Source organism: Streptomyces sp. NPDC003379 (assembly GCF_053589195.1).
In genome coordinates, this window is the sequence record NZ_JBSFRK010000025.1 from 1 (window position 1) to 56394 (window position 56394).

48 protein-coding genes and 2 pseudogenes (1 of these 50 only partly in view) are annotated in these 56394 nt (G+C 71.1%); 16 read left to right on the forward strand and 34 right to left on the reverse strand.

The genetic code is table 11. The annotated features are described in order from the left end of the window. Window positions 1-92: 92 nt before the first annotated feature. Both ACWDVB_RS24030 and ACWDVB_RS24035 read right to left on the reverse strand, forming a co-directional pair. Window positions 93-1184 carry a branched-chain amino acid aminotransferase gene (locus ACWDVB_RS24030; protein ID WP_451516712.1) on the reverse strand — a complete coding sequence of 364 codons (1092 nt, stop codon included), beginning with the start codon at window positions 1182-1184 and terminating at the stop codon, window positions 93-95. Window positions 1185-1456: 272 nt separating this feature from the next. Then, window positions 1457-2506 carry a 3-isopropylmalate dehydrogenase gene (locus ACWDVB_RS24035; protein ID WP_451516701.1) on the reverse strand — a complete coding sequence of 350 codons (1050 nt, stop codon included), beginning with the start codon at window positions 2504-2506 and terminating at the stop codon, window positions 1457-1459. A gap of 155 nt (window positions 2507-2661) precedes the next feature. On the opposite strand from ACWDVB_RS24035, the gene ACWDVB_RS24040 reads away from it, so the two are divergent. Further along, window positions 2662-4251, forward strand: a complete 1590-nt coding sequence (locus tag ACWDVB_RS24040; RefSeq protein WP_451516711.1) for a purple acid phosphatase family protein — start codon at window positions 2662-2664, stop codon at window positions 4249-4251. On the opposite strand, the gene ACWDVB_RS24045 is transcribed toward ACWDVB_RS24040, so the two are convergent. Both ACWDVB_RS24045 and ACWDVB_RS24050 read right to left on the reverse strand, forming a co-directional pair. Continuing rightward, on the reverse strand, window positions 4245-4385 hold the full coding sequence (locus tag ACWDVB_RS24045) for a hypothetical protein (protein ID WP_451516700.1): 141 nt from the start codon (window positions 4383-4385) through the stop codon (window positions 4245-4247). The genes ACWDVB_RS24040 and ACWDVB_RS24045 overlap by 7 nt on opposite strands. Window positions 4386-4623: 238 nt before the next feature. Further along, a complete protein-coding gene (locus ACWDVB_RS24050) occupies window positions 4624-5535 on the reverse strand; it encodes a LysR family transcriptional regulator (protein WP_451611994.1) in 912 nt (303 codons plus the stop codon). 98 nt (window positions 5536-5633) lie between these two features. Here ACWDVB_RS24050 and ACWDVB_RS24055 point away from each other — a divergent pair, with 98 nt between their 5' ends. After that, window positions 5634-6626, forward strand: a complete 993-nt coding sequence (locus ACWDVB_RS24055) for an NADP-dependent oxidoreductase (RefSeq protein WP_451516698.1) — start codon at window positions 5634-5636, stop codon at window positions 6624-6626. On the opposite strand, the gene ACWDVB_RS24060 is transcribed toward ACWDVB_RS24055, so the two are convergent. Next, a complete protein-coding gene (locus tag ACWDVB_RS24060; RefSeq protein WP_451516697.1) occupies window positions 6623-7156 on the reverse strand; it encodes a GNAT family N-acetyltransferase in 534 nt (177 codons plus the stop codon). The two genes, ACWDVB_RS24055 and ACWDVB_RS24060, sit on opposite strands and share 4 nt — an antisense overlap. 95 nt (window positions 7157-7251) lie before the next feature. On the opposite strand from ACWDVB_RS24060, the gene ACWDVB_RS24065 reads away from it, so the two are divergent. Continuing rightward, complete coding sequence (locus tag ACWDVB_RS24065) at window positions 7252-7959, forward strand: nitroreductase family protein (protein WP_451516696.1); 708 nt, start codon at window positions 7252-7254, stop codon at window positions 7957-7959. Here the strand turns inward: ACWDVB_RS24065 and ACWDVB_RS24070 are convergent. Next, window positions 7938-9056: an alkene reductase gene (locus ACWDVB_RS24070; protein WP_451516695.1), complete on the reverse strand. Its 1119-nt coding sequence runs from the start codon at window positions 9054-9056 to the stop codon at window positions 7938-7940. The genes ACWDVB_RS24065 and ACWDVB_RS24070 overlap by 22 nt on opposite strands. Window positions 9057-9111: 55 nt before the next feature. Between ACWDVB_RS24070 and ACWDVB_RS24075 the strand changes: the two genes are divergently transcribed. The 3 genes from ACWDVB_RS24075 (at window position 9112) to bla (ending at window position 11362) form a co-directional block, all read left to right on the forward strand. After that, window positions 9112-9477 (forward strand): MerR family transcriptional regulator, encoded by a 366-nt coding sequence (locus tag ACWDVB_RS24075; protein ID WP_451516694.1) that lies wholly within the window; start codon window positions 9112-9114, stop codon window positions 9475-9477. Window positions 9478-9584: 107 nt separating this feature from the next. Beyond that, a complete protein-coding gene (locus ACWDVB_RS24080; RefSeq protein ID WP_451516693.1) occupies window positions 9585-10472 on the forward strand; it encodes an alpha/beta fold hydrolase in 888 nt (295 codons plus the stop codon). Further along, window positions 10469-11362 carry a class A beta-lactamase gene (gene bla / locus ACWDVB_RS24085; protein ID WP_451516692.1) on the forward strand — a complete coding sequence of 298 codons (894 nt, stop codon included), beginning with the start codon at window positions 10469-10471 and terminating at the stop codon, window positions 11360-11362. Before ACWDVB_RS24080 ends, bla begins: the two co-directional genes overlap by 4 nt. 90 nt (window positions 11363-11452) lie before the next feature. Here the strand turns inward: bla and pruA are convergent, their stop codons facing one another. Together pruA and ACWDVB_RS24095 are read right to left on the reverse strand one after the other, a co-directional pair. Beyond that, on the reverse strand, window positions 11453-13084 hold the full coding sequence (gene pruA, locus ACWDVB_RS24090; protein WP_451516691.1) for an L-glutamate gamma-semialdehyde dehydrogenase: 1632 nt from the start codon (window positions 13082-13084) through the stop codon (window positions 11453-11455). 54 nt (window positions 13085-13138) lie between these two features. Continuing rightward, window positions 13139-14065, reverse strand: coding sequence for a proline dehydrogenase family protein (locus ACWDVB_RS24095; protein ID WP_451516690.1), 927 nt, complete (start codon window positions 14063-14065; stop codon window positions 13139-13141). A 162-nt stretch (window positions 14066-14227) separates the two neighbouring features. Between ACWDVB_RS24095 and ACWDVB_RS24100 the strand changes: the two genes are divergently transcribed. Beyond that, complete coding sequence (locus ACWDVB_RS24100; protein WP_451516689.1) at window positions 14228-15463, forward strand: PucR family transcriptional regulator; 1236 nt, start codon at window positions 14228-14230, stop codon at window positions 15461-15463. Window positions 15464-15557: 94 nt separating this feature from the next. After that, entirely contained in the window at window positions 15558-15905 is a 348-nt protein-coding gene (locus tag ACWDVB_RS24105; protein ID WP_451516688.1) for a hypothetical protein, read from the forward strand. Window positions 15906-15978: 73 nt separating this feature from the next. Here ACWDVB_RS24105 and ACWDVB_RS24110 read toward each other — a convergent pair whose 3' ends face one another. Then, on the reverse strand, window positions 15979-16560 hold the full coding sequence (locus ACWDVB_RS24110) for a TetR/AcrR family transcriptional regulator (RefSeq protein ID WP_451516687.1): 582 nt from the start codon (window positions 16558-16560) through the stop codon (window positions 15979-15981). A gap of 96 nt (window positions 16561-16656) precedes the next feature. Between ACWDVB_RS24110 and ACWDVB_RS24115 the strand changes: the two genes are divergently transcribed. After that, complete coding sequence (locus tag ACWDVB_RS24115; protein WP_451516686.1) at window positions 16657-18198, forward strand: MFS transporter; 1542 nt, start codon at window positions 16657-16659, stop codon at window positions 18196-18198. A gap of 98 nt (window positions 18199-18296) precedes the next feature. Here ACWDVB_RS24115 and serA read toward each other — a convergent pair whose 3' ends face one another. The 6 genes from serA to ACWDVB_RS24145 all read right to left on the reverse strand — a co-directional run bounded on the left by serA (window position 18297) and on the right by ACWDVB_RS24145 (window position 28267). Further along, entirely contained in the window at window positions 18297-19889 is a 1593-nt protein-coding gene (gene serA, locus ACWDVB_RS24120; protein WP_451516685.1) for a phosphoglycerate dehydrogenase, read from the reverse strand. Between the two features lie 242 nt (window positions 19890-20131). Next, complete coding sequence (gene ilvC, locus ACWDVB_RS24125) at window positions 20132-21133, reverse strand: ketol-acid reductoisomerase (RefSeq protein ID WP_451516684.1); 1002 nt, start codon at window positions 21131-21133, stop codon at window positions 20132-20134. 119 nt (window positions 21134-21252) lie between these two features. Continuing rightward, window positions 21253-21780: an acetolactate synthase small subunit gene (gene ilvN / locus ACWDVB_RS24130; protein ID WP_451516683.1), complete on the reverse strand. Its 528-nt coding sequence runs from the start codon at window positions 21778-21780 to the stop codon at window positions 21253-21255. A gap of 29 nt (window positions 21781-21809) precedes the next feature. Then, on the reverse strand, window positions 21810-23657 hold the full coding sequence (locus ACWDVB_RS24135; protein ID WP_451516682.1) for an acetolactate synthase large subunit: 1848 nt from the start codon (window positions 23655-23657) through the stop codon (window positions 21810-21812). 234 nt (window positions 23658-23891) lie between these two features. Next, window positions 23892-26984, reverse strand: a complete 3093-nt coding sequence (locus ACWDVB_RS24140) for a putative bifunctional diguanylate cyclase/phosphodiesterase (protein WP_451516681.1) — start codon at window positions 26982-26984, stop codon at window positions 23892-23894. Window positions 26985-27313: 329 nt separating this feature from the next. After that, window positions 27314-28267, reverse strand: a complete 954-nt coding sequence (locus ACWDVB_RS24145; protein ID WP_451516680.1) for a 2-hydroxyacid dehydrogenase — start codon at window positions 28265-28267, stop codon at window positions 27314-27316. 119 nt (window positions 28268-28386) lie between these two features. Here ACWDVB_RS24145 and ACWDVB_RS24150 point away from each other — a divergent pair, with 119 nt between their 5' ends. Beyond that, on the forward strand, window positions 28387-29412 hold the full coding sequence (locus ACWDVB_RS24150; RefSeq protein WP_451516679.1) for an aldo/keto reductase: 1026 nt from the start codon (window positions 28387-28389) through the stop codon (window positions 29410-29412). Window positions 29413-29564: 152 nt separating this feature from the next. Continuing rightward, the gene (locus ACWDVB_RS24155) at window positions 29565-30725 is read left to right on the forward strand and encodes a PQQ-dependent sugar dehydrogenase (RefSeq protein WP_451516678.1); all 1161 of its coding nucleotides are present in this window, start codon (window positions 29565-29567) and stop codon (window positions 30723-30725) included. A 1-nt stretch (window position 30726) separates the two neighbouring features. Here the strand turns inward: ACWDVB_RS24155 and ACWDVB_RS24160 are convergent, their stop codons facing one another. From ACWDVB_RS24160 to ACWDVB_RS24235, 16 genes are all read right to left on the reverse strand, one after another. Continuing rightward, window positions 30727-30981 carry a DUF6191 domain-containing protein gene (locus ACWDVB_RS24160; RefSeq protein ID WP_451516677.1) on the reverse strand — a complete coding sequence of 85 codons (255 nt, stop codon included), beginning with the start codon at window positions 30979-30981 and terminating at the stop codon, window positions 30727-30729. An 80-nt stretch (window positions 30982-31061) separates the two neighbouring features. Next, window positions 31062-34142 (reverse strand): helix-turn-helix transcriptional regulator, encoded by a 3081-nt coding sequence (locus ACWDVB_RS24165; RefSeq protein WP_451516676.1) that lies wholly within the window; start codon window positions 34140-34142, stop codon window positions 31062-31064. 67 nt (window positions 34143-34209) lie between these two features. Continuing rightward, complete coding sequence (locus ACWDVB_RS24170; protein WP_451516675.1) at window positions 34210-34389, reverse strand: hypothetical protein; 180 nt, start codon at window positions 34387-34389, stop codon at window positions 34210-34212. A 199-nt stretch (window positions 34390-34588) separates the two neighbouring features. Beyond that, a complete protein-coding gene (locus ACWDVB_RS24175; RefSeq protein ID WP_451516674.1) occupies window positions 34589-35239 on the reverse strand; it encodes a hypothetical protein in 651 nt (216 codons plus the stop codon). 35 nt (window positions 35240-35274) lie between these two features. Next, entirely contained in the window at window positions 35275-35853 is a 579-nt protein-coding gene (locus tag ACWDVB_RS24180) for a GNAT family N-acetyltransferase (protein ID WP_451516673.1), read from the reverse strand. Beyond that, a complete protein-coding gene (locus tag ACWDVB_RS24185; RefSeq protein WP_451516672.1) occupies window positions 35822-38140 on the reverse strand; it encodes an MMPL family transporter in 2319 nt (772 codons plus the stop codon). Before ACWDVB_RS24185 ends, ACWDVB_RS24180 begins: the two co-directional genes overlap by 32 nt. Before the next feature lie 249 nt (window positions 38141-38389). After that, on the reverse strand, window positions 38390-40489 hold the full coding sequence (locus ACWDVB_RS24190; RefSeq protein WP_451516671.1) for a phosphocholine-specific phospholipase C: 2100 nt from the start codon (window positions 40487-40489) through the stop codon (window positions 38390-38392). 371 nt (window positions 40490-40860) lie between these two features. Continuing rightward, window positions 40861-42375 (reverse strand): Asp-tRNA(Asn)/Glu-tRNA(Gln) amidotransferase subunit GatB, encoded by a 1515-nt coding sequence (gene gatB / locus ACWDVB_RS24195; protein WP_451516670.1) that lies wholly within the window; start codon window positions 42373-42375, stop codon window positions 40861-40863. A 16-nt stretch (window positions 42376-42391) separates the two neighbouring features. After that, on the reverse strand, window positions 42392-42631 hold the full coding sequence (locus ACWDVB_RS24200) for a hypothetical protein (protein ID WP_451516669.1): 240 nt from the start codon (window positions 42629-42631) through the stop codon (window positions 42392-42394). Beyond that, a complete protein-coding gene (gene gatA, locus ACWDVB_RS24205; protein ID WP_451516668.1) occupies window positions 42628-44121 on the reverse strand; it encodes an Asp-tRNA(Asn)/Glu-tRNA(Gln) amidotransferase subunit GatA in 1494 nt (497 codons plus the stop codon). The genes ACWDVB_RS24200 and gatA overlap by 4 nt, the downstream gene beginning before the upstream one ends. Before the next feature lie 5 nt (window positions 44122-44126). After that, a complete protein-coding gene (gatC, locus tag ACWDVB_RS24210; protein WP_010984178.1) occupies window positions 44127-44423 on the reverse strand; it encodes an Asp-tRNA(Asn)/Glu-tRNA(Gln) amidotransferase subunit GatC in 297 nt (98 codons plus the stop codon). A gap of 177 nt (window positions 44424-44600) precedes the next feature. Beyond that, on the reverse strand, window positions 44601-46925 hold the full coding sequence (locus tag ACWDVB_RS24215) for a putative bifunctional diguanylate cyclase/phosphodiesterase (RefSeq protein ID WP_451516667.1): 2325 nt from the start codon (window positions 46923-46925) through the stop codon (window positions 44601-44603). Window positions 46926-47239: 314 nt separating this feature from the next. Further along, window positions 47240-49423, reverse strand: coding sequence for an NAD-dependent DNA ligase LigA (gene ligA / locus ACWDVB_RS24220; RefSeq protein WP_451516666.1), 2184 nt, complete (start codon window positions 49421-49423; stop codon window positions 47240-47242). 30 nt (window positions 49424-49453) lie between these two features. Then, on the reverse strand, window positions 49454-50485 hold the full coding sequence (locus ACWDVB_RS24225) for a methionine synthase (protein ID WP_451516665.1): 1032 nt from the start codon (window positions 50483-50485) through the stop codon (window positions 49454-49456). Then, a complete protein-coding gene (locus ACWDVB_RS24230) occupies window positions 50482-51180 on the reverse strand; it encodes an SDR family oxidoreductase (protein WP_451516664.1) in 699 nt (232 codons plus the stop codon). Before ACWDVB_RS24230 ends, ACWDVB_RS24225 begins: the two co-directional genes overlap by 4 nt. 7 nt (window positions 51181-51187) lie before the next feature. Then, window positions 51188-51733: an LOG family protein gene (locus ACWDVB_RS24235; protein WP_451516663.1), complete on the reverse strand. Its 546-nt coding sequence runs from the start codon at window positions 51731-51733 to the stop codon at window positions 51188-51190. 51 nt (window positions 51734-51784) lie between these two features. On the opposite strand from ACWDVB_RS24235, the gene ACWDVB_RS24240 reads away from it, so the two are divergent. Next, a complete protein-coding gene (locus ACWDVB_RS24240) occupies window positions 51785-52120 on the forward strand; it encodes a DUF427 domain-containing protein (RefSeq protein WP_451516662.1) in 336 nt (111 codons plus the stop codon). 21 nt (window positions 52121-52141) lie between these two features. On the opposite strand, the pseudogene ACWDVB_RS24245 reads toward ACWDVB_RS24240, so the two are convergent. Then, window positions 52142-52648: pseudogene (locus ACWDVB_RS24245) on the reverse strand (GlxA family transcriptional regulator); the annotation flags it as partial. A 1-nt stretch (window position 52649) separates the two neighbouring features. On the opposite strand from ACWDVB_RS24245, the pseudogene ACWDVB_RS24250 reads away from it, so the two are divergent. The 3 genes and pseudogenes from ACWDVB_RS24250 to ACWDVB_RS24260 all read left to right on the forward strand — a co-directional run. After that, window positions 52650-53210 (forward strand): annotated as a pseudogene (locus tag ACWDVB_RS24250) (NADP-dependent oxidoreductase); the annotation flags it as partial. Between the two features lie 123 nt (window positions 53211-53333). Next, window positions 53334-53477, forward strand: a complete 144-nt coding sequence (locus ACWDVB_RS24255; protein WP_451611995.1) for a hypothetical protein — start codon at window positions 53334-53336, stop codon at window positions 53475-53477. 11 nt (window positions 53478-53488) lie between these two features. Next, window positions 53489-53680: a DUF397 domain-containing protein gene (locus ACWDVB_RS24260; RefSeq protein WP_451516660.1), complete on the forward strand. Its 192-nt coding sequence runs from the start codon at window positions 53489-53491 to the stop codon at window positions 53678-53680. 34 nt (window positions 53681-53714) lie between these two features. Here the strand turns inward: ACWDVB_RS24260 and mnmA are convergent, their stop codons facing one another. Continuing rightward, window positions 53715-54848, reverse strand: coding sequence for a tRNA 2-thiouridine(34) synthase MnmA (mnmA, locus tag ACWDVB_RS24265; protein WP_451516710.1), 1134 nt, complete (start codon window positions 54846-54848; stop codon window positions 53715-53717). A 67-nt stretch (window positions 54849-54915) separates the two neighbouring features. Between mnmA and ACWDVB_RS24270 the strand changes: the two genes are divergently transcribed. After that, on the forward strand, window positions 54916-55602 hold the full coding sequence (locus ACWDVB_RS24270; RefSeq protein ID WP_451516659.1) for an N-acetylmuramoyl-L-alanine amidase: 687 nt from the start codon (window positions 54916-54918) through the stop codon (window positions 55600-55602). Here ACWDVB_RS24270 and ACWDVB_RS24275 read toward each other — a convergent pair. Further along, a protein-coding gene (locus ACWDVB_RS24275) for a cysteine desulfurase family protein (protein ID WP_451516658.1) crosses the window boundary here: on the reverse strand, window positions 55599-56394 show its 3' portion. The gene runs 374 nt beyond the window's last position; only the last 796 of its 1170 coding nucleotides appear in the window; its start codon lies off the right edge, out of view; it ends in the stop codon at window positions 55599-55601. The two genes, ACWDVB_RS24270 and ACWDVB_RS24275, sit on opposite strands and share 4 nt — an antisense overlap.

Below are 56394 nucleotides of genomic sequence, written 5' to 3' on the forward strand. Positions count from 1 at the left end.
CCCCTTGACCGGGTCTCGCGTACCGCCCCGTCAGGGGCGCGGGGAACTGCGCGACCAGCCACACACAACCCGCAGATAAACGGGAAAAGCCCTCAGCCGAGGTCGTGCATCCAGCCGTGCTGGTCCTTCGCCGTACCCCGCTGGATGTTCAGAAGCGCGTCCCGCAGCTTCATCGTGACCTCGCCCGGCTCGCCCCCGCTCTGCTGCCACTCGCCCGCGTTGCACTTGACCGTGCCGACAGGCGTGATGACGGCCGCGGTGCCGCAGGCGAAGACCTCGGTGAGGGTGCCGTTCTCGGAGTCGGTCTTCCACTGGTCGATGGAGACGCGGGCCTCCTCGGACTCGTAGCCCAGGTCGCGGGCGACGGTGAGCAGCGAGTCACGGGTGATGCCCGCGAGCAGGGAGCCGGTCAGGGTGGGGGTGACGATCTTGTTTCCGTACACGAAGTACAGGTTCATGCCGCCGAGCTCCTCGACCCACTTGTGCTCGACCGCGTCGAGGTAGGCGACCTGGTCGCAGCCCTTCGCCGCAGCCTCGGCCTGCGCGAGCAGCGACGCCGCGTAGTTGCCGCCGGTCTTGGCGTCGCCCATGCCGCCGGGGACGGCGCGCACACGGTCCTCGGAGAGCCAGATCGAGACGGGCTTGACGCCGCCGGGGAAGTACGCGCCGGCGGGCGAGGCGATGACGACGAAGAGGTACTCGTTGGCGGGCTTCACACCCAGGCCGACCTCGGTGGCGATCATGAACGGGCGCAGGTAGAGGGACTCCTCTCCGCCGTGCGCCGGGACCCACGCCTTGTCCTGCGCGACCAGCACGTCGCACGCCTCGATGAACGTCTCGACCGGCAGCTCCGGCATGGCGAGGCGGCGCGCGGAGGCCTGGAAGCGGCGGGCGTTGGCGTCGGGGCGGAACGTGGCCACCGTGCCGTCGGGCCGGCGGTAGGCCTTGAGGCCCTCGAAGATCTCCTGGGCGTAGTGCAGGACGTTCGTCGCCGGGTCCAGGGCCAGCGGCCCGTACGGCGCGAGCTGGCCGTCGTGCCAGCCGCGGCCCTCCGTCCACTTGATCGTCACCATGTGGTCGGTGAAGTGGCGGCCGAAGCCGGGGTCGGCCAGGATCGCCTCGCGCTCCGCGCTGGCCAGCGGGGACGAGGAGGGCTTGAGCTCGATGGTCGGCGTCGTCGTCATGAGTACTTCGTCCTTCACGGTGTGATGGTGACGGACCGCGCTCACGCCCGTACCACTGGTACTGGATACCACTGGTACTAGGACGCCCGAGCTTCCCTGTCTTTCACGGCCCCACATTCGATTATCGCTCGCGGGGTCCCGAGGAAGAAACGGCATGATTGCGGCCCGGAGGTCGATGGTGGCACCCCGGGGCCGCATACGAGAAGCCGCCGGGTGTCCTGAGGACCCGGCGGCTTCTGTCCGATCTTCGAGCTGATCTTCGAGCTACCGGGTCAGCCCGCTACTCGTACGGCGAGCGCGTCGCCGATCTGCTCGGTGGTGCGGACGCTCTCCCCGCGCTCGGCGAGGTCGGCGGAGACGGCGGTCTCGATGCGGGCGGCCTCGGTCTCGTACCCGAGGTGGCGCAGCAGGAGGGCGACGGACAGGACGGTGGCCGTGGGGTCGGCCTTGCCCTGGCCGGCGATGTCCGGCGCCGAGCCGTGCACGGGCTCGAACATGGACGGGAACTCGCGGCCCGGGTTGATGTTGCCGGAGGCCGCGACGCCGATGCCGCCGGAGACGGCCGCGGCGAGGTCGGTGATGATGTCGCCGAAGAGGTTGTCGGTGACGATCACGTCGAAGCGGCCGGGGTCGGTGACGAGGTAGATCGTCGCGGCGTCGACGTGGATGTAGTCGGTGGTGACCTCGGGGAACTCCTTGGCCACCTGGTTGAAGACGTTGGTCCAGAGGTGACCCGCGTACGCGAGGACGTTGTTCTTGTGGACCAGCGTCAGCTTCTTGCGCGGGCGGGCCTGCGCGCGGGCGAAGGCGTCACGGACCACGCGCTCCACGCCGAAGGCGGTGTTGACGGAGACCTCGGTGGCGACCTCGTGCGGTGTTCCGGTGCGGATCGAGCCGCCGTTGCCCGTGTAGGGGCCCTCGGTGCCCTCGCGTACGACGATGAAGTCGATCTCGGGCTGGCCCTTGAGGGGGGTCGCGACGCCCGGGAGCAGCTTCGAGGGGCGCAGGTTGACGTGGTGGTCGAAGAGGAAGCGGAGCTTCAGCAGGAAGCCGCGCTCCAGGACGCCGGAGGGGACCGAGGGGTCGCCGATCGCGCCGAGGAGGATCGCGTCGTGCCGCTTGAGGGCTTCGACGTCGGCGTCGGTGAGCGTCTCACCGGTCGCGTGGTACCGCTTGGCGCCGAAGTCGTACTCCGTGGTCTCCAGCTTCACATCCGGCGGGAGGACGGTGCCCAGGACCTTGAGCCCCTGGGCCACGACTTCCTGGCCGATGCCGTCACCGGGGATCACTGCGAGATTGAGGATGCGAGAGCTAGCCGACATGCGGGCAGCCTACTCTCCGTCCCAGGGGCTGACATCCGATGTCCGGCATGCGGACAGCCACCGCATGGCCACCTCCTCTTCACCCCGATGCCTGGTGGAAGTCGGCCGTCGCTGGGAAGTTGTCCGCCATGGAGGCCATGAACGCCAGGAACGCCATGGACACACCGAACGTCGGCATTCCGGAGCCGCTCGCGTCCCGGATGAGCATGCCGGAGCAGCACGAGTACCTGCGCGCGAAGCTCTCCCGCCGCACGGTGCTCGCCCGTTCGTTCGCCACGGCGGGGACGGTGGGCGGCATCGGCCTGCTCGCGGGCGGTTCGAGCGGCGCGCACAGCGGGGGCTCACCCGTGCCGGTCGCCTCGTCCGCGCGGGTGCGGGTGCGGGTCGACGGCAGGCTGGTCGCTCCCTTCGGGCGGCATCTGGCGTTCGGGGCCGACCCGAAGACGCAGATGCGGATCTCCTGGCAGGTGCCGTTCGCGGTCAAGGCCCCTTACGTACGCGTGGGTTCCAAACCCTGGGAGCTGGGCCAGAAGATCGAGGCGGAGGTGCGCGATCTGCACACCCCCTCGCTGTCGAAGAAGCTACCGTCCGTCGAGCAGTACTACCTGCACGCGGCGCTTGACGGCCTCAAGCCCGGCACGACGTACTACTACGGCGTCGGCCACGACGGCTTCGACCCGGCGTCGCCCGAGCGGATGGCGACGATCGGCTCGTTCAGGACGGCGCCCGCGCGGGCGGAGAAGTTCGTCTTCACGGCCTTCGGCGACCAGGGCGTCAGCTATCACGCGCTCGCCAACGACCAGGTGATCCTGGGCCAGAACCCGTCCTTCCATCTGCACGCGGGCGACATCTGCTACGCGGACACCACCGGGCACGGCAAGGAGTCGGACACGTACGACGCGCGCGTGTGGGACACCTTCCTCGCGCAGACGGAGTCGGTCGCGAAGTCGGTGCCGTGGATGGTCACGACCGGCAACCACGACATGGAGGCGTGGTACTCGCCGAACGGCTACGGCGGGCAGTCCGCGCGCTGGTCCCTCCCGGAGAACGGCTTCGACCCGCACGAGGCGCCCGGCGTCTACTCCTTCACGTACGGCAACGTCGGCGTCGTCGCCCTGGACGCCAACGACGTCTCGTACGAGATCACCGCCAACAAGGGCTACACGGACGGCAAGCAGACCGCCTGGCTCGACAAGCGGCTCGGCGAGCTGCGGGCGGACAAGGGCGTCGACTTCATCGTCGTCTTCTTCCACCACTGCGCGTACTCGACCTCGACGCACGGCTCCGACGGCGGAGTGCGCGACGCGTGGCTGCCGCTGTTCACCCGGCACCAGGTGGACCTGGTCGTCAACGGCCACAACCACGTCTACGAGCGCACCGACGCCATCAAGGACGGCGCGGTCGGCAGGCCCGTGCCGGTCGGCGCGTCGACGGATCCGACGCGCGACGGCATCGTGTACGTCACCGCGGGCGGCGCGGGCAAGGACCTCTACGGCTTCGGCCCCGGGGTCGAGGACAGCTACGAGGGGCACGTCCACGACCGCGACCACATCGTGAGCTTCCACTGGACGAAGTCGCGGCGGGCGGACCCCGACACGGTCGCGTGGTCACAGGTGCGCTACACCGGCTTCTCGTTCCTCGCGGTCGAGGTGACGGCGGGCGCGCACCCGAAGCTGTCGGTCTCCGCGCTCGCCGGGAACGGTGAGCGCATCGACCACTTCGAGGTCACACGCGGGGCTCAGTGACCGGTCTTGCCGCCGTTGTCCCTGCGGTCGAGGGCTCGCTGGAGGGCCGCGGCGGCGTTCTTGCGCTCGGAGCGGCGCTCGGAGTCGCTCGTACGGGAGGCGTGACGGACTCGGCGGACGGTCGTCTCGGCCATGGGAGATCCACTCCTTGAGGGAAGGTGATTTCGAGACCTCCCCACCGCCTCATGCGTGTGGGGGGCAACCGCCGGAAGGGGCGGGGAGCGGCGGAGCGGCAGGGTTCGCCTGCACGGGGCTCCGGCCCACGACCGCCATTCGCTTGATCGAGCGAGACGTTCGGCTCCTACAAAGCTAAGGGAGGACGGAGCGCCTGTCTCCACAATTACTCGGACTTCCTACTATCTGAGACGGGCTTCACGCGCGTGCCGCTCTCAGCTCGCGGATCAGGGCCCGGACGGGCAGTGAAGAGGCCAGCTCAGGGGTGGTGACATAGCCGACGGAGCGGGTCGGGCGGCCCGGTCCCAGATCGGTGATCCCGACCGAGTCCGGCGCCCCCGTCAGGGAGAGCGCGGGCATGATCGCCATGCCGTGGCCGTTGCCCACCATCGAGAGCACCGCTCCGTCGTCCTCCGCCAGGACGGTCGCCCGCGGGATCCAGTCCTGTCTGCCCCACCACTCCCGCGTGTACGACCCGCAGTTCTCGTGCCAGTCCATCAGCGGCAGGGAGCGCGGGTCGCGATGGCCCGCCGGGTGCACGAGGGAGTACGGCTCCTCCACGAGTACGTCGCCGATGAGCCCCGCGGGCACGGGCGAGGTGCCGCCGAGCGTCGCGATGCCCACGTCGGCGCGGCCCTCGGCGACCTCGCCCGCGGTGCCCGCGCCCAGCTCGCGCACCACCCTGACCTCCGGGCGGATGCCGGGGTGGCGGGCGGCGAGGCGTTCGAGGGCGGCCGGGAGCAGATGCAGGGCCGCGCTGCGGAAGGCGGCGATGCGCAGCGGTCCTGCGGCCTCGCCGCGCTCGGCGGCGCGGGCCTCGGTGACGAGGGCGTCCAGGAGCCGCAGCACGCGCCGGGCGTGGGCGGCCGCGGCGGCGCCGGCGGGGGTCGGCGTCGCGCCCTTGCGGCCCCGTTCGAAGAGGACCGCGCCGACCTTGCGTTCCGTGCCGCGGATCGAGTGGGAGACCGCGGACTGGGTGAGCCCGAGGGTCCGCGCCGCCGCGGAGAAGCCGCGCTCGCGGTCGACGGCGACGAGGACGCGGAGTTCGTGGGGGGCGAGGTCGGCGGCGCGTACGGAATCCGGCAGGGGGCTCACCGGGGGTCTCGTCAAGGGTCTCACCAGCTTCTATGAGGGCCCTTCATGGGTCCGGGCGTTCCATGAGCGCAACCCTCTGCCCGCACCCGGCATTCCTGCCTACGGTCACGGACATGACCGAGACCGCGCTCACCGTGCACCAGACCGCCCGCCCCCACGGATTCCCGACGGCCGACCACTTCACGTTCGTGGAGTCCCCGCCGCCGGCGCCCGCGCCGGGCACCGCCCTCGTCGAGAACCTCTACTGGTCCGTCGACCCCTACCACCGCGAGATGATGGACGGCGACTTCGCCCTGCACGCCCCCTTGGAGGGCCGCACGCTGGGCCGCGTCGTCGAGTCCCGCGACCCCGCGCTCCCCGAGGGCGAGATCGTCCTCCACCGCCAGGGCTGGCGCACGCACGCGGTGGTCACCCCCGACGAGGTCCGCCGCGTCCCCCGCTTCGAGGGCGTGCCCCTCTCCGCGCATCTGGGCATCCTCGGCGGCACCGGCCTGACCGCGTACGTGGGACTCACCCGCGTCGCCGAACTCCGCGCGGGCCAGGACCTGTTCGTCTCCGCGGCGGCGGGCGGTGTCGGCACGGCGACGGGGCGGCTGGCCCGGCTCATGGGCGCGGGACGGCTCGTCGGCAGCGCGGGGACGGCGGCGAAGGCGTCGTACCTCACGGAACACGCCGGCTACGACGAGGCCTTCGACTACCACGCGGGCCCCACGGCCGACCTGCTGGCGAAGGCGGTACCCGACGGGATCGACGTCTACATGGACAACGTCGGCGGCGAGCACCTGGAGGCGGCGATCTCCTCGCTGCGCGAGTACGGGCGGATCGTACGGATCGGCACCATCGCCCAGTACAACGCCACCGGCGCGCCGTACGCCCTGCGCAACCTCCCCGACATCGTCGAGAAGAGCCTGCGGATGGAGGGCTTCCTCGTGAGCAACCACCGGGCCGCGCAGGAGGAGTTGTACGAGTTCGTGGTGCCGCATCTGCAGAGCGGGCGGGTCGGGCTCGACGAGACGGTGGTGGAGGGCTTCGACCGGATCGTGGAGGCGTTCCTGGGGATGCTGCGGGGCGAGAACCTCGGGAAGATGATCGTCCGCGCGGCCTAGAACACTTCTCCGTCCCGCCAGTCGATGAGCAGTCCGTACGCGGGGTCCAGCTCGGCGCTCCACAGCAGCGGAGGATCCTCCTCCGGCATAGGGATCACACCCTCCGGACCGAGCGTGCCGACCGCGCCCTTCCACTCCCGCCAGCCACGCCCGAGGTAGAGGCGCCTGCCCTCGGAGGACGGCGAGAGCGCCCCCAGTGGGTACGCCCCGTCGATGACCCGCTCCAGGGCGGTCATCAGCTGCCCGCCGAGGCCCTGCCGCTGCCGGTCGGGGCGGACGGCGACCGCCTCCACATAACCGACGCGCCACGAACGGCCGTTGTGCAGGATGCGGCGCTGGACCACGGAGCCGTGCGCGACCAGGGTGCCCGCGCCGTCGTGGATCAGGGCGTGGACGCCACCGAGGCCGTGGTCCCAGTCCTGGTCGGAGAAGTCGCCGTCGAAGGCCTCGTCGAGCAGGGCGCGGGCGGCGCGGAGATCGGCCGCCGTCAGATCGCTGGTGTGGCTCGTCCGCAGGGTGCTCTCCGTCATCTGTCCACCGTACGCAGCCAACCGTGCTCCGCGGGGCCGATCACGATTGGTCTGCACCATGGCGCGGGCGCGCTCCCCGCAGCACAATCAGAGGCATGCCTGAGACCCAGCAGCAGCGAGAGTGGACCCCTATTCACGGCGAGCCCTACCGCTCCGTGCCGTACCGGCCCGAGCGCATGCCCGAGGACCGATCCCTGGCGCGTGCGGCCGAGTTGCGGGAGCGGATGCATGAGCGGCGCACGGTGCGGCAGTTCGCGCCGGACCCGGTGCCCGCGCAGGTGGTGCGGGACGCCATCGCGTGCGCGGCGACGGCGCCGTCCGGCGCGCACCAGCAGCCGTGGACGTTCGTCCTCGTCCAGGACCCGGAGATCCGCCGCCGCATCCGCGAGGCCGCCGAGCACGAGGAGCGCGTCTCGTACGACGGGCGGCTCGGCGAGGAGTGGCTCGCGGCCCTGCGCCCGCTCGGCACGGACGAGGTGAAGCCGCATCTGACGGACGCGCCCGCGCTGATCGTCGTCTTCCAGCAGCGGTACTGGCTGGGCGAGGACGGCGCCAAGCACAAGCACTACTACGTCGACGAGTCGGTCGGCATCGCGGTGGGCATGCTGCTGTCCGCCCTGCACCTGTCCGGTCTCGCCGCGCTGATCCACACACCGAGCCCGATGCGGTTCCTGTCGCAGGTGCTCGGCCGCCCCGAGAACGAGAAGGCGTTCGCGGTGATCCCCGTGGGCTATCCGGCACCGGACTGCCAGGTCCCCGACCTCGTACGCAAGTCGCTCGATCAGGTCCTCGTGGAGGTCTGAGCGGACACCGGCCGCCCACCCAGGGAGGGGTAGTCGGTGTAGCCCTCGGCGCCCTCTCCGTAGAGGTGCGCCTCGTCGATCTCCTGGAGGGGCGCGCCCGCCGCGAACCGCTCCGGCAGGTCGGGGTTGGAGAGGAACCCCCGCCCGTACGAGACGAGGTCGGCGACACCGGAGGCGAGGACGGCCTCGCCCGCCTCCCGCGTCGTCGGGTCGCCGTTCTCACCGACGTTGGCGACGAGCGTGCCGTGCCAGTGGGGGCGCAGGTCGGTGAGGGCCGGGTAGCGGTCGTTGTCGGTGAGGTGGAGGTAGGCGAGGCCGAGCCCGTCGATCTCGTCGAGCAGCGCGCGGTAGACGGGGCCCGGGTCTGCCTCAGCCATGCCGAACTGCGGGTTGCCGGGCGACAGGCGCAGTCCGAGGCGTTCGGCGCCGATGGCGTCGGCGACGGCGCGTACGACCTCGACGGCGAAGCGGATGCGGTCGGCGACCGAGCCCCTGCCGTAGGCGTCGTCACGGAGGTTGCTGTTGTCCGCGAGGAACTGGTGGATCAAGTAGCTGTTGGCGCCGTGCAGTTCGACGCCGTCGAAACCCGCCTCGATGGCGTTGCGGGCGGCGTCCACGAAGTCCTGGACGGCCGTACGTATGTCCTCCAGGGACATCTCGCGGGGCGTGAGCGCGTCCGCCTTGCCGCCGGGCACGTGCACGCGGCTCGGGTCCACGAGCACGGCGGACGGCGCGGCGGGCACGTCGCCGTCGACGCGGGACAGGGGGTGACCGTGGCGTCCGCCGTGCATCAGCTGGGCGTAGATCCGGCCGCCCGCGGCGTGCACGGCGTCGGTGACGCGCCGCCAGCCCTCGATGTGCGCGGCGGTCTCGATGCCCGGGTAGCGCCAGCCGCTCTGGCCGCGGCTGCTGGGCCAGATGCCTTCGGTGACGATCAGTCCGGCGCTCGCGCGCTGGGCGTAGTAGTCGGCGACCACCGGCAGCGGAGTGCCGTCGGCCGTCGCCCGCAGCCGGGTCATGGGGGCCATGACCATGCGGTTGGGGAGGGGGCCGAGGGGGCCTGCGGAATAGGGCGCGAGAATCGTGGTGTTCGTCATGCCGGAACGGTAGAAGTTGACACCGGTGTGAGTTTCAAGTGCGGAGGTCCACGGGATGAGAATCGGCGAGCTGGCGAAGCGCACCGCCGTGAGCGAGCGCTCCCTGCGCTACTACGAGACGCAGGGCCTGCTCTACGCGGACCGCACCCCGGGCGGTCACCGCGACTATCCGGAGCGCGCGGTCGACCGGGTCGTCCACATCCAGGAGCTGTTCGCGGCGGGCCTGTCCAGCACGAAGATCGTCCAACTGCTGCCGTGCATGCGGGACGGGGACGGCGGGCCCTCCGAGAAGGCGACGCCGTGGCTGGTCGACGAGCTGACCGAGGAGCGCGCCAGGATCGACCGCCAGGTGGAGGACCTGCTGCGGGCCCGGGAGGTCCTGGACGAGGTGATCACGGCGGCGTCCGGCGCGACCCGCTGATCCACTCACTCCAAGTCCCTAACCACTGATTGGGCATTGACTGGTTAGCCGTACGCGTGCTCTACTCGCCCTACGCCAACCACCAAAACATGCTTGAGGGGTTAGACATGAGCAGCGTCCACTACCGCTCCGCCACTGTCCGCGGCCACGAGGTCTTCTACCGCGAGGCGGGCCCCGCCGACGCCCCTGTTCTCCTCCTGCTGCACGGCTTCCCGACCAGCTCGCACATGTTCCGGGACCTCATCCCCCTGCTCGCGCACCGCTACCGCGTCATCGCCCCCGACCACATCGGCTTCGGCCGCTCGGCGGCGCCGGGCGCCCATGAGTTCCCGTACACCTTCGCCGAACTCGCCGCGGTCACCGCGGAGTTCACCGAGCACATCGGCCTGACGCGCTTCGCGCTGTACGTCCAGGACTACGGCGCCCCAATCGGCCTGCGCCTCGCGCTCGACCACCCCGAGCGCGTCACGGCGATCATCACGCAGAACGGCAACGCGTACGAGGAGGGCCTCGGCGCCGACGCCTGGGCGCCGGTCCTCGCCTACATCGCGGACCCCGACGAGAAGACCGCCGCGCCCGTCCGGGAGATCCGCTCCCTGGAGGGCATCACGTGGCAGTACACGCACGGCGTGCCGGACCGGAGTCTGCTGAACCCCGACGCCTGGCACCATGACGCCGCCCTGATGGCCCGCGAGGGCCAGGACGAGATCCAGCTCTCCCTCATCGGCGACTACGGCAGCAACATCGAGCTGTACCCGGCGTTCCAGGAGTACTTCCGCACCTCCCAGGTCCCGCTGCTCGCGGCCTGGGGCGCCCACGACGAGATCTTCGTGCCGGGCGGCGCCCTCGCCTTCCTGCGCGATCTCCCGGAGGCCGAAGTGCACCTGCTGCCCACGGGGCACTTCGCCCTGGAGACGCACGCCGCGCAGATCGCCGGGCTGATCGAGGAGTTCCTGGCCCGGCGCCTCCCCGCCCGGGTACGGTCGGGATCATGAACTCAACTCCCTCCCGCAGGACCCTGCTTGGCGCCGCGGCCGTCGCCCCCGTGCTTCTCTCGGTGCCCGGCACCGCGCACGCGACGCCCTCGTCCGACGCCCGGCGGCAGCTGCGCGAGCTCGAAAAGGGCTACCCGGGCCGCATCGGCCTGCACGCCCTGAACACCGGCACGGGCGCCACCATCGGCTACCGCGCGGACGAGCGCTTCGCGATCGCCTCCACGTTCAAGGTGCTGGCCGCCGCGGCGATCCTGCGCCGGGCCCGCGAGGAGGAGCCGGGACTGCTCGACGTACTCGTCCGGTACGGGCGCGACGACATCGTCAGCGCCTCGCCGAGGACCGAGATGCATCTGGAAACCGGCATGACCATACGGGAGTTGTGCGACGCGACCATCACGTACAGCGACAACGCCGCGGCCAACCTGATGATGCGCAGGCTCGGCGGGCCGCACTCCATCACCGAGTTCGCCCGCTCCCTCGGCGACTCCCGCACCCGCCTCGACCGGTGGGAGCCCGAGCTCAACACCAACATCCCCGGCGACCCGCGCGACACGACGACCCCCGCGTCCATGACCGCGAACCTGCGCAAGCTGGTCCTCGGCGACGCCCTCGCCCCGCTCGACCGCGACCAGCTCATCCGCTGGCTCCTGGAGAACACCACCGGCGACAGGCGGATCCGGGCCGGGCTCCCCGCGGGCTGGCGGGTCGGCGACAAGACCGGCACCCCCGCGTACGGCGGGGTCAACGACATCGCCGTGGCCTGGCCCCCGAAGGGCGGCGGCGCGCCGCTGATCATCTCCGTCTACACGACGCGCCTGGACCCCGACACCCCCGGCGAGGACCGCATCGCCGCCGACATGACCCGCGTCGCCGTCGACGCCCTCGCCTGACCCCGGACACGGCCCCGGACACGACCCCGGACATGACACCGCCTCCGACCGGGGTGGGGCCCAGGCCGGAGGCGGGGTTCGGGGTGGGCGTCAGCCCATGTGCGGGTAGCCGTACTCGGTCGGCGGAACCAGCGTCTCCTTGATGGCGCGCGTCAGCGTCCACCGCTGGAGGTTCTGCGGGGCACCGGCCTTGTCGTTGGTGCCGGAGGCGCGGCCGCCGCCGAAGGGCTGCTGGCCGACGACGGCGCCGGTCGACTTGTCGTTGATGTAGAAGTTGCCCGCGGCGTAGCGGAGCTTCTCCATCGTGTACGCGGCCGCGGCGCGGTCGTTCGCGATGACCGAGCCGGTGAGCGCGTAGTCGGAGACCGACTCCATCTGGGTCAGCATCTCGTCGTACTTGTCGTCCTCGTAGACGTGGACGGCGAGGAACGGGCCGAAGTACTCGGTCGTGAAGACCTCGTTGGCCGGGTCCGCGCACTCGACGACGGTCGGGCGCACGAAGTAGCCGACCGAGTCGTCGTAGGTGCCGCCCGCGACGATCGTGCAGGAGTCGTCCGCCTTGGCGCGGTCGATGGCCGCCTTGTTCTTGGCGAACGCGCGCTCGTCGATGACGGCGCCGATGAAGTTCGACAGATCGGTGACGTCACCCATCTTGATGCCGTCGACCTCGGCCGCGAACTCCTCCTTGAAGCCGGAGTTCCAGATGGAGGCCGGGATGTACGCGCGCGAGCTGGCGGAGCACTTCTGGCCCTGGAACTCGAAGGAGCCACGGGTCAGCGCGGTCTTGAGGATCGCGCGGTCGGCGCTCGGGTGCGCGACGACGAAGTCCTTGCCGCCGGTCTCGCCGACCAGACGCGGGTAGGTGCGGTACTTCGCGATGTTCTCGCCGACCGTCTTCCACAGGTGCTGGAAGGTCGGGGTCGAGCCGGTGAAGTGGATGCCGGCCAGGTCGCGGTGGTGCAGGGCGGCCTCGGAGACCGCGATGCCGTCACCGGTGACGAGGTTGATGACGCCCTTGGGCAGACCGGCCTCTTCGAGGAGCTGCATGAGCAGCACCGCGGCGTGCGTCTGCGTCGGGGACGGCTTCCACACGACCACGTTGCCCATCAGGGCCGGGGCGGTCGGGAGGTTGCCCGCGATGGCCGTGAAGTTGAACGGCGTGATCGCGTAGACGAAGCCCTCCAGCGGGCGGTGGTCCAGGCGGTTCCAGACACCGGTGGCGTTCGCCGGGGGCTGCTCGGCGAGCAGGTCACGGGCGTACTTCACGTTGAAGCGCCAGAAGTCGACGAGCTCGCACGGGGTGTCGATCTCGGCCTGCTGGGCGGTCTTCGACTGGCCGAGCATCGTGGAGGCGGCCAGCGTCTCGCGCCACGTCGTGGAGAGCAGCTCGGCGGCGCGCAGGATGATCGCGGCGCGGTCGTCGAAGGACATCGCGCGCCACGCCGGGGCGGCGGCCAGGGCGGCGTCGATCGCGTCCTTGGCGTCCTGCTGGGTGGCGCCGCGGCCGGTGCCGATGACGGCCTTGTGGTTGTGCGGCTGCACGACCTGGAAGGGCTCGCCGCCACCGAGGCGCTTGACGCCGCCGATGGTCATCGGCAGCTCGATCGGGTTCTCGGCCAGCTCCTTGAGCTTGGTCTCGAGGCGGGCACGCTCCGGCGAGCCGGGGGCGTAGCCGTGCACCGGCTCGTTGACCGGGGCGGGGACCTGGGTCACAGCGTCCATGAGATCCGTATCTCCTTTAAGAGGGTCGAGGGGGTGGGGAGCTCAGCCCTTGGTTCAGTCCTTGGTGAGGATGGAGCGGGCGAAGAAGAGCAGGTTGGCGGGCTTCTCCGCGAGACGGCGCATGAAATAGCCGTACCAGTCGGTGCCGTAGGCGGTGTAGACGCGCATCCGGTGGCCCTCGGCGGCGAGCCGCAGGTGTTCGTCACCGCGGATGCCGTACAGCATCTGGAATTCGTACTCATCCAGTTTGCGCCCCGCGCGCCGCGCGAGCTCCTGTGTGATGGCTATCAGGCGCGGGTCGTGGGACCCGATCATCGGGTACCCCTCGCCCTCCATCAGGATGCGCAGGATCCGGACGTACGCCTTGTCGATCTCCGCCTTGTCCTGGTACGCGACCTCGGCGGGCTCCTTGTAGGCGCCCTTCACTATGCGTACGCGGCTGCCGTTCCCGGCGAGGCGGCGGGCGTCGGCCTCGGTGCGGAACAGGTAGGCCTGGATGACGCAGCCGGTCTGCGGGAAGTCCTCGCGCAGCTCGTCGTGGATGGCGAACATCGAGTCGAGGGTGGTGTGGTCCTCGGCGTCCAGGGTGACCGTGGTGCCGATCGCGGCGGCGGCCTCGACGACGGGCCGCACGTTGCTCAGCGCGAGCTCGTGGCCGCCGTCCAGCGCCTGCCCGAACATCGACAGCTTCACCGACATCTCGGCCTTGGTGCCGAGGCCCAGGTCCTTCAGACGCTCGATGAGCTCCAGGTAGGCGTCGCGGGCCGCGTAGGACTGCTCTACCGTGGAAATGTCCTCGCCCACCACGTCGAGGGTGACCTCAAGGCCCTTCTCGGCGGCGTCGACGATGACCGGGACGACCTGGTCAACGCTCTCGCCGGCGATGAACCGGGCGACGACCTGCTTGGTGCCGGGGGCCGCCGAGACGAAGCGGCGCATCTTGTCGCTGCGCGACGCGGCGAGGATCACGGGACCCAGCACGGGGCACCTCCACGGGTGTACGAAATCGAGTGCCCTACCGCCATGGTCCTACGGAGAGGTGACGTGGCGGTACGGCACGGAGAACCTCCGTGAAATCTAGGGATCGCCCCGCCCCCGAGCCATCGACACCTGTCACGCATCCGTGCCCTTGATCTCAGACAGATGTCTGAAGAAGCGGGCACCCTGCGCGAGAATGGACGGGTGAAGGGCGACTACCAAGAACTGGTCGACGAGATCTCGGCGCTGCTCGGCGCCCCCGCGACCCTGGAGAACCGCAATTTCGAGCTGATCGCCTTCGGCGCGCACGACGGCGGCGACGACGGCGAGAGCGGCTTCGACGCGACCGCCCTCGACCCCGTCCGCACCCGCTCGATCCTGACGCGCCGCTCCACGGCCGAGGTCCGCGCCTGGTTCGAGGGCTTCGGCATCGCCCGCGCCACCGCTCCGGTCCTGATTCCGCCCACCCCCGAGGCGGGCGTCCACCGGGGCCGGATCTGCCTTCCCGTACGTCATCGTGGCTTCGCCCTGGGATACGTATGGCTGCTCGACGCCGAGCCGGGCCCGGCCGCCCAGCAGCTGGGCGCGGCCATGGAGGTCGCGTCCAGAATCGGCGCGCTGCTCGCCGACGAGGCGCAGGCGGGCGCCGATCTGACCCGGGAGTTCCGCGCGGTCCTGACGGCCGAGCGGGGCTGGCAGCGGGACATGGCGGTGGCCGCCCTGCGCACCGCCCTGGGGGCGCGCGGCGAGGGCCTGCACGCCGTGGTGTGCGTGGCCCCCTGGCCGTCCGCCGACCCGGACGAGGCCCCGGCGGCCCGTACGGTGCCGGGCGCGGCGGCGATCTGCACGGTGCCGTGGGGCGCGACGGGCCACTCCCTCGCGGCGCTGGTCCGGCTCCGTTCCGCCGACGCGCTGTCTCCGGCGCGTACCGCGGCCTCTCGCCTTCTGGAGACGGCGCGGGGCGGCGGGGCGACCGGGCCGACGGCGACCGGCCCGGCAGCCGGGATCGCCGGTTCCCGGCACGGCCTGGAGGATCTGGCCGCCGCCTGGTGGGAGGCGTCCGGTGCGGCACGCGCGGCACTGGCCGAGCGGCGCTTCGGCCCGGTGGCGCACTGGTCGGACGTGGGCCCGTACCGCCTCCTGACGGCCCTCCCCCCGGAGACCGCGCACGACCCGGTGGCGGGCCGGCTGCTGAGCCCCGCCCACCGCGAACTGGCCCGCACCGCGGAGGTCTTCCTCGACTGCGCGGGCCAAGCGGGGCGCACGGCGGCGGAGTTGGGCGTCCACCGCCAGACGCTCTACTACCGCCTCTCGCGCGTGGAGCAGCTCACCGGCCTGGACCTGGACGAGGGCGAGGACCGGTTGCTGCTGCACATGGTCCTGAAGTCGTCACGACTGTAAGTGACAGGTAACGAACAACCATTCCGGTGATCTTCCAGAGGTACGGTTTCCCCCGTCCGAACACCAGCCCTCCACACAGGAGAACGAACACTCTATGAAGCTCAGGCTGCTGGCCTCCGCCCTCGCCGTCTCCGCCATCGCGCTCTCCGGCACCGCCCTCACCGCGGGCACCGCCGCCGCCGCGACGAAGCCGGACTGCTCCCGGGGCCTCACCAACGTCCCCGCCAAGGAGACGGTGAAGGTGCGCACCACCGCAAAGGTGAACGGCACCGCAGTGGGCCAGCTGAACAAGGGCCGCAAGGCCTTCCTCTGCAACGACGGCAAGTCCTTCACCGGCCAGTCGTACAAGCTCTGCGGCAAGAGCAGCAACAAGTGGCTGTACGTCATGCCGAACGACAACAACATCAAGGGCTACGTCCCGGCCACCTGCATCAACTGGTAACCACCACCGCGACCTCGAGGTCGGCCCGGAACCCGGGCCGCACCTCGGTCGGCCCCGGGTGCCGCGCGCAGCCCTACGCCGTGGCGGCCCGCGCCATCACCCGCCGCAGGCCCTCCGTGAGCTGCTCGGCGGTCGTCGCCGATTCCGGGTCGAAGAGCCACTGGACCATCAGGCCGTTGAGCAGCGTCGTGTAGAAGCGGCCCTCGGTCTCGACGACGTCGGCCGGGATGACGCTCTCGTCGATTCCGGTGAACAGCGCGGCGAGCCCGCTGCGCCCCTGCTCCTGCGCCTTGATCAGCAGTTCCCGGATGCCCGCCAGCCGCTCGCCCTGCGTGATGACCTCCAGCGTCATCATCCAGATGGGACGCGATGCGGGAACTGAGCGCAGGATGTTCGTCCACACCTCCAGGAAGCGCTCCAGGCCGTCCTTCCCGGTGCTCTCCTCACCCCCCGAGGCCGTGAAGCCCTCCCCCATCGGCTCGACGAGCGCGACGAACGCCTCCACGAGCAGGGCGTCCTTGGACCCGTAGTGGTAGCCGATGGACGCGAGGTTGGTCCCCGACTCCTTCACGATGTCGCGGGCCGTCGTGCGGACGAACCCCTTCTCCAGCAGGCAGCGCTTCGCACCTTCGAGCAGATCTTCTCGGTGTCCCATGCGGGCACCTTACTCCCGACCCATACAGTCGTCCCAGACAATCGTCTTATACGGCCGTACTAGACGAGCGTATAAGACGTGCGTACAGTCTCCGTCATGCAGACGAACCCGCGCGCCACCCGCAAGGAATGGACCGCCCTCGCCGTCCTGATGCTCCCGCTGCTCCTGGTCTCGATGGACGTGTCCGTCCTCTACTTCGCGATCCCGGAGGTCAGCGCCGACCTGCGGCCGAGCGGCACGCAGCAGCTGTGGATCTTCGACGTCTACGCGTTCGTGCTCGCCGGGCTGCTGATGACCATGGGCTCGCTCGGCGACCGCGTCGGCCGCCGCAAGCTCCTCATGTTCGGCGCCGTGGCCTTCGGCGCGGCCTCCCTCGCCGCCGCGTACGCGGACAGCGCCGAGATGCTGATAGCCGCCCGCGCGGTACTCGGCATCGGTGGCGCGACCCTGATGCCGTCCACCTTGGCCCTCGTACGCAACATGTTCCGCGACGCCGGACAGCGTGCGAAGGCGATCGGCATGTGGCAGGCGGTCCTGGTCGCCGGCATCGCGCTCGGCTCGGTGATGAGCGGCGTCCTCGTCGAACACTTCTGGTGGGGGTCGGTCTTCCTCGTCAATCTGCCCGCGATGGTGCTGCTGCTCGTCCTGGCACCCGTCCTGATCCCGGAGTTCAAGGACCCCGAGCCCGGCCGCTTCGACCTGCTGAGCGTGCCGCTGTCCATGGCCGCTGTGCTGCCGGTCGTCTGGGGCCTCAAGGAGATGCCCTCGGAGGGCATCAAGTTCTCGTACGTCGCGTCCGTCGCCGTCGGTCTCGCCTTCGCCGCCCTCTTCGTCCACCGCCAGCGCACCATCGCGTCGCCGATGATCTCGCCGGAGCTCTTCCGGGGGCGCGGCCGTGCCTTCGGCGCCGCCGTCTCGCTGAACCTCGTCTCGTCGCTGGCGATGATGGGTTCGGCGTACTTCACCACCCAGTACCTGCAGTCCGTGCTCGGCAAGAGCGCGATGGAGGCCGCGCTGTGGGCACTGCTGCCCTCGGTCCTCATCGGCTTCGCCGCGCCCGTCGCCACGGCGCTCGTGCAGCGCGGCATGAACCGCGCGCATGTCGTCGCCACCGGCTTCACCGTCTCCGCCTGCGGCTACGGCTTGCTCGTCCTGACCGGCACCGACTCCCTGTGGCTGGTCCTCGCCGGGGCGGGCGTCCTGGCCTGCGGCGCGGTCGTCATCGGCTCCCAGCTGACCGACCTGGCGCTCGGCGCGGCACCGGCCGAGAAGGCGGGCGCCGCGTCCTCGCTCCTGGAGACGGGTCAGGAGTTCGGCGGCGCGATGGGCATGGCGCTCCTCGGCTCCATCGGCAACGCGGTCTACCGCGGCCAGATAGCCGACTGGGCCCCCGCCGAGGCCCGCGAGACGCTCGGCGGCGCGGTGGCGGCGGCGCACCACCTGCCGGAACGCACGGCGGACGCACTCTTGACCACGGCCCGCGAGGCGTTCACCAACGGCATGCATGTCGCGGCGCTGACCGGGGCGGCGGTGCTGCTCGTGGCGGCGGCGCTCTCGTCGACGGCGCTGCGCAAGGTGGAGGTACAGACACACGAAAACGCCGGACAGGCGGAGGGTTCCAGCCTGTCCGGCGTTTGACAGCCAACTCGCCGGACAGGTGGGAGATTCCAGCCTGTCCGGCGTTTGAGGACGAACTCGGCGAAGCCGGTGATGACGGCGCCCGAGGCTCCGGAGCCCTAGTCCGTGAGGTTCACCGCGCGAGCGGACTCCGCACCGATCTCCTCGGCGAGCTCGTTCAGGACCGACTGCGGCACCGTGTCGTCGACGGTCAGGACGGCAAGCGCCTCCCCGCCCACGTCAGCGCGGGCGACCTGCATGCCCGCGATGTTGATGCCCGCCTCGCCGAGGACGCGGCCGACGGTGCCGACGACGCCCGGACGGTCGGCGTACCGCAGGACGACCATGTGCTGGGCGAGCGCCAGGTCAACGTCGTACTCACCGATGGCGACGATCTTCTGGAGGTGCTTGGGCCCGGCCAGCGTGCCGGAGACCGCGATCTCCTCGCCGTCGGAGAGCGTGCCGCGCACGGTGACCACGTTGCGGTGGTCGGGCGACTCGGAGCTGGTGGTGAGGCGGACCTCGACGCCGCGCTCCTGGGCGAACAGCGGAGCGTTGACGTACGACACCGTCTCATCGACGACGTCCTCGAACACGCCCTTGAGCGCGGAGAGTTCGAGCACCTTCACGTCGTGCTGGGTGATCTCGCCGTACACCTCGACGTCGAGGCGGGCCGCGACCTCGCCGGCGAGGGCGGTGAAGATGCGGCCGAGCTTCTCGGCGAGCGGCAGGCCGGGACGGACGTCCTCGGCGATGACGCCACCCTGGACGTTCACCGCGTCCGGCACCAGCTCACCGGCGAGCGCGAGGCGCACCGACCTGGCGACGGCGATGCCCGCCTTCTCCTGCGCCTCGTCCGTGGAGGCACCGAGGTGCGGGGTGCAGACGACCTGGTCGAACTGGAAGAGCGGGGAGTCCGTGCAGGGCTCCTTCGCGTACACGTCCAGACCGGCGCCCGCGACGCGGCCCTCCTTCAGAGCGGAGTACAGCGCCTCCTCGTCGACGATCCCGCCGCGCGCGGCGTTGACGATGCGGACGGTCGGCTTGACCTTGTGCAGCGCCTCGTCGCCGATGAGGCCAAGGGTCTCCGGCGTCTTCGGCAGGTGCACCGTGATGAAGTCCGAGACTTCGAGCAGCTCGTCCAGCGACAGGACCTTCACGCCCATCTGCGCGGCGCGCGCGGGCTGCACGTACGGGTCGTAGGCGACGATCTTCATGCCGAAGGCGCTCATGCGCTGGGCGACGAGGGCGCCGATGCGGCCGAGGCCGACGACGCCGAGGGTCTTCTCGGCGAGCTCGACGCCGGTGTACTTGGACCGCTTCCACTCGCCGTTCTTCAGCGCCTGGCTGCCCTGGGGGATGTTGCGCGCGGTGGCGATGAGCAGGCCGCAGGCCAGCTCGGCGGCCGTAACGATGTTCGAGGTGGGGGCGTTGACGACCATCACGCCGGCCTTGGTGGCGGCGGACACGTCGACGTTGTCCAGGCCCACGCCCGCGCGGGCGACGACCTTCAGCTTCTTGGCGGCGGCGATGGCCTCGGCGTCGACCTTGGTCGCGGAGCGGACCAGGATCGCGTCGACATCGGCGATCGCGGGCAGCAGCTCGGCGCGGTCCGCGCCGTTGCACTGCCGGATCTCGAAGTCCGGGCCCAGGGCGTCGACGGTGGCGGGCGACAGCTCTTCAGCGATGAGTACGACAGGTTTCGAGCTCACGTGAGTCCTCACAAATCCAGTGCGGACGGCCGTCCCGACGGCCGCAGGCGGTGGAGGGTGCTACCGCGTGGAAGACGCACGACGCTGTGGGCCCGACGCGAATGTTGACAGCAGTGTAGTGGCGCCACGGGGCTCAGCATGTGCCTCCGTGGAAGGATCACCCGTCCGTGGCTGGACGCGGTGGACAACGACGGTGGGGTCCGGGGCGGAGCCCCGAGGCGGTGCCCCGGACCCGGGGTGCGTCAGGCCTCGTCGTCGTTGACCCAGGACATCAGCTTGCGCAGCTCCTTGCCCGTGGTCTCAAGGAGGTGGTTCTCGTCCTGCGTCTTGTACTCGTTGTACTTCTTCAGACCACCGTGGTACTCGTCCATCCACTGCTGGGCGAACGTGCCGTCCTGGATCTCCGTGAGGACCTTCTTCATCTCGGCCTTGGTGGCGTCCGTGATGATCCGCGGGCCGGTGATGTAGTCGCCCCACTCGGCGGTCTCGGAGACCGACCAGCGCATCTTCTCCAGGCCGCCCTCGTACATGAGGTCCACGATCAGCTTCAGCTCGTGGAGGCACTCGAAGTACGCGATCTCCGGCTGGTAGCCGGCCTCGGTCAGCGTCTCGAAGCCCGCCTTGACCAGCGCGGCGGTGCCGCCGCAGAGCACGGCCTGCTCGCCGAACAGGTCGGTCTCGGTCTCCTCGGTGAAGGTCGTCTTGATGACGCCCGCACGCGTGCCACCGATGCCCTTGGCGTACGAGAGCGCCAGCGGGAAGCCGTTGCCCGTGGCGTCCTGCTCGACGGCCGCGATACACGGAACGCCGCGGCCCTCCTCGTACTGGCGACGGACGAGGTGGCCCGGGCCCTTGGGGGCGACCATGCAGACGTCGACGCCCTCGGGGGCCTTGATGAAGCCGAAGCGGATGTTCAGGCCGTGGCCGAAGAACAGCGCGTCGCCGTCCTTGAGGTTGTCCTTGATGGACTCCTCGTAGACCTGGGCCTGGATCGGGTCCGGCACCAGGATCATGATGACGTCGGCCTCGGCCGCCGCCTCGGCGGGCGTGACGACCCGCAGACCCTGCTCCTCGGCCTTGGCCTTGGACTTGGAGCCCTCGTGCAGACCGACGCGGACGTCGACACCCGAGTCGCGCAGCGACAGCGCGTGGGCGTGGCCCTGGCTGCCGTAGCCGATGACCGCGACCTTGCGGCCCTGGATGATGGACAGGTCGGCGTCGTCGTCGTAGAACAGCTCGGCCACTGGGAATCTCCTATGTGTGCTGGTGTTGCGTCCCACCGTACGGCGGGCTCAGTGAGGGAAGTTCAGGGGTCTCGGTATCCGAGAGGGTCCCGGTACGCGAGGGGTACCGGGGGCCCGGGTCAGGCGCTGCGGTCGAGCGCCCGCAGGCTGCGGTCCGTGATGGAGCGGGAGCCGCGGCCGATCGCGATGGTGCCGGACTGGACGAGCTCCTTGATGCCGTAGGGCTCCAGCATCTTGAGCATGGCCTCCAGCTTGTCGCTGCTGCCGGTGGCCTCGATGGTGACGGCCTCCGGTGAGACGTCCACGGTCTTGGCGCGGAACAGCTGGACGATCTCGACGATCTGGGAGCGGGTCTCGTTGTCGGCGCGGATCTTCGCCAGGACGAGTTCGCGCCCCACGGCGGCGCCCGGCTCCAGTTCGACGATCTTCAGGACGTTGACGAGCTTGTTGAGCTGCTTGGTCACCTGTTCGAGCGGCAGGTCCTCGACGTTCACCACGATGGTGATGCGGGAGATGTCGGGGTGCTCAGTGACGCCCACGGCGAGCGAGTCGATGTTGAAGCCGCGGCGGGAGAACAGGGCGGTGATCCGGGCGAGGACACCGGGCTTGTTCTCGACCAGGACGGAGAGCGTGTGCTTGGTGGACATGACTCTTGGTCTCTCTTTCGCTCTCGGTCTCAGTCGTCTTCGTTGTCGCCGAAGTCGGGGCGGACCCCGCGGGCGGCCATGACCTCGTCGTTCGAGGTCCCCGCGGCGACCATCGGCCAGACCTGGGCGTCCTCGTGGACGATGAAGTCGACCACGACGGGGCGGTCGTTGATGGCGTTGGCCTCGGCGATGACCTTGTCCAGGTCCTCGGGGCGCTCGCAGCGCAGCGCCACGCAGCCCATGGCCTCCGACAGCTTCACGAAGTCCGGGACGCGGGTGCCCTTGTTGGGGCCGATGTCCTCGGGACCGCTGTGCAGGACGGTGTTGGAGTAACGCTGGTTGTAGAACAGCGTCTGCCACTGGCGGACCATCCCGAGGGCGCCGTTGTTGATGATGGCGACCTTGATCGGGATGTTGTTCAGGGAGCAGGTGGTGAGCTCCTGATTGGTCATCTGGAAGCAGCCGTCGCCGTCGATCGCCCAGACCGTACGGTCCGGCTGGCCGGCCTTGGCGCCCATCGCGGCCGGGACCGCGTAGCCCATCGTCCCGGCGCCGCCGGAGTTGAGCCAGGTCGCGGGCTTCTCGTACTGGATGAAGTGCGCGGCCCACATCTGGTGCTGGCCGACGCCCGCCGCGAAGATCGTGCCCTCCGGGGCGAGTTGGCCCACGCGCTCGATGACGTGCTGCGGGGAGAGCGAGCCGTCCTCGGGCTGGGTGTAGCCGAGCGGGTAGGTGTCGCGCCAGCGGTTGAGGTCCTTCCACCAGGCGGAGTAGTCGCCCGTGTGGCCCTCGGTGTGCTCGGCCTGGACGGCCTGGACGAGGTCGGCGATGACCTCGCGGGCGTCACCGACGATCGGCACGTCGGCGGCGCGGTTCTTGCCGATCTCGGCCGGGTCGATGTCGGCGTGGACGATCTTCGCGTACGGGGCGAAGCTGTCCAGCTTGCCGGTGACGCGGTCGTCGAAGCGGGCTCCGAGGGCGACGATCAGGTCGGCCTTCTGCAGCGCGGTGACGGCGGTGACCGCACCGTGCATGCCCGGCATTCCCACGTGCAGCGGGTGGCTGTCGGGGAACGCGCCGAGCGCCATCAGTGTGGTGGTGACGGGCGCTCCGGTGAGCTCGGCGAGGACCTTCAGCTCGGCGGTGGCGTGGGCCTTCAGGACGCCGCCGCCGACGTACAGGACGGGGCGCTTGGCCGCGGTGATGAGCTTGGCGGCCTCGCGGATCTGCTTGGCGTGCGGCTTGGTCACCGGGCGGTAGCCCGGCAGGTCCTGCTGCGGCGGCCAGGAGAAGGTCGTCCGCGCCTGGAGGGCGTCCTTGGCGATGTCCACGAGGACCGGGCCCGGACGGCCCGTCGAGGCGATGTGGAAGGCCTCGGCGATGGTGCGCGGGATGTCCTCGGCCTTGGTGACCAGGAAGTTGTGCTTGGTGATCGGCATCGTGATGCCGACGATGTCCGCCTCCTGGAAGGCGTCCGTGCCGATCGCCTTGGAGGCCACCTGGCCGGTGATCGCGACCATCGGGACGGAGTCCATGTGGGCGTCGGCGATCGGCGTGACGAGGTTCGTGGCACCGGGGCCGCTCGTCGCCATGCAGACGCCGACCTTGCCGGTGGCCTGCGCGTAGCCGGTGGCGGCGTGCCCCGCGCCCTGCTCGTGCCGCACCAGGACGTGCCGGACCCGGGTGGAGTCCATCATCGGGTCGTACGCCGGAAGGATGGCGCCGCCGGGGATGCCGAATACCGTGTCGGCCCCGACCTCCTCGAGAGAACGAATGAGGGACTGCGCGCCCGTGACGTGCTCGACGGGGGCGGACTGCTGTCCTGAGGATCGGGGCCGCGGCTGCGGATGGTGGGCCCCGGTGGCCTGCTCGGTCATCGGCATTCTCTTCTCGAAGCTGAGGGTTTTTGCGGGGGATTCGCGGGGGTTTGGCGGGTGCCGGTGCAACAAAAAACCCCTCGTGCCATGAGGCAAGCGAGGGGAGCGCGCCGGGTGCGGTCGCTGGGGGCCCGGTGTCCGGACCGGTCAGTCCCAGCTTCAGCCGACGCGCTTTCCAAGTACGAGAATTCGGGTGCGCATGGCCTTGACCCTCCCCCCGGCACGCATGGCGTGTCAAGTAGGTGGGATGGGGGTCTCATTATGTGAACGTGCGTAGGGCGAGGGGCCGCTCGCGTACGTCGCCGGGAGGCCTCCCGCGTACGTGCCCGAAGGCGCTGCGTACGTCCCCGGCGGGCCGCCGACGTACGCCCCCGCGGGCCCGCCCGCGAACACCCCCGAGGCCCCTCCGGCGTACGCCGGCGAGGGCCCGCTCGCGTACGTCCCCGAAGGGCCGCCCGCGAGCACCGGCTCGGCCGGGCCGCGCGGCACCGCGTACTCGCCGAGCGACAGCGCCCTGCGCAGCCGGTACTCGTCGAGCGGCCCGGAGAACGCCATACCCTGCCCGTGCGTGCAGCCCATCGCGCGCAGGGCGACCACCTGCTCGGGCAGGTCGACGCCGTCGGCCACGGAGAGCAGCCCGAGGTCGTTCGCGATGCGGAGCAGACCGGCGGTGATCTTGTGCAGCCTGGCGGACTCGACGACGCCCTCGATCAGGCCGCGGTCGAGCTTCAGTACGTCCACGGGGAGCCGGCGCAGCGCCGTGATCGCGGCATAGCCGCTGCCGAAACCGTCGAGGGCGACGCGTACGCCGAGCCTGCGCAGGGCCGTGAGCCGGCGCTCCAGGTCGTCCAGGGAGACCCGGGGGTCGCTGTCGGCCAGCTCGATGATGAGCGCCCCGGAGGGCAGCCCGTGCCGGGTCAGGAGCGCCTCGATGGAGCCGAGGGGCATGGAGCGGTCCAGGAGGCGCCGTGCGGTCATCCGGACGGCCACCGGCACCGCGTGGCCGGTGCGGCCGCGCTCGGCGGCCTGCTGGACGGCCTCTTCGAGCATCCAGCGGCCGAGCTCGGCGGCGCGGTCGCCCTCCCTGCCGTTCCCCGCCTCCCTGCCGTTCCCCGCCTCGGAGACCCGCAGGAACTCGGCGGGCGTGAAGAGGATGCCCTGCGCCGAGCGCCAGCGGGCCTGCGCGGCGACCGCCGTGATCCGGCCGTCGTCGAGGGAGACCACGGGCTGGTGGAGCAGCGCGAACTCGCCGTCGTGCAGGGCGGAGCGCAGCCGGGTGGCCAGCTCCGCCTTGCGGACCACGTCGGCCTGCATCTGCGGGGCGTACAGCTCGACGCGGCCCTTGCCCGCGGCCTTGGCGCGGTACATCGCGAGGTCGGCGTTGCGCAGCAGCTCCCCCGCGCCGATGCCCGGTTCGGCGAACGCCACGCCGATGGACGCCGCGACGCGGACGTCGTTGCCGTCGATGGCGTAGGGCTGGGAGAGGGTGATTCTCAGCCGGTCGGCGAGTTCGTAGATGTGCTGTTCCCTGGCGGCCTGGTCCCTGGTCCCGTCGCCGACGATGAGAGCCGCGAACTCATCGCCGCCGAGCCGGGAGGCGGTGTCGCCCGAACGCACCGCCTCCTGAAGTCTGCGTGCCGCCTGGATGAGCAGTTCGTCACCGGCCTGGTGGCCGATGGTGTCGTTGACGGCCTTGAAGCCGTCGAGGTCGATGAAGAGCACGGCAGTGCCGCGGTCGGTCACTCTGCGGCCGGTCAGCGCCTGGCTCACGCGCCGGGTGAACAGGGCGCGGTTGGGCAGGTCGGTGAGCGGGTCGTGCTCGGCGTTGTGCTGCAGCTGTGCCTGGAGGCGGACCCTTTCGGTGACGTCCCGGCTGTTGAAGATGAGGCCGCCGTGGTGGCGGTTGACGGTGGACTCCACGTTGAGCCAGTCGCCGTCGCCGGACCTGAAGCGGCACTCGATGCGGGTGGTGGGCTCCTCGACGGGGTTGGCGGCGAGGAATCTGCGGACCTCGTGGACGACCCGGCCGAGGTCCTCGGGGTGTATCAGCGACGCGAGCTCGGAGCCGACGAGCTCCTCGGCGTCGCGGCCGTAGACCCCGGCGGCGGCCGGACTCACGTACCGCAGGATGCCGTTCGGCGCGGCGATCATGATGACATCGCTGGAACCCTGGACCAGGGAGCGGAAGTGGTTCTCCTTCTGGGCGAGCTCCTGGGTGAGGGTGATGTTGTCCAGGAGCATGATGCCCTGGCGTGCGACAAGGGCGAGCACGACGGTGCCCGCCGTGAAGAGCATGACGCGGTCGACGCTGCGTCCGCTCAACACGTTGTAGAGCACCCCCAATGTGCAGACCGCGGCGGCGAGATACGGCGTCAGGGCTGCCAGTGACCCGGCGATCGGCCGGGTGGTGGCGGCCCGCGTGTCCTCGGGCCCGCCGTCGTCCGCCGCGCGCGCCTGGTCCGTCCCGGCTCCCTCGCGCGCGTGCCAGGGCACGGCCCAAGGGGCGTACGCGAGGAGCAGCGAGCCCGTGAACCAGCCGGCGTCCAGCAGCTGGCCCGAGCGGTATCCCGCGTGCAGCAGGGGCGAGGTGAACAGCGCGTCGCACATCACCGTCAGGGCGAGCGCGGCGATCGCGGTGTTCACCGCGGTGCGGTTGGCGGACGACCGCCTGAAGTGCAGTGCGAGGACCATGCTGACCAGTGCGATGTCGAGGAGCGGGTAGGCGAGCGAGAGCGCGGCGTGCGTGACGCTCTGGTCCTCGGACTGCGCGGTGCGCGCGAGGGCCAGGCTCCAGGAGAGCGTGAGGAGCGAGCCCCCGATCAGCCAGGAGTCGAGGGCGAGGCAGCCCCAGCCCGCCTTGGTCACCGGTCGTTTGGCGAGCACGAGCAGACCGATGATGGCGGGCGGCGCGAAGCACAGGAAGAAGAGGTCGGCCAGGCCCGTGGTCGGCACATCGCGCTGGAGCACGACTTCGTACCAGCCCCAGACGGCGTTGCCCAGGGCCGCCATCGCGGAGGAGAGCGCGAACAGCAGCCATGCGGGTCGAAAGCGGCTGCGGCGGGTGCGGGAGTAGCGGAAGCAGGAGATCGCGGCGGCCGCCGCCGCGACGCTCAGCCCGAAGTCGCCCATGACCAGGGCGAGTCGTTCCGATCCCCAGCCGATGGCGGAGCCCATGGCGTACGCGCCGCAGATCAGCAGCAGCGTGAGCTGGGACACGAGGCCGCGACCGCCCGGCAGGGGGCGGCGGGCCGACGACGGCGCCCTCGGGGCCGGCGGAGCCGAGGAGAGGCTCGCCTCGAGGACGGCGGTGGACGGCGGGGCACTCACCGGACCGCCCTGGTCCGCGCCGCCCCCATGTCCGTACGGTCCACGCGTCTGCCGACCGGTGTGCGCGAGAGTCGGCGGCGGCTTTCCCGCCGTGTCGGATTGTCCGCCCATAGGTCGTACATCGCCCGTCGCCCCCCTCGCACTCTGACGCACTTCTGATGTCTCGATCCCCGGCGCCGAACGGTCCACGGCGCATCCCCTGTCGGGACGATACACCAGCTCGGTCACACAGGGACATAGCTCCTCTACGCTCCGTGACTACCAGCGACAAAGTGGGCACGGGGCGCGCACATACGAGTACGCAGCGTGCACAAAGCGGCCTCAGGTGATCAACCGCCGGTGGTGTGCACGACGTTGTCGAGGGGCTGTCCGGCGGCGAATCCGGTCAGCTGCGCGGCTATCAGGCGTTGGGCGCGGGGCAGGAACGCGGACGTGGAGCCGCCCACGTGCGGGCTGATGAGCACTCCAGGAGCGTGCCACAGGGGGTGGCCCGCGGGCAGCGGTTCCGGGTCGGTCACGTCGAGGGCGGCGGTGATGCGGCGGGATTCCAGTTCGGCGACGAGCGCCTTGGTGTCGACCACGGGGCCGCGGGCGACGTTGACGAGCAGCGCGCCGTCCTTCATGCGGGCCAGGAATTCGGCGCCCACCAGGCCTCGGGTGTCCTCGGTGAGCGGCGTCGAGACCACGACGACGTCGGCGGCGGGCAGCAGGGAGTGCAGTTCGGCGAGCGGATGCACGGGGCCGCGCTCCGTGGCACGGGCAGAGCGCGCGACGCGCGCCACCCGCGCACACTCAAAGGGTGCGAGCCGGTCCTCGATGGCGGAACCGATCGATCCGTAGCCCACGATGAGCACGGACTTGTCGGCGAGCGCCGGATAGAACCCGGACCGCCACTCCTCCTGCCGCTGTCCCTCGACGAAGCGCGGTATGCCCCGCAGCGACGCGAGGATCAGACCGAGCGCGAGCTCGGCGGTGCTGGCCTCGTGCACCCCGCGGGCGTTGCACAGCCGCACGCCGGGGGCGAGGAACTTTAGCCCCGGCTGCACGTGGTCGATCCCCGCGGTCAGCGTCTGCACGACGCGTACGGACGTCATCGCGGGCAGGGGGCGCACGGCGATCTCGGTGCCCTTCATGTAGGGCACCGCGTAGAAGCCGCAGTCGGCCGGGTCCGCGGGGAACTCCGGCCCGCCGTCCCAGTAGCGGTAGTTGAGATCCGCCGCGGACGCCTCGGGCAGGCCCTCGATCTCGTGCGCTGCGAACGGAAGCCATACGTCTGTCGTCATGCTCAGGAGGCTAATGCGCCCAGGTCACGTACCGGCGGCGGGGAGGCCGCGCCCCGGGTCCCGGGCGGCAGCGGTTAGTTTGGGTGATCTCCGGACGAGCAGTGGGAGGGTACGACCAGGTGGAGCGCAGGACGATCGGCGCGGGGGCGCTCGAAGTGGGCGCCGTCGGACTCGGCTGCATGCCGATGAGCTGGGCGTACACCGGCTCGCGGCAGCGCGGCGACGCGTCGCTGCGCACCGTGCACGCGGCCTTGGACGCCGCCGGCGCTTCCGGTGCGGGGGTGACGCTGCTGGACACCGCGGACATGTACGGGCCCTTCACCAACGAACTGCTGCTCGGCCGGGTGCTGAAGGAGCGGCGTGCCGAGGCGTTCGTGTCGACGAAGTGCGGGCTGCTCGTGGGCGAGCAGCACATCGTCGCCAACGGCCGCCCCGGTTATGTGAAGCGGGCCTGCGACGCGTCGCTGCGGCGGCTCCAGATCGACACCATCGACCTGTACCAGCTGCACCGCGCCGACCCCGAGGTGCCCGTCGAGGAGACGTGGGGCGCGATGGCCGAACTCGTCGCCGCCGGGAAGGTGCGGGCGCTCGGGCTGTGCGCGGTGGGGGCCCGCGCGCACCGGCGTGCGGTGCCGGGGCGGCCCGGGGCCGGGCTGCACGACGTGACGATCCGGCAGCTGGAGCGCGTGCAGCAGGTCTTTCCGGTGAGCGTGGTGGAGGCCGAGCTGTCGGTGTGGTCGCCCGAGGCGCTGGAGGCGCTGCTGCCGTGGTGCGTGGCGCGCGGAGTGGGCTTACTCGCGGCGATGCCGCTGGGGAATGGTTTCCTCACCGGGACGCTCACGCCGGGCCAGGGCTTCGAGCCGGACGATCTGCGGGCCCGGCATCCGCGCTTCACCGCCGAGATGATGGCGGCCAACCAGCCGCTGGTGGTGGGGTTGCGCCGGGTGGCGGAGCGCCACGGGGCGACGCCGGCGCAGATCGCGCTGGCGTGGGTGCTCGCCCAGGGCCGGCATGTGGTGCCGATACCCGGCGCCAAGCGGGAGCGCTGGGCGGTGGAGAACGCGGGGGCGGCGGCGGTGCGGCTGACCGGGGCGGATCTGGCGGAGATCGCGGCGCTGCCGGCGGCGCTGGGGTCCTGGGACTGAGGGCTTGCGGCCGGTGTGGCGCGGTGGGGAGTGGGGCGAGGAGCCGCTCACCTCGCGGACACCGTGCGTGATCTCGTGATGGCGGAATGGGAACCTGCGGGGCGGGAGCGGTGTATGAACAGTAGAACCGCCGCGTCGAAGGGATCCTGATCATGCAACGACCTGCTGTCACGGCCGTGTTGACCGCCGCCGTCCTCGCCCTCGCTGCCGGGTGTTCGTCCGGTGGCCAGGACCAGCCGGACAACCGCGAGAGCCCCTCGAAACGGGAGAGGGCGAGCGAGTCCCCCACCGGGAAGCCGGGCGCCGAACCCCCACCGGAGAAGGGCTCGGCGAAGGTGACCCGCACCCTGACCACGGGCCTGAAATCCCCGTGGGGCCTCGCGGCGCTGCCCGGCGGCGACCTCCTGGTCTCCTCGCGCGACGAGGGCACGATCACCCGGGTCGACGGCACGACGGGCAAGAAGACGCAGCTCGGCTCGGTGCCCGGCGTCTCCCCCGGCGGCGAGGGCGGCCTGATGGGCCTCGCGCTCTCCCCCTCGTACGCCTCGGACCAGATGGTGTACGCGTACTTCACAACGGAATCCGACAACCGCATCGCCCGGATGCTGTACGACGAGAAGAAGCCCTCGGGCGAGCAGCTGGGCGCGCCCGACACGGTGTTCAGGGGCATCCCCAAGGGCACGATCCACAACGGCGGCCGGATCGCCTTCGGCCCGGACAAGATGCTGTACGCGGGCGCGGGCGAGACGGGCGACACGGACCTGGCGCAGGACAAGAAGTCCCTGGGCGGCAAGATCCTGCGTCTGACGCCGGACGGCGAGCCCGCCCCCGGCAACCCCTTCGCCGACTCCCCCGTCTATTCGCTGGGCCACCGCAATGTGCAGGGCCTCGCCTGGGACGAGCAGAAGCGGCTGTGGGCCGCGGAGTTCGGCCAGAACACCTGGGACGAGCTGAACGAGATCAAGGCCGGGGAGAACTACGGCTGGCCCGAGGCCGAGGGCAAGGCCGGCAAGGAGGGCTTCCGTGATCCGGTCGCCCAGTGGAAGACGTCGGAGGCCTCACCGAGCGGCGTCGCCTACGCCGAGGGTTCGGTCTGGATGGCGGGCCTGCGCGGGGAGCGGCTGTGGCGCATCCCGGTCCGTGATGTGGCGGGCGAGCCGAAGCCGCAGTCCTTCCTGAAGGGCGAGCACGGCCGGCTGCGCACGGTGCTCGCGGCGGGCGGCGACAAGCTGTGGCTGCTCACGAACGAGACGGACTCGCGGGGGACGCCGGAGAAGGGGGACGACAAGATCCTGGAGGTGGAGGTGAAGTGACTCAGCCGCTCGGCGGCGCGGAGGGGGATATCTGATCGGGCGGCGCCGCCTGCGGCGTGTCTTCGGAGTCCGGCGTCTCGTCCGTGCGGGGCGACGGGACAGATGGGCGTACGACCACCTTGCCCGACGACAGGTCGATCGGTCCGCGCCCGGGGTCCCCGTCGGCGAGGTCGACGCGGGTCATCTCCAGACGCTTCTGCTCGTCGTCGGTGTGCTTGCGCCCCGGCGCGAACAGGGCCTCGATCGCGTTGAACACTGCGCCTCCTTGGAGCCGGGTTCCTGCCGTCAAGCGTAAGCGAGGCCGCCGGAAAGCGGCCGAGGGCGCAGAGGCGCAGGTCAGCCGCGGCTCGCGGGTGGGAACAGGCGTAGCCGGTGGGCGAGGGCCGCCGCCTCGCCGCGGCCGGTGACGGACAGCTTGGCGAGGATGTTGGAGACGTGGACGCTCGCCGTCTTCGGGGAGATGAAGAGTTCCTCGGCGATCTGGCGGTTGCTGCGGCCCACCGCGACCAGGCGCAGGACGTCCCGCTCCCGGCTGGTCAGACCGAGCGCCTCGGCGGGGTCGGCCGGGGCGGTGACGCGGATGGGCTCGGTGGGGTTCAGGGTGAGGCGGGCCCGCTGGGCGAGTCCGGTGATCGAGTCGGCGAGCGGCCGCGCGCCGAGGCTCTCGGCCAGCTCACCGGCCTGGCGGAGCAGTTGGGCGGCGCGGTCGCGGTCGGCGCTGTCCGAGGCGAGGAGGGATTCGGCGAGACGGAGGCGGACATGGGCGAGATCGTAGGGGCGGTCCAGGCAGGCGACGGCGGTGACCACGGCGGACCAGTCGGCGGGTCCGTCGCGGCCCTCGGCGCGCAGGAGTTCGGCGCGGGTCCACTCGTCGTAGGCGCGCCAGAGCGGGATGGGGGTGGCGAGGGACTTGGTGATCCGGCGGATCCGTTCGAGGGCGGCGGGGCGGCCGGCCTCGGCGGCGGGCAGGCCGCGGGCGTCGGCCTCCATCGCGGCGGCGGCCAGGAGCAGCGGCCAGCCGTATTTGTAGGTGCCGAAGGGGAGGCCGGAGGCGAGGCCGCGTTCGATCTCGGCGCGGCCGTCGAGGATGCGGCCCTCGGCCGCCGCGATGCCGAGGGAGATGCGGGCCAGCGGGAGGATGTACTGCGGCTGCGGGTCGTGGCTGCCGTAGTGGTGGTAGGCGGCCTGAAGGTGCCGGGTGGCGGCGTCGTGGTCGCCGCGGTAGAGCGCCATACGGGCGGAGCACTGGGCGGCGGAGCCCCGGGGTTTGGCGCTCTGCACGCAGCGGTGGGTGTGGGCGACGGCTTCGGCGGCCTCGTCCCAGCGGCCGAGGGAGACGAGGGATTCGGCGGCGTTGGCCCAGACCCAGCCCTCGGTGTCCATCAGGCCGTACTTCCGGCAGAACTCGATGCCCTCCATCGCGACCTTCACGGACTCGGCGGAGCGGCCGACGCCTTCCAGGGCGGAGGGGAGGTTGATGTGGGCGCGGCCGAGGTCGGTGACCAGGCCCTGTTCGACGACGCGGTCCCTGACCTCGTACATCTCGGCGAGGCCGGCTTCCGGGTCGCCCGCTTCGATGAGGAGGTTGCCGCGGGTGAGCCGGGCGTTGAGCTCGATGGTGTCGGCCTCGACCATGCGGGCGTACTCGACGGCCCGTTCGGCGGCGGCCATGGTCTCCGGGCCGGGGTCGTGCAGCATGCCCCAGGAGGCGCGGTGGACGAGCACGTCCGCGTGCACCTCGGAGGGCGGCAGGCCGCGCATCAGCTCCTGGGCCCTGGCGATCTCGTCCCAGCCGTCGCCGCGGCCCAGGGTGGAGACGAGGCGGGAGCGCTGGACCCAGAACCAGGCGGACCGCAGGGGGTCGTTCTCGCCGTCCAGGAGGCGCAGGGCGCGCTTGGTGATCTTCAGGGCGCGGTCGCGTTCGCCGCAGAGGCGTCCGGCGACGGTGGCCTCGGCCATCAGGTCCAGATAGCGCAGCGAGGTGGTGAGGGGGTCGCAGCCGCAGGCAGGGTAGCCCTCGACGTAGTCGGCGGGGCGGAGTTCTTCGCGTACGTCGTCGGTGGCGTCGTCCCACAGCTCCATCGCCCGTTCGAGCAGGCGCAGTTGCTCGGCGTAGGCGTGCCGGTGGCGGGCCTCGACGGAGGCGCGCAGGACGGCGGGCAGGGCCTTGGCGGCGTCGTGCGCGTGGTACCAGTAGCTGGCGAGGCGGGCGGCGCGCTGGTCGGCGGCGACGAGCGCGGGGTCGGCTTCCAGGGCCTCGGCGAAGCGGCGGTTGATGCGGGAGCGTTCGCCGGGCAGCAGGTCGTCGCTGACGGCCTCGCGGACCAGGGAGTGCCGGAAGCGGTAGCCGTCGCCTTCGGGCGAGGCGAGGAGGATGTTGGCGCCGACGGCGGCGCGCAGGGCCTCGATCAGGTCGTCCTCGCTGAGCCCGGCGACCTCGGCGAGCAGTTCGTACTCGACGGTGGAGCCGCCCTCGGCGACGATGCGCGCCACCCGCTGGGTGTCCTCGGGCAGCTCCTCGACGCGGACGAGGAGCAGGTCGCGCAGGGAGTCGGTGAGGCCCGCGCAGCTGCTGCCGTGGGCGGCGACGGCGAGTTCCTCGACGAAGAAGGCGTTGCCGTCGGAGCGGTCGAATATCTCGTCGACCAGGGCCTGCTCGGGTTCGGCGGCGAGTATGCCGGCCATCTGGCGGGCGACCTCGTCCTTGCTGAGGCGGCCCAGTTCGACGCGGCGCACCGTGCGCAGCCGGTCCAGCTCGGCGAGGAGGGGGCGCAGCGGGTGGCGGCGGTGGATGTCGTCGGCGCGGTAGGTGGCGATCAGGACGAGGCGGCCGCCGCGCAGGGTGCGGAAGAGATAGGCGAGGAGGTGGCGGGTGGAGGCGTCCGCCCAGTGCAGGTCCTCCAGGGCGACGACGAGCGTGCGTTCGCGGGAGAGGCGCTCCAGGAGGCGGGCGGTGAGTTCGAAGAGCCGCGCCATGTCCTGCTCGTCGGACCGGCCGGCTCGACCGTGGCCGTGCGGGGCAGTGCTGGCCAGTTCGGGCAGGAGGCGGGCGAGCTCCTCCTCCTGGCCCTCGGCCGCGGCGGCCAGCTCGTCGGGGAGCCGACGGCGCAGGGCGCGCAGGGCGGTGGAGAAGGGGGCGAACGGCAGGCCGTCGGCTCCGATCTCCACGCAGCCGCCGAGCGCGACGACGGCGCCCTGTTTCTCGGCGGCCTCCGTGAACTCCTCGACGAGGCGCGTCTTTCCGACGCCCGCCTCGCCGCCGAGCAGCAACGCCTGCGGCTCGCCCGTGCCGGGGCCCCCGGCTCCTTCGAGCGGGGTTCCCGTGGCGCGGGCGAGCGCTTCGTTCAGTACGCCCAGTTCGTCGGTGCGACCGACGAACACCGGGCTGACGGACCTGGTCTCCACGCCCGCGAGCATCGCACAGTGCGCGGACGGTCCGGCACCCCGTGTCCGCGGGACGGACCCGGGTGCGGGCCGGTCCACCTCAGGCGGCCCGTGCGAAGCGGGACTTCCACAAGGACGCGCTCACCCGCCCCTCGGTTTCGTGGCGGGCCGAGCGGCGGGCGGCGGCGCGGATGCGGCGGGCCTCGCGGACCAGGCGGCGGCGGTCGGCCTCCCGAACGAGGTCGTCGGCGCGCAGCTGGTGCATCTCGTACTCGAACATCTCGTACCCCTTGGGTTGTCGGTGGTGCCATCGCTCTCTGCGATGACTCCACTCTCGTCTCCCAGGGGGGTCGCCCACATCGGGCGAGTTCCGCATCTCCGGGGGGTGAGGGGCCTTAGGCATGAGGAAGGGCGGGCCGGGGGCCTTAGCCCCTGACCCGCCCTTGCCTTACTTGAGCGCTATGTACGTACGGGGTGCCTCAGGACGGTGCCGACGGGAGGCCGAGCAGCAGGTCCGAGTACTTGGCGATGGCGAGGATCAGCCCGATCACACCGAGCACGACGCCCGCCCACGACACGGACTTGATCCACGGCGCCTGCTCCTTGCCGGGGGCGCCGAACGCGGGCTTGACCAGGACCACGAAGCCGGTGACCAGGGCGGCGAGCGCGAAGATGCCGGCGATGAGCGCGGTGATCTTCCAGGAGTCGCCGTACAGGGCCTGGATCTGGTTGGCGACGCTCGCGGACTGGGCGGTCTCCAGCTGTCCGACGATGTTGGAGCGGGCCGCGGCGACCGTGCCGAGCCAGCCGCCGGAGAGGCCGATGACGCCGAGCGCGACGGAGACGACGGCCGCGGCGCCCTGGCCGACCCCGGCGGACGTGGCGGGCTTGGCGGGCCCGTCCTCGATGTCGTCCGTCTCGTCGGACAGGTCCGCGTCCGTCTCGGCGTCGGCGCCGTCGCCGGCCTCGTCGGCGGTGGCGTCCCCGGCGGCATCCTCGGCCTCTGCCTCGGACTTGGTGACGTCGACTTCGGGCGCCTCCGCCTTCGGCGCCGACTTCTCGGCCCCGGTCACTTCCTCGGTCCCGGGGGCATCCTTGGCCCCGGCCGCGTCCTCTGTCTTAGTACCCATGCGCCGCACCGTACGGACGGAGTCTGAGAGCTTCCTTAACGAGCGCTGTCCGTGGAAGGCGCGGCGTCCCGCGCCGCGCGCCACTCAGGGGCGAGGACGGACCACACCTCCATGTCATGCCGCACTCCCTGCCAGGGGAAGCTCTCCCGCAGCACGCCGTCCTTGGTGAATCCGAGCCGCTCGGCGGCGACCTTGCTCCGGTCGTTGAGGGATGACACCAGCCACTCCACGCGGTGCATGCCGCGCTGCTCGACCGCCCAGTCGATGAGGATCCGCGAGGCCTTGTTGACCAGTCCGCGCCCGGCGGCCGACGGTTCCAGCCAGACGCCGATCTCGCAGCCGTCGACGCTCGTGTCGAAGATCCGGAAGAGGACACCGCCGACGAGCGTGCCGTCCAGCCAGATGCCGTAGAGGCGCCCGGTGTCGGAGGTCTGCTTGTCCGCGTACGCCTGGAGGAAGCTCTTCGCCGTCTGGAGGTCCTTCACGGTCACGGTGAAGGGCACCCACGGTCCCGCGTACTCCCGCGCCCGCTCGATGTGCCCGGAGAACTCTTCTGCCTGCCACGGTTCGATCGGCCGCAGCTCAGCGCCCTCGCCCAGCGATATCGCGAACATCCCGCTCCCGTTCCTCAGGTCCACTCACGTCGTCCCGCGGCGCGTGCGTGCCGAGCCGCCGGGGGATCTTCGCACGCACGCCGCTCACATTCGAACGGCTTTCGGGCGCCTCGATGCTGATGCGCGGCAGGAGGCGGTCCAGGCGCCGCGGCAGCCACCAGTTGGCGCCGCCGAGCATGTGCATGAGGGCGGGCACGAGCAGCGTCCGCAGGACGAAGGCGTCCAGGGCGACGGCCGCCGCGAGGGCGATGCCGAACATCGCGATGACACGGTCGCCGCTGAGCACGAAGGCGAGGAAGACGGAGATCATGATGACGGCCGCGGAGTTGATGACGCGGCTCGTCTCGGCGAGGCCGACCCGCACCGCGCGCCGGTTGTCGCCGGTCTCCAGCCACTCCTCGTACATCCGGCTGACCAGGAACACCTGATAGTCCATGGAGAGCCCGAAGAGGACCGACACCATGATCACGGGCAGGAAGGGCTCGATCGGCCCGGCCCTGCCGAGCCCCAGCAGCTCGGCCCCCCAGCCCCACTGGAAGATCGCGACGACGACGCCGAACGCGGAGGCGACGGCGGCGACGTTCATCACGGCGGCCTTGAGCGGGATGCCGATCGAGCGGAAGGCGAGCAGGAGCAGTACGCAGCCGAGCCCGATGACGACTCCCACGAAGAGCGGCAGCTTCCCGACGATGATCTCCGCGAAGTCGTCGTAGCTCGCGGTGACACCGCCGACCGCCACGTCAAGGGAGCTGTCCGCCTCCGCCGCGGGCAGCACGTCGCCGCGCAGCCGGTCGACGAGTTCGCTGGTCGCCTCGGACTGCGGGGAGGAGTCGGGGACGAGGGTGAGGAAGGCCGTGCGGCCGTTGCCGTCGTACGTCACCGGGCTCACGGAGGCGACGCCCTCGGCCGATCTCAGCGTCGTGGCGAGGTCGGCGAGGGCGTTGCGGTCACCGGCGCCGTAGACCTCGCTGACCAGTGTCAGGGGGCCGTTCACGCCCGGCCCGAAGCCGTCGGCGAGCAGGTCGTAGGCCTGCCGGGTCGTGGCGGACGAAGGGTTGTTGCCCTGGTCGGAGGTGCCCAGGTGCAGGGCGAAGGTGGGCAGTGCGAGCACGGCCATGACGAGGACCGCGATACCGCCGAGGAGCTTGGGGTGGCGTTCCACGAAGGCGGCCCAGCGGGCGGCGAGCCCGGTCGGCAGCTCCGGCTGCGGCCCGTGCTCGGCGAGCCTGCGGCGTTCGCGGCGGCTGAGGGCGCGCGGCCCGATCCAGGAGAGGAGCGCGGGCAGCAGGGTCACGGACGCGGCGACGGTGAGGACGACGGTCAGCGAGGCGGCGATCGCGACGCCGTTCAGGAAGCTGAGCCGCAGGATGAGCATGCCGAGCAGGGCTATGCAGACGGTGGCGCCCGCGAAGACGACGGCGCGCCCGGTGGTGGCCACCGCCCGCTCGGCGGCCTCGGCCACGGGCAGACCGCGTTTGAGGCCCTTGCGGTGCCGGGTCACGATGAACAGGGCGTAGTCGATGCCGACGCCGAGGCCGATCAGCGTGCCCAGCATGGGCGCGAAGTCAGCGACGGTCATCACATGGCCGAGCAGCACGATGCCTGCGTACGCGGTGCCGACGGAGACCAGGGCGGTCGCGATGGGCAGGGCGGACGCCGCGAGCGAGCCGAAGGCGAGGAAGAGCACGACGGCGGCGACGGCGACCCCGACGATCTCGGCGGTCTGGGCGCTCTTGGACTCGGTGAGCCCGATGGCGGTGCCGCCCAGTTCGACCTGGAGGCCGTCGGACTCGGCTGCCTTGGCGGTGTCGACGACCTGCTGGGCGTCGGCCTTGTCGAGGTCGTCGGCCTGCTCGCGGAAGGTGACGGTGGCGTAGGCGGTGCGCCCGTCGTCACTGATCCCGCCCGCGCCCTTGCCGCCGCCGTCGCCGCTGTCGTACGGGCTGGTCACGGAGGCCACGGCGGGCAGTTGGGCGATCTTGTCCAGGGCGCCGGACATGGTCTGCTCGACGTCGGCGGCACGGACGGAGGCGGGGTCGGCGGCGGGGTCGGCGGCACCGGAGGAGCCGGTGTGCCAGACGACGGTGTCGCTGTCGCCGCCGAGGCCGTGGAACCCCTTGTCCAGGAGTTGGGTCGCGCGGCCCGACTCGGTGCCGGGGACTTCGTAGTCGTTCGAGTACGCGGATCCGGCGACGGCGGCGGCTGTCGCGGCGCCGCCGAGGGCGACGAGCCAGAGCAGGACGGCGAGAAGGCGGTGCTTGACGCACCACCGTGCGAGTGCTGCCACGTACTGGCTCCCTGGGTGATTCGTGGATCTTTGACCGGGAACAGCACTGAAACAACTGAACAGCCCGCAAAGAACACATGAGAGGCGACATGAGCGCCGCCAACACCTTGACAGCCCTTGGAGATCCTTAGTCCCTTTCGTGGCCATACTCACAAGAGCACAAGGTGTGCGCGGAGGTATCCAGGGCAACTCCGCGCACCCATGTGCACCGCTCGTCAGCCAGAGGCGCTCATCAGCCCGAGATACTCGTCAGCCCGAGACGCTCGCACGTCCGTTCTCGATGTGGCCCATGAGGCGGCGGCGGAAGGCGGTGTCGCGGTCGGCGGTGACCTCGACGTCGTACCAGCCGTGCTCGTCCTCGGTCCGCCAGGCGACGGTCCGGCTGCTGCCCGCCTTGACGCGGACGGTCCGCGTCCGGCGCCTGATGTCCTCGTCGTCCACGTATCCGAGCGGCTTGACCGTGAAGACCAGCTCCGCGCGGCCGCAGTTGGCGAGGGTGAGGTGGAGCTCGCGCCGGGTGATCGCGGAGGCGAGCCGCGCGCCACCGTCCTTGCCGCCCGTGAACTCGCGGCGGAAGCCGTTCGGCCCCGTGACGGTGAAGGCGTACGTGTCACCGGGCACCGGCACGGTCCACGAGCCCTTGCGGACGACGTCCTGGTGCTGGGGGATCTTGAACTCGCCGGCGTAGGGATAGAGCGCGAAGTGGGCGCTGGAGCGCCCGCCGTTGCTCAGCCGCACCGTGAGCGTGCCGTCCTCGCGGGGCCGCACGTCCGCGTCGGGCTGGTACGGCAGCGGCCGGGCGCGCCGGACGCCCGGCTCCTGGACCGGCATGGACTGCTTCACGGGCGGCTGCGGGGCCCAGCGCCCGCTGAACGCCGGGATGGCGCCGGGCTTCTCGACGTCCGGCTGCCGGTGGGCGCGTCGGAAGTCGAAGGCGCCGGTGAGGTCGCCGGTGACCTTGCGGCGCCAGGCGCTGATGTTGGGCTCCTTGACGCCGGTCCACTTCTCCAGGAAGCGCACGACGGAGGTGTGGTCGAAGACCTCGGAGCAGACGTAGCCGCCGACGGTCCACGGCGAGACGACGAGCATCGGCACGCGCGCGCCGAGCCCGGTCGGCTTCCCGTCCCAGCGCTCCTCCTTCTCCTCGGCGGAGTCGCCGCCGGGCACGGGCGGCGGGACGTGGTCGAAGAAGCCGTCGTTCTCGTCGTAGTTGATGAAGACGGCGGTGCGGCGCCACACCTCGGGGTGCGAGGCGAGCGCGTCGAGGATCTTGTAGACGATGGTCGCGCTGTGGATCGGCGAGGAGACGCTGGGGTGCTCGGAATCCACCGCGGAAGGCACCAGATAGGTGACTTTCGCCAGCTTGCCGCCCGCGACGTCCTTGGCGAACTCCTCCGCGAGCCTGCCGGTCGGCACACGCCGCAGGCCGCGCTCGAACAGGGACCGCTCATGCCTGCTCAGCGTGGCGACGCCCTCCTCCAGGGTGGCGAGCAGCTTCGCGCGCTCGGTCTCGTCCCTGGCGTCGCGCACCTTGGCGTAGAAGGCCTCCATGAAGGTGAGGCCGGTCTTGGCGAGGACCTTGCGGGCGATGGCCTTGAAGGTGGTGAAGAACTCGATCTGGTTGTCGGTGAAGTTCTCCCACTCCGTGTACGTCCGCCAGCTCACGCCCGCCTTCTCCAGGCGCTCGGCGTACGTGCCCCAGCCGTAGCCGGGGTGGGTGCCCTCGGCGTAGGCGTCGTTGCCGACGGCGCGCTTGCCGTTCGCCTCGTAGCCCGTCCTGCCGCTCCACAGGTGGTTGCGGTTGGGGCTGGTGGAGGTGTGGATGGAGGAGTGGTAGGCGTCGCAGACGGTGAAGGTGTCGGCGAGTTCGTAGTGCAGCGGGATGTCCTCGCGCGTGTAGTACGCCATCGTGGCCGCCGTCTTGGCGGTGATCCAGCCGTCCATCCAGCCGTCGTGCCAAGCCTTGGCGCCGCCGCTCCAGGAGTGGTCGAGGTCGCCGATGTACTGGAGGTCCTTCTTCTGCGTCTCGGCGGCCTCGCGGACGGGGAAGGGCAGGATGGTGCGCAGCACGCCGGGCTGCTCGAACACGGACGTGCCGCCGGGCAGCCGGATGGCGTTGCGGTCGCCGAAGCCGCGCACGCCCCGCAGCGAGCCGAAGTAGTGGTCGAAGGAACGGTTCTCCTGCATCAGGATCACGACGTGCTCGATCGAGTCGAGACCGCCACCGCGCGGCGGCTCGTGCGCGAGCGCCTCCTGCAGCGAAGGCGGCAGGAAGGAGCCGACGGCGGCTGCGCCGAGCGCGCCGCCGCCGACCGCCATCAGACGTCTGCGCGAAATCTCCGGAGTCACGTGCGACCTCCCAGTAGTCCTGCCAGTGGTCCTGGCCGACAGTCAATGGTTCTCTGCTGATCCATTGACCTGTTCGGCGGGGACGCTAGTGACGTGACGTTTCCTTGTGAAGGCTGGGGGACAAAGTCGGGGTGAACGTCCAAAAGGTCCCGGACGCGAAGGCCTCGCCCTGGGCTCCGGCGGCCTTCGGCAAGGGCGTTGTCAGGGTCACTCCCCGCCGACTACAAGGCCCGCCGCCAACGCCGAAGACGCTGCTGACTGGCTGCGCGGCGGCCCCGGCAACCCCGACGTGCCGTAGGGGTCTTGGTGGTACGCGAAAGGGGCGGCGCCCCTTTTCGGGTGCGCCGCCCCTCTCATGGCCGGAGCAGGGCTCAGCCCTCGCTGACGCCCAGCTTCTCCAGGATGAGTTCCTTCACGCGGGCCGCGTCGGCCTGGCCGCGGGTGGCCTTCATGACCGCGCCGACCAGGGCGCCGGCCGCGGCGACCTTGCCGCCGCGGATCTTGTCCGCGACGCCGGGGTTGCCGGCGATGGCCTCGTCGACGGCGGCGGTGAGCGCGCCCTCGTCCGAGACGACCTTCAGGCCGCGCTTCTCGACGACCTCGTCCGGCGTGCCCTCACCCTTGAGGACGGCCTCGATGACCTGGCGGGCCAGCTTGTCATTCAGGTCACCGGAGGCGACGAGCTCGGTGACGCGGGCGACATGCTCCGGCGTGATCGCCAGCGAGCCGAGGTCGACGCCCTGCTCGTTGGCGTGCCGGGCCAGCTCGCCCATCCACCACTTGCGGGCCGACGCGGCGTCCGCGCCCGCGTTGATGGTGGCGACGATCGGGCCGATGGCGTCGGCGTTGAGGATCGACTGCATGTCGTGCTCGGAGACGCCCCACTCCTCGCGCAGGCGGTTGCGGCGCAGCCGCGGCAGCTCCGGGAGTCCGGCGCGCAGCTCCTCGACCCACTCACGGGACGGGGCCACGGGGACGAGGTCGGGCTCCGGGAAGTACCGGTAGTCCTCGGCGTTGTCCTTGATGCGGCCGGAGGTCGTGGAGCCGTCCTCCTCGTGGAAGTGACGGGTCTCCTGGATGATCGTGCCGCCGGAGGACAGCACCGCGGCGTGGCGCTGGATCTCGTAGCGGGCGGCGCGCTCCACGGAGCGCAGCGAGTTGACGTTCTTCGTCTCGCTGCGCGTGCCGAACTTCTCCTGGCCCTGGGGGCGCAGCGAGAGGTTGACGTCGCAGCGCATCTGGCCCTTGTCCATGCGGGCCTCGGAGACGCCGAGCGCCTTGATGAGCTCGCGCAGCTCGGCGACGTACGCCTTGGCGACCTCGGGGGCGCGCTCGCCCGCGCCCTCGATCGGCTTGGTGACGATCTCGATGAGCGGGATGCCGGCGCGGTTGTAGTCAAGGAGGGAGTGCGAGGCGCCGTGGATACGGCCCGTCGCGCCACCGACGTGCGTGGACTTGCCGGTGTCCTCCTCCATGTGGGCGCGCTCGATCTCCACGCGGAAGACCTCGCCGTCCTCCAGCTGGACGTCCAGATAGCCATTGAAGGCGATCGGCTCGTCGTACTGGGAGGTCTGGAAGTTCTTCGGCATGTCCGGATAGAAGTAGTTCTTCCGGGCGAAGCGGCACCACTCGGCGATCTCGCAGTGCAGCGCGAGGCCGATCTTGATGGCGGACTCGACGCCGATCTCGTTGACGACCGGCAGTGCGCCGGGCAGGCCGAGGCAGGTCGGGCAGGTCTGGCTGTTCGCTCCCTGCTGGAGCGTCGTCGAGCAGCCGCAGAACATCTTGGTCTTGGTGCCGAGTTCGACATGGACCTCAAGGCCCATGACGGGGTCGTACGTCGCGAGGGCTTCCTCGTACGACACCAGGTCAGTAGTGACAGTCACGGTGAAACTTTCCCTCTCAGCCCAGCAGGACGTCGTCGTCGCCGAGGCGCTTGAGCTCACGCAGGAGCAGCGCGACGCCCGTGGCGATGGCGGCAGCGGAGACGACGGCGTCCACGAGGCGGAGCGTGTCGTGGTCGTAGCGGGCCTTCTTGGCCTGCTTGAACACGGAGATCGCGCCGAACGCGGTGGTGCCGATCGACAGATACGTACCGGTCTTGGACTTCTTGAAGCCCTTGGCCTTGTTCAGTGCGCTCACAGCGACGGTGCCTCCTCCAGCAGCGGGTGCCCCCACTTTTCCACGAAGGCGGCCTCGACGGCGGCTCCCACCTTGTACAGGCGGTCGTCCTTCATGGCGGGGGCGATGATCTGCAGTCCGACGGGCAGGCCGTCCTCCGGCGCGAGGCCGCAGGGCAGCGACATGGCGGAGTTGCCCGCCAGGTTGGTCGGGATGGTGCACAGGTCGGCCAGGTACATGGCCATCGGGTCGTCGGCGCGCTCGCCGATCGGGAAGGCGGTGGTCGGCGTGGTCGGGGAGACGATCACGTCGACCTGCTCGAACGCCTTCTCGAACTCCTGCGTGATGAGCGTACGGACCTTCTGGGCGCTGCCGTAGTACGCGTCGTAGTAGCCGGAGCTGAGCGCGTACGTACCCAGGATGATGCGGCGCTTGACCTCGTCGCCGAAGCCGGCCTCGCGGGTGAGCGCGGTGACGTCCTCGGCGGACTTCGTGCCGTCGTCGCCGACGCGCAGGCCGTAGCGCATGGCGTCGAACCGGGCGAGGTTCGAGGAGCACTCGGAGGGCGCGATCAGGTAGTACGCCGACAGGGCGAGGTCGAAGGACGGGCAGTCCAGCTCCACGACGGTGGCGCCGAGCGACGTGAGCAGCTCGACGGACTCGTTGAAGCGCTGGACGACACCGGCCTGGTAGCCCTCGCCGGAGAACTGCTTCACGACGCCTACGCGCATGCCCTGTACGGAGCCGTTGCGCGCCGCCTCGACGACCGGCGGGACCGGGGCGTCGATGGACGTCGAGTCCAGCTCGTCGTGGCCGGCGATGGCCTCGTGCAGCAGCGCGGCGTCGAGGACGGTGCGGGCGCAGGGGCCGCCCTGGTCCAGGGAGCTGGAGAAGGCGACCATGCCGTAGCGGGAGACGCCGCCGTAGGTGGGCTTGACGCCGACCGTGCCGGTGACGGCCGCGGGCTGGCGGATGGAGCCGCCGGTGTCCGTGCCGAGGGTGAGGGGGGCCTCGTAGGCGGCGAGGGCGGCGGCGGAGCCGCCACCGGAGCCGCCGGGGATGCGGGTGAGGTCCCAGGGGTTGCCGGTCGGGCCGAAGGCGCTGTTCTCGGTGGAGGACCCCATGGCGAACTCGTCCATGTTGGTCTTGCCGAGGATGACGACGTCGGCGGCCTTCAGCTTCTTGGTGACCGTCGCGTCGTACGGCGGGATCCAGCCCTCGAGGATCTTGGAACCGACCGTGGTCGGGATGCCCTCGGTGGTGAAGATGTCCTTGAGCGCGACGGGGACGCCGGCCAGCGGGCCGAGCTTCTCGCCCTTGGCGCGCTTCTCGTCGACGGCGCGGGCCTGCGCGAGGGCGCCCTCCCGGTCGACGTACAGGAAGGCGTGCACCTTCTCGTCGACGGCGTCGATACGGGCCAGGTGGGCCTCGGTGACCTCGACGGCCGTCAGTTCGCCGGAGGCGATCTTCGACGCGATCTCGGCGGCGGTGAGCTTGATGATGTCCGTCATGTTCTTTAGTCCTCCCCCAGGATCTGCGGCACCTTGAAACGCTGCTGCTCCTGGGCGGGGGCGCCCGAGAGCGCCTGCTCGGGGGTGAGCGACGGACGGACCTCGTCCGCGCGCATGACGTTCGTCAGCGGCAGCGGGTGCGAGGTCGGCGGTACGTCTTGGTCGGCGACCTCCGAGACGCGGGCGACCGCGCCGATGATGTCGTCGAGCTGTCCGGCGAAGTGGTCGAGCTCCTCGGCCTTCAGCTCCAGACGTGCAAGGCGGGCGAGGTGGGCGACCTCCTCGCGCGTGATGCCAGGCATGCGGCGATCCTCAGGGGTGAGTTTGCGGGTTGTGGCCCCAATCCTATGGGTCGGGGTGGCATGGCCGTTAAACGGTTTCCCTGACGGGCTCCGGCGGGGCGCCCGGCAGCCACCCCCGGCGCTCCGCGACGGACCGAGCCCGGCCGGACCGAGCCCGGCCGGACAACCACCGGCCGGCTACTTGACCACGTGCCCCGAGGACTCCCCCACGTCGGAGCCTTCAGCGAGCGCCGCCTCCTCCGCCGCCAGGTCCACGGGGCGCCGCCATCCACGGGACCCCCGCGCCCGCAGCCACGCGGTCGTCTCCTCCGGAGGCATCGCCGCGGCGACCAGCCAGCCCTGGACCGCGTCGCACCCGAGGTCCCGCAGCCGCTCCCACGTCTCGTCGTCCTCGACGCCCTCGGCGACGACGAGCAGCCCCAGCGAGTGCGCGAGGTCCACCGTGCAGCGGACGATCTCCGCGTCCTCGTTGTCGACGGCGAGCCGCGCCACGAAGGAACGGTCGATCTTCAGCTCGCTGACGGGCAGCCGCCGCAGGTGGACCAGCGAGGAGTACCCCGTGCCGAAGTCGTCGAGCGACATCTTGACGCCGTGGCCGGTGAGCCCGGCCAGGGTGTCCGCGGCGCGCTGCGGGTCCTCCAGGAGCACGTGCTCCGTTATCTCCAGCTGGAGCGCCCCCGCGGGGACCCCGTGCCGGGCCAGGCGCGCCGCGACCGCGCCCGCGAAGCCCGGCGTGTGGACGTCGCGCGGCGAGACGTTCACGGCGACCGGGACCTTCAGGCCCTGCGCCTGCCACTTGGCCACCTGGCCGAGCGCCGACTCCAGGACGTACTCCGTCAGGTGCGGCATGAGGCCGGACGATTCGGCGATGGCGATGAACTCGTCCGGCGGCACCTTGCCGCGCTCGGGGTGCACCCAGCGCACCAGCGCTTCGAGGCCCGCGACCTTGCCGTCGAAGCGGACCTTGGGCTGGTAGTGCAGTTCGACGTCGCCCGCGTCCAGCGCCCGCCGCAGGTCGCCGAGGAGCCCGAGCCGGTCCGGAGTGTTGGAGTCCCGCTTGGACTCGTACACCTCGACGCCCGTGCGGTCCCGCTTCGCCTGGTACATCGCCACGTCCGCCCGGCGCAGGAGCCCTTCCGCGTCGAGCGCGTGGTCGGGGAAGACGGCGAGGCCCGCGCTGGCCTCCAGGACGAGGGTGAGGCCGTCGAGGTCGAGCGGTGAGCCGAGGGCCGCGACCAGTTGGCGTGCCACGCGCGTGGCGGACGTCGTGGAGTCGGCGATGGGGAGCAGCACGGCGAACTCGTCGCCGCCGAGCCGGGCCGCCTCCGCGCCGCGCGGCAGCGCGAGCCGCAGCCGGTCCGCGATCTGCAGCAGCAGCCGGTCACCGGCGAGATGCCCGAGGGTGTCGTTGACCGACCGGAAGCGGTCCATGTCGATCAGCATCAGGGCGGACCGTGCCCCGATCCGCTCGGCGTCGTCGAGTGCCGTCCAGGTCCGCTCCAGCAGCCACTGCCGGTTGGGCAGTCCGGTGAGCGGGTCCCTCAGCTGCTCCTCGGCCCGGGCGCGGGCGATCCACAGAGTGGAGTCGAGCGCGACCAGCGGGATCGCGAAGAGGGGCAGCAGGATCGGCAGGGAGATGGCCACCACACAGATCAGCGGTGCGATGCCGAGCAGTGCGATGCCGAGAAGACCTTGTCTGACCAGGGCCGTTCGGGTGACGGTCGGCAGGGCGCCGGTGCGCGGCGCGTGGACGTACCAGAGCAGTACGCGGGTGACGACGAGGTAGGCGACGGCGACCAGGGCCACCTCGGGGGCGGTGTACAGGTCCCAGGTCTCGGGCAGCCAGGGCGATTCGGCCGTCGGTGAGGTGCCGAACGCGGTCAGGGTGAGCGCGCCCGCGCCGATGCCGAGGATGTCGACCGCGCCGTGCAGCACGCCCTGGCGCCAGCGGTGTCTGCGCGCGACGCCGACGAGGACGACAACGGTGAGGCTGACCATTCCGGCGGGCACCCATCCGTACAGCAGGAGTACGGCGACGGTGAGCGCCCCGCCGGAGCCCGTGCCGCCCCACCAGCGGTCCCGGCCGAGGGCGACGAGGTGGCCGACGATGAGTCCGGTGAGGACGGCGAGGGACCAGCCGGCCGTGCCGGAGGGGAACAGCGTGTGCCGGCCCGTGAAGGCCTGGAAGAAGCCCGTGCCCAGCAGGATCGCGGCCGCCGTCACGACCAGGACGGGCAGCAGCGGCCAGGGGTCGCGAGGGTCTTCCTCGGTGGGGCCGCCCACCAGGGCCACGGCGCTCTCCGTGCCGTGTCCGGTGGGAGGGGCGGTCCAGGCCCGCTCACGGGGTTCGATGACGGTGCTCAGCGTCCCGGCCGCCGTCCCGCCCGTGGTGCCCGGGTCGGCGGTCCGCACGGTACGGCGGCCGCGCAGCCAGGTGCCCGGCGCGCGCCACCGGCGCGCGCGCAGCGGTGAGTCTGGGGCGGCGCTCTCGGTCGGTTCCATTCCCGTCCCTCTCACAGCCGGCGGTGCCCACGCCAAACGGACTCGGCCCAAAGGCGGCCGGGTCCGAAAATCCGTCCCCGCGCTCTCGACGAGCAAGGGGATGCACTGCTCCCGAACTCGTGCCGAGCAGGGGATGCCCCCTTCCATGCTCTTGTTGAGCAGGAGATACCCCGTTCGCAGCGGGGCACGGCAGGCGCACACCTCAACAGTAGGCCGCAGAAGGCTTCCACGGGCAGCGGTCGACTACGGTTGCCCGAATGCGACCCGGCCACCCGTATGCATCTGGTATGCGCTGAACGGGTGGCCTTCAACCGCTACTCCTCGGTCGGGAGCGCGACTTCCCTCGCCGCGTCCGGTCCCTGTTCCAGCAGCACAACGAAGCCTTCCTCGTTGAGAACCGGAACCTTCACCTGCATCGCCTTGTCGTACTTCGAACCCGGGTTGTCCCCCACGACCACGAAGGACGTCTTCTTCGAAACGGAACCGGTCACCTTCGCACCCCGAGTCTGCAGCGCCTCTTTCGCGCCATCCCGGGTGTAGTGCTCAAGCGTTCCGGTGACGACGACCGTGAGGCCCTCCAGGGGGCGGGGGCCCTCGTCCTCGCCGCTCGTCTCCTCCTCCATGCGCACCCCGGCCGCCCGCCACTTGCGGAGGATCTCGCGGTGCCACTCCTCGGCGAACCACTGTTTGAGGGAGGCGGCGATGATCGGGCCCACGCCCGCCACGTCCGACAGCTCCTTCTCGGTGGCCTGCTCGATACGGTCGATGGAGCGGAACTCGCGGGCCAGCGCCTCGGCGGCCACCGGGCCGACGTGCCGGATCGAGAGCCCCGTGAGGACGCGGGCGAGCGGGCGCTCCTTGGCCGCCGCGATGTTCTCCAGCATGGCGAGGGTGTTCTTCTTCGCCTCGCCCTGCTGGTTGGCGAAGAAGGCGACGACCTTCTCCTCGCCGGTCTTGGGGTCGCGCTTGGGCAGACCGGAGTCCTGGTCGAGGACGTAGGACTTGATGGGGAGCAGCTCCTCGACCTTCAGGTCGAAGATGTCGCCCTCGTCGAGGATCGGCGGCTCGGCGGGCTCCAGGGGCCTGGTCAGCGCGGCCGCGGCGACGTACCCGAAATTCTCGATGTCCAGGGAATTGCGGCCCGCGAGGTAGAAGAGACGTTCGCGCAACTGGGCCGGGCACGACTGGGCGTTGGGGCAGCGGAGGTCGATGTCGGCCTCCTTCATGGGCCGCAGCGCCGTGCCGCACTCGGGGCACTCGGCGGGCATCTCGAACTCCCGCTCGGTGCCGTCCCGCAGGTCCACGACGGGGCCGAGGATCTCCGGGATGACGTCACCGGCCTTGCGGATGACGACGGTGTCCCCGATGAAGACGCCCTTCTTCTTCACCACGTCCTGGTTGTGCAGGGTCGCGAACTCGACCTCGGAGCCCGCTACGGTGACGGGCTCCAGCTGGGCGTACGGCGTGACGCGGCCGGTGCGGCCGACGCCGACGCGGATGTTGATGAGTTTGGTGTTGGCCTCTTCGGGCGCGTACTTCCAGGCGATCGCCCAGCGCGGGGCACGCGAGGTGGAGCCGAGGCGGCCCTGGAGCGGGATCTCGTCGAGCTTGACGACGACACCGTCGATCTCGTGCTCCACGGAGTGGCGGTGCTCTCCGAAGTACGCGATGAAGTCCTGGATGCCCTGGAGGTCGTCGACGACCTTGTTGTGCTGGGCGGTGGGCAGGCCCCACTCGTGCAGCAGCTCATAGGCGTGGCTGAGGCAGTCGATGTCGAAGCCCTCGCGGGCGCCGATGCCGTGCACGACCATGTGCAGCGGGCGGGTGGCGGTGACGCGCGGGTCCTTCTGGCGCAGTGAACCCGCCGCCGCGTTGCGCGGGTTGGCGAAGGGCTTGTCGCCCGCCTCCACCAGGCGGGCGTTCAGCTCGTCGAACTTCTCCATCGGGAAGAAGACCTCGCCGCGGATCTCCACCAGGGCGGGGACGCGGTCGCCCTTGAGGCGCTGCGGGATGTCGGCGATCGTACGGACGTTCGGCGTGATGTCCTCGCCGGTGCGGCCGTCGCCGCGGGTGGCGGCGCGGGTCAGCTTGCCGTGCTCGTACGTGAGGTTGACGGCGAGGCCGTCGACCTTCAGCTCGCACAGGAAGTGGTGGTCCGGGGTGCCGACATCCTTGGCGACGCGGTCCACCCAGGCGGCGAGCTTCTCGTCGTCGAAGGCGTTGTCGAGGGAGAGCATGCGCTCGCGGTGCTCGACCGCCGTGAACTCCGTCTCGTACGAACCGGAGACCTTCTGGGTGGGTGAGTCCGGCGTCCTGAGCTCCGGATACTTCTCCTCCAGGGCTTCGAGGGAACGCAGGAGCCTGTCGAACTCGGCGTCGCTGACGACCGGCTGGTCCTTCACGTAGTACCGGAAGCGGTGCTCCTCGATCTGTTCGGCCAGCTGGGCATGGTGATCCCGTGCCTCGGCGGGCACAGAGCCTTGCTGTTCGACAGCCACCGTTTCGTCCTCCCGTTACGTCATACCCAATTACTCAGGGTTGTCTGCGAGCGATCTCGCCGCTTTGACGCAGTGGGCGAGCGCCGCGCGCGCGTACGCGGGTGAAGCCCCCGCGAGTCCGCACGACGGAGTGACCGTGACCGACTCCGCGAGCGATCCCGGATTCAGCCCCAGCCTGCGCCACAACGTCCTGACACCCATGACGCTACCGGCAGGGTCTGACAATCGGCCGTCCACGCCCGGCACCACACCGGCGAAGAGCTTCGTGCCGCCCTCGACGGTCTCGCCGATCACCTCGTCGTCACGCTCGGTGAGAAGTGAGGCGTCGAACGAGATCGCATGGGCGCCGGCGCGGCGCAGCAGCGCGAACGGCACGTCCGGCGCGCAGGAGTGCACAACCGTCGGGCCGTACCCCTCCTGGACGGCCAGGACGTCCCGCAGGGTGTCCTCCACGACCTGCCGGTCCACGGCGCGGTGGGTGCGGTACTCGCTGGCGGTCTTGATGTGGCCGCGCAGCACGGCGATGAGCGAGGGCTCGTCGAGCTGCAGCACCACCTGCGCGCCCGGCACCCTGCGGCGCACGTCGGCGAGGTGCTCGCGCAGGCCCTCGGCGAGCGATCCGGCGAGGTCGCGGCAGGCGCCCTGGTCGGAGAGGGCGACCTCGCCGTTGCGCAGCTCCAGGGCGGCGGCGAGCGTCCAGGGGCCGACGGCCTGGACCTTCAGCGGTCCCTCGTACCCCTGGGTGAACTCCTCGAAGGCGTCGAGGTCCTCGCCGAGCCAGGCCCTGGCCCGTTTGGTGTCGCGCCCGGGGCGGTCGCCGATGCGCCAGCCGCTGGGCTCCACGCGCGCGTACAGGTCGACGAGCATGCCGACGGTACGGCCGATCATATCGGCGCCGGGTCCGCGCGCGGGCAGCTCGGCGAGGTACGGGATGCCCTCCTCGGGCCCGTCGAAGCTGCCGGTGACGGTCTTCGCGGCCTCGCGGGCGTCCCCGCCGGGCATGGACCCGACGCCGGTCGCCGGGCCCCAGGTGAATGTGTCGTCGGTGAACGTGTCGCTCATCGGCCCGGCCGCACCGTCAGGTCGTTGACCTCCGCGTCGCGCGGCAGGTCCAGGGCCATGACGATCGTGGTGGCGACCGACTCGGGGTCGATGAAGCGGGAGGGGTCGTACTCCTTGCCCTCCTGCTGGTGCACCTTGACCTGCATGGCGCTCGCCGTGCGGCCGGGGTAGACCGAGGTGACGCGGACGCCGTTGCCGTGCTCCTCCTGGCGCAGGGAGTCGGCGAGCGCCTTCAGGCCGTGCTTGGAGGCGGCGTACGCGGACCAGTCGGCGTTGGCGGTCAGACCCGCGCCCGAGTTGACGAACACCACGTGCCCCTGGCAGACCCGGAGTTGGGGCAGGAAGTGACGGGTCAGCTCGGCGGGGGCGATGAGGTTGACGTTGAGCTGGTGGCGCCAGGCCTTGGGGGTCAGCTCACCGACCGGGCCGAGGTCGACGACGCCCGCGATGTGCAGGAGGGAGTCCACGCGCGCGGGCAGCGACTGGTGCCCGAAGGCCCAGGAGAGCTTGTCGGGCTCGGACAGGTCGCCCACGAGCGTGCTCGCCCCGGGGAACCGGGCGGCGAGCTCCTTGGCGCGGCCCGCGTCCCGCGCGTGCAGGACGAGGTCGTCGCCGCGTGCGTGCAGGCGGCGGGCGACGGCCGCGCCGATGCCGGAGCCGGCCCCGGTGATCACATGTGTTGCCATACCCGCCATGCTCGCATCACCGGGTGCCGTGTGATTCCTCCAGGTAGGCCAGCGCGCCCACCGGCTCCTCGGCGAAGAAGACCAGGTCGGTCAGCGGCAGGGGCAGGAAGCCCTCGTCCTCCATGCGCCGGAACTGTTCCTTGAGGCCGTCGTAGAAGCCCGCGGAGTTCAGCAGGACCACCGGCTTGGTGTGCTTGCCGTGCTTCTTGAGCTCCAGGATCTCGGTGGCCTCGTCGAGCGTGCCGGTACCGCCGACCATGATCACGACCGCGTCGGCCTTCTCCAGGAGGAGCGCCTTGCGCTCGGCGAGGTCGCGCGCGATCACCATCTCGTGGGGCTCGGTGACGGCCCTGGCCTTGGCCGCGAGGAAGTCGACGGAGACACCGACGAGCCGCCCGCCCGCCTCGTCGACACCGTCCGCCACGACCTTCATCAGGCCGCTCTCCGAACCGCCCCACACCAGGGTGTGCCCGCCCTTGCCGAGCAGTTCGGCGAACTCCCGCGCGGGGCGGGTGTAACGGTCGTCGAGGTCGGCGGCGGAGAGGAAGACGCAAATGTTCATGCGCCCACGGTACGGTCCGACTCTGACAGCACCTGCCGAGGAGGACATGCCGTGACCAAGGGACACCGGATCACCGTCGAGCAGGGCACGGACCACGTGCGCGTGGTGCACGACGGCCAGGTCGTGGCGGAGAGCCGCCGTCCGCTGCTGCTGCGCGAGACGGGCTACCCCGTACGCCACTACCTGCCTCCGGAGGACGTGCGTACGGATCTGCTGACGCCGTCCGCGACGACCACGCACTGCCCCTTCAAGGGCACGGCTTCCTACTGGTCGCTGCCGGGCGCGCAGGACGCGGTGTGGGCGTACCGGGAGCCGAAGCCGGAGGTGGCGGCCGTCAAGGACCACTACTGCTTCTACGACGCGGAGATCACCGCACAGCAGGGATAGCCACGGGGGCGACAGGGCCAGTCACCGGATGGCGGCGGCGAACGTCTTGCGGTAGGCCGCCGGTGAGACGCCGAGCACCGCACGCATGTGCTGGCGCAGGGAGTTGCCGGTGCCCAACCCCGCCCGGTGGGCGACCACGTCCACGGGCAGATCGCTCGACTCCAGGAGCTGGCGGGCCAGTTCGATGCGCTGAGTGGTCAGCCAGCGCCCGGGAGGCATGCCGACCTCCTCCTGGAAGCGGCGCGTGAAGGTCCGCAGGCTCATGCGCGCGTGGGCGGCCAGCTCGCCCAGGGGCAGGGGCTCCTGGAGCCGTTCGAGGGCCCACGCGCGCGTGGCGGCCGTCGTGGCGAGCGTGGGCTCGGGGACGGGCCGTTCGATGTACTGCGCCTGCCCGCCCTCGCGCCAGGGCGGGACCACACAGAAGCGGGCGACGCGGTGGGCGACGGCGCTGCCGTGGTCGCGGCGCAGCAGGTGCAGGCAGAGGTCGATGCCCGCGCCGACACCGGCCGCCGTCAGGAGGTCGCCGTCCCTCGCGGCGCTCACCGCCTGGCAGGGCCTCATCGAGACGGCCGGGCTGCGCGCCGGACAGCGGGTGCTGATCCACGCGGCCGCCGGCGGCGTGGGACACCTCGCCGTGCAGATCGCCAAGGCGCGGGGCGCGTACGTCATCGGAACCGCCCGCGAGGAGAAGCACGAGTTCCTGCGCGGACTCGGCGCGGACGAAGTCGTCGACTACGCGCGCGTGGACTTCGCCGAGGCGGTCAGCGACGTGGACGTGGTCCTCGACGGCGTGGGCGGCGCGTACGGCACGCGCTCCCTGGCCGTCCTGCGCCCCGGCGACCACCTGGTGACGCTGCCCGACCCGGGCGGCCTGCCGGACCCGGCACGGGCCGCGGAACTCGGCGTGCACGCCGGCTGGACGGTCGTAGAACCGGACCGCCTGGGCCTCCTGGAGATCGCCCGTCTGGTGGACGAGGGCAAGCTCCGCGTCGAGATCGACACGGTGCTGCCCCTGGAGGACGCCGCGAAGGCCCACGCGTACGGCGAGCAGGGCCGCACGCAGGGCAAGATCGTCCTGCGGGTCCACTGATCAACTGGGCTGCTGATCAGGCCACGAGGGCGGGCGGTGGCGTTTGACGGAGGGCCAGCTCGAACCACATGGTCTTGCCGCCCGGCCCGTACGGCCCCTCCCCTATGCCTGGACACCGTGGAGGTGGACTCACCAATCGGCGCTGTCTTCTTCGACTCCCCCACCCAACTGGCCAACTTCCGTCGCCGTCTGGACTTGGTCGAACGGGTGGCGTTGAATCCGAGTGAGTCGAGGAACCGAATCCTCGAAATCGCCGGAGATCTGTAGAGGTACCCGTTTTGTCCGAGCTGAAGTGGCGCAAGTCCTCGTTCTCGGAGGCTTCTGGCAACGCATGCGTCGAGATAGCCGCGACCGCCCCCGAGGGCATCGCCCTCCGCGAAAGCGACAGCCCGGCCGACGTACTGACGACGGACCGGGCCGCGCTGGGGGCGCTGGTGCGGAGTCTCAAGGCGGCGTACGTCTTCGAGTGACCGGTGTGCGAGCCTTCGACCGCGCGGGGCCCGGTCAGACCGCCGCCGTCACCCGCTCCGTAGTGGCGATCGTCGCCGAGCCCACCACGCGCGTGCCGTCGTACAGCACGATCGCCTGGCCGGGGGCCACGCCCCGGACCGGCTCGGTGAAGGAGACCCGCAGCTCCGAGCCGTCGACCAGCTCGGCGGTGACCTCCGTCTCGCCGCCGTGGGCCCGCAGCTGCGCCGTGTACGTGCCGGGGCCGGAGGGGGCCGCCCCGCACCAGCGGGGCTTGATGGCCGTCAGGGCGGAGACGTCCAGGGCCGCGGCCGGGCCCACCGTCACCGTGTTGTTCACCGGGGAGATGTCCAGGACGTACCGCGGCTTGCCGTCGGGGGCCGGGGTGCCGATCCGCAGGCCCTTGCGCTGGCCGATCGTGTAGCCGTACGCCCCCTCGTGGGTGCCCAGGATCTCCCCGGACTCGTCGACGATGTCGCCCTCCGCCTTGCCGAGGCGGGCGGCGAGGAAGCCCTGGGTGTCGCCGTCGGCGATGAAGCAGATGTCGTGGCTGTCGGGCTTCTTGGCGACGGCGAGGCCGCGCTCCTCGGCCTCCGCGCGGATCTCCTCCTTGGTGGTGAGCGTGTCACCGAGGGGGAACATCGCGTGGGCGAGCTGACGGTCGTCCAGGACCCCGAGGACGTAGCTCTGGTCCTTGGCCATGTCGGAGGCGCGGTGCAGCTCGCGCGTGCCGTCGTCGTTCACGACGACCGTGGCGTAGTGGCCGGTCACCACCGCGTCGAAGCCGAGCGCCAGGGCCTTGTCCAGGAGCGCGGCGAACTTGATCTTCTCGTTGCAGCGCAGGCACGGGTTGGGGGTGCGCCCCGCCTCGTACTCGGCGACGAAGTCGTCGACCACGTCCTCGCGGAACCGCTCGGCGAGGTCCCACACGTAGAACGGGATGCCGATGACGTCCGCGGCGCGGCGGGCGTCGCGCGAGTCCTCGATGGTGCAGCAGCCCCGCGCGCCCGTGCGGAACGACTGCGGGTTCGCCGAGAGCGCGAGGTGCACTCCCGTCACGTCGTGTCCCGCCTCGGCGGCGCGGGCGGCGGCGACGGCGGAGTCCACGCCGCCGGACATGGCGGCCAGGACACGGAGGGGGCGCGGGGAGGGCTGCGGGGTCTCGGTCAAAGTCATAGCTCTAACAGAGTACGGGCCCGCGGGAACCGGATGCCCGTGAGTAAGCGTTGACGATCATATGGGGGAACCAGAGGGGCAGAAGCCGGGAAGCCGCGGAGTCAGCCGGCGCACCCTGCTGATCGGCGGCGGGGTGGCCGCCGCCGGCACGGCCATGCTCGCCCGGGACGATCTTGGGCGGCTGTGGTGGCGGATGCCCGGCGTGGTCAAGAAGCGCAAGGAGGGCGAGGTCGACACCCGGGGCGCCCAGTGGATAGCCGCGTCGGACTACAACTGGCGGCGCGCGGACCGCCCCGACGACTACGACATCGACCGCGTCGTCATCCACGTCGTCCAGGGGGGCTACGACACGGCGCTGCGCGTCTTCAAGGATCCGGGGCACGGCGCCGCCACGCACTACGTGGTGCGCAAGGACGGGCACGTGGCGCAGATGATCCGCGAGCTGGACGTGGCGTTCCACGCGGGCAACAGGAGCTACAACGAACGCAGCATCGGCATCGAGCACGAGGGCTTCGTCGACAAGAAGTCGTCGTTCACGGACAAGATGTACACCGCCTCCGCCGCGCTGACCGCCGGGATATGCGAGCGGTACGACATCCCGGTGGACCGCGACCACATCATCGGGCACGTCGAGGTGCCGGGCACGGACCACACGGATCCCGGCCCGCACTGGGACTGGGACCGGTACATGCGCCTGGTGCGGGCCGCCGCGCGCGAAGGTCCCGGGAGGACCGCGAAGAAGGCCTAGCTCAGGCCCGCCGACCGCGCCCGCTCCACCGCCGGGCCGATCGCCGCGGCCACCGCGTCGACGTCCGCCCTCGTCGACGTGTGGCCGAGGGAGAAGCGGAGCGTGCCGCGCGCCAGGTCGGGGTCGGTGCCCGTGGCGAGCAGGACGTGGCTGGGCTGGGCGACGCCCGCCGTGCACGCCGACCCGGTGGAGCACTCGATGCCCTGCGCGTCGAGCAGCAGCAGCAGGGAGTCGCCCTCGCAGCCGGGGAAGGTGAAGTGCGCGTTGGCGGGCAGTCGGCCCGTCGGCGACGGGTCGCCGCCGAGGATCGCCTCGGGGACCGCCGAGCGGACCGCGGCCACCAGGTCGTCGCGGAGCGCGCCGATCCCGGCGGCGAACCGCTCGCGGTGCTCGGCGGCGTACTCCCCGGCGACGGCGAAGGCGGCGATGGCGGGCACATCGAGGGTCCCGGAGCGCACATGCCGCTCCTGGCCGCCGCCGTGCAGCACGGGCACGGGGCTGTACTCGCGGCCGAGCAGCAGCGCGCCGATGCCGTACGGCCCGCCGATCTTGTGCCCGGAGACGGTCATCGCGGCGAGCCCGGAGGCGCCGAAGTCGACGGGGATCTGGCCGTAGGCCTGTACGGCGTCGGCGTGCAGCGGGATGCCGAACTCGGCGGCGACGTCGGCCAGTTCACGGACGGGCTGGATCGTGCCGATCTCGTTGTTGGCCCACATGACGGTGGCCAGGGCGACGTCGTCGGGGTTCCGCTCGATCGCCGCACGCAGCGCGTCGGGGTGGACGCGGCCGTAC

Excerpts from the sequence above, each read along its gene's own strand:
- ACWDVB_RS24075 (WP_451516694.1), top strand. The coding sequence starts at position 9,112 with ATGAGAATCGGCGAGCTGGCGAAGCGCACCGCCGTGAGCGAGCGCTCC.
- ACWDVB_RS24235 (WP_451516663.1), bottom strand. The coding sequence starts at position 51,733 with ATGAACATTTGCGTCTTCCTCTCCGCCGCCGACCTCGACGACCGTTAC.
- ilvN (WP_451516683.1), bottom strand. The coding sequence starts at position 21,780 with ATGTCCACCAAGCACACGCTCTCCGTCCTGGTCGAGAACAAGCCCGGT.
- ACWDVB_RS24060 (WP_451516697.1), bottom strand. The coding sequence starts at position 7,156 with ATGACGGAGAGCACCCTGCGGACGAGCCACACCAGCGATCTGACGGCG.
- ACWDVB_RS24145 (WP_451516680.1), bottom strand. The coding sequence starts at position 28,267 with ATGACGACAGACGTATGGCTTCCGTTCGCAGCGCACGAGATCGAGGGC.
- ACWDVB_RS24230 (WP_451516664.1), bottom strand. The coding sequence starts at position 51,180 with ATGGCGGGTATGGCAACACATGTGATCACCGGGGCCGGCTCCGGCATC.
- ACWDVB_RS24080 (WP_451516693.1), top strand. The coding sequence starts at position 9,585 with ATGAGCAGCGTCCACTACCGCTCCGCCACTGTCCGCGGCCACGAGGTC.
- ACWDVB_RS24215 (WP_451516667.1), bottom strand. The coding sequence starts at position 46,925 with ATGGAACCGACCGAGAGCGCCGCCCCAGACTCACCGCTGCGCGCGCGC.
- ACWDVB_RS24155 (WP_451516678.1), top strand. The coding sequence starts at position 29,565 with ATGCAACGACCTGCTGTCACGGCCGTGTTGACCGCCGCCGTCCTCGCC.
- ACWDVB_RS24135 (WP_451516682.1), bottom strand. The coding sequence starts at position 23,657 with ATGACCGAGCAGGCCACCGGGGCCCACCATCCGCAGCCGCGGCCCCGA.
- ACWDVB_RS24225 (WP_451516665.1), bottom strand. The coding sequence starts at position 50,485 with ATGAGCGACACGTTCACCGACGACACATTCACCTGGGGCCCGGCGACC.
- gatC (WP_010984178.1), bottom strand. The coding sequence starts at position 44,423 with ATGCCTGGCATCACGCGCGAGGAGGTCGCCCACCTCGCCCGCCTTGCA.
- ACWDVB_RS24045 (WP_451516700.1), bottom strand. The coding sequence starts at position 4,385 with ATGGCCGAGACGACCGTCCGCCGAGTCCGTCACGCCTCCCGTACGAGC.
- ACWDVB_RS24100 (WP_451516689.1), top strand. The coding sequence starts at position 14,228 with ATGTCTGAAGAAGCGGGCACCCTGCGCGAGAATGGACGGGTGAAGGGC.
- ACWDVB_RS24035 (WP_451516701.1), bottom strand. The coding sequence starts at position 2,506 with ATGTCGGCTAGCTCTCGCATCCTCAATCTCGCAGTGATCCCCGGTGAC.
- gatA (WP_451516668.1), bottom strand. The coding sequence starts at position 44,121 with ATGACGGACATCATCAAGCTCACCGCCGCCGAGATCGCGTCGAAGATC.
- bla (WP_451516692.1), top strand. The coding sequence starts at position 10,469 with ATGAACTCAACTCCCTCCCGCAGGACCCTGCTTGGCGCCGCGGCCGTC.
- ACWDVB_RS24105 (WP_451516688.1), top strand. The coding sequence starts at position 15,558 with ATGAAGCTCAGGCTGCTGGCCTCCGCCCTCGCCGTCTCCGCCATCGCG.
- ACWDVB_RS24180 (WP_451516673.1), bottom strand. The coding sequence starts at position 35,853 with ATGTTCGCGATATCGCTGGGCGAGGGCGCTGAGCTGCGGCCGATCGAA.
- ACWDVB_RS24165 (WP_451516676.1), bottom strand. The coding sequence starts at position 34,142 with ATGCTCGCGGGCGTGGAGACCAGGTCCGTCAGCCCGGTGTTCGTCGGT.
- ACWDVB_RS24110 (WP_451516687.1), bottom strand. The coding sequence starts at position 16,560 with ATGGGACACCGAGAAGATCTGCTCGAAGGTGCGAAGCGCTGCCTGCTG.
- ACWDVB_RS24170 (WP_451516675.1), bottom strand. The coding sequence starts at position 34,389 with ATGTTCGAGTACGAGATGCACCAGCTGCGCGCCGACGACCTCGTTCGG.
- ACWDVB_RS24270 (WP_451516659.1), top strand. The coding sequence starts at position 54,916 with ATGGGGGAACCAGAGGGGCAGAAGCCGGGAAGCCGCGGAGTCAGCCGG.
- ACWDVB_RS24070 (WP_451516695.1), bottom strand. The coding sequence starts at position 9,056 with ATGACGAACACCACGATTCTCGCGCCCTATTCCGCAGGCCCCCTCGGC.
- pruA (WP_451516691.1), bottom strand. The coding sequence starts at position 13,084 with ATGGACGCTGTGACCCAGGTCCCCGCCCCGGTCAACGAGCCGGTGCAC.
- ACWDVB_RS24115 (WP_451516686.1), top strand. The coding sequence starts at position 16,657 with ATGCAGACGAACCCGCGCGCCACCCGCAAGGAATGGACCGCCCTCGCC.
- ACWDVB_RS24175 (WP_451516674.1), bottom strand. The coding sequence starts at position 35,239 with ATGGGTACTAAGACAGAGGACGCGGCCGGGGCCAAGGATGCCCCCGGG.
- ACWDVB_RS24055 (WP_451516698.1), top strand. The coding sequence starts at position 5,634 with ATGACCGAGACCGCGCTCACCGTGCACCAGACCGCCCGCCCCCACGGA.
- ACWDVB_RS24040 (WP_451516711.1), top strand. The coding sequence starts at position 2,662 with ATGGACACACCGAACGTCGGCATTCCGGAGCCGCTCGCGTCCCGGATG.
- ACWDVB_RS24030 (WP_451516712.1), bottom strand. The coding sequence starts at position 1,184 with ATGACGACGACGCCGACCATCGAGCTCAAGCCCTCCTCGTCCCCGCTG.
- ACWDVB_RS24065 (WP_451516696.1), top strand. The coding sequence starts at position 7,252 with ATGCCTGAGACCCAGCAGCAGCGAGAGTGGACCCCTATTCACGGCGAG.